The organism is Nostoc sp. PCC 9305 (genome assembly GCF_963920915.1).
GTDB lineage: Bacteria > Cyanobacteriota > Cyanobacteriia > Cyanobacteriales > Nostocaceae > Nostoc.
In genome coordinates this window covers 1-57,671 of sequence record NZ_CAWUDN010000028.1, presented here as the reverse complement: position 1 = coordinate 57,671, position 57,671 = coordinate 1, and the positions used below count along the sequence as shown (strand labels likewise).

General features: G+C 41.6%; 42 protein-coding genes and 3 pseudogenes. 26 read left to right on the top strand and 19 right to left on the bottom strand.

The window, feature by feature from the left end; all coding sequences use genetic code 11:
• Window positions 1–150 precede the first annotated feature (150 nt).
• The 3 genes from ACM0OX_RS12830 (at window position 151) to ACM0OX_RS12820 (ending at window position 3,497) form a co-directional block, all read left to right on the top strand.
• The gene (locus ACM0OX_RS12830) at window positions 151–2,262 is read left to right on the top strand and encodes a TIGR00300 family protein (RefSeq protein WP_414515246.1); all 2,112 of its coding nucleotides are present in this window, start codon (window positions 151–153) and stop codon (window positions 2,260–2,262) included.
• A 34-nt stretch (window positions 2,263–2,296) separates the two neighbouring features.
• Window positions 2,297–2,821, top strand: coding sequence for a DUF2085 domain-containing protein (locus ACM0OX_RS12825; protein WP_414515244.1), 525 nt, complete (start codon window positions 2,297–2,299; stop codon window positions 2,819–2,821).
• A gap of 88 nt (window positions 2,822–2,909) precedes the next feature.
• A complete protein-coding gene (locus ACM0OX_RS12820; RefSeq protein ID WP_414515242.1) occupies window positions 2,910–3,497 on the top strand; it encodes a Uma2 family endonuclease in 588 nt (195 codons plus the stop codon).
• 407 nt (window positions 3,498–3,904) lie between these two features.
• On the opposite strand, the gene ACM0OX_RS12815 is transcribed toward ACM0OX_RS12820, so the two are convergent.
• From ACM0OX_RS12815 to ACM0OX_RS12785, 7 genes are all read right to left on the bottom strand, one after another.
• Window positions 3,905–5,182 carry a glycosyltransferase gene (locus ACM0OX_RS12815; protein WP_414515240.1) on the bottom strand — a complete coding sequence of 426 codons (1,278 nt, stop codon included), beginning with the start codon at window positions 5,180–5,182 and terminating at the stop codon, window positions 3,905–3,907.
• Window positions 5,183–5,769: 587 nt separating this feature from the next.
• Window positions 5,770–7,056, bottom strand: a complete 1,287-nt coding sequence (locus ACM0OX_RS12810; protein WP_414515270.1) for a glycosyltransferase — start codon at window positions 7,054–7,056, stop codon at window positions 5,770–5,772.
• 121 nt (window positions 7,057–7,177) lie between these two features.
• Window positions 7,178–7,645 carry a DUF2141 domain-containing protein gene (locus ACM0OX_RS12805; RefSeq protein ID WP_414515238.1) on the bottom strand — a complete coding sequence of 156 codons (468 nt, stop codon included), beginning with the start codon at window positions 7,643–7,645 and terminating at the stop codon, window positions 7,178–7,180.
• Window positions 7,646–7,723: 78 nt separating this feature from the next.
• Window positions 7,724–8,707, bottom strand: coding sequence for a glycosyltransferase family 2 protein (locus ACM0OX_RS12800; protein WP_414515236.1), 984 nt, complete (start codon window positions 8,705–8,707; stop codon window positions 7,724–7,726).
• A 228-nt stretch (window positions 8,708–8,935) separates the two neighbouring features.
• A complete protein-coding gene (locus ACM0OX_RS12795) occupies window positions 8,936–9,940 on the bottom strand; it encodes an NAD-dependent epimerase/dehydratase family protein (protein ID WP_414515234.1) in 1,005 nt (334 codons plus the stop codon).
• A gap of 206 nt (window positions 9,941–10,146) precedes the next feature.
• Entirely contained in the window at window positions 10,147–11,325 is a 1,179-nt protein-coding gene (gene devC, locus ACM0OX_RS12790; RefSeq protein ID WP_292737290.1) for an ABC transporter permease DevC, read from the bottom strand.
• A 140-nt stretch (window positions 11,326–11,465) separates the two neighbouring features.
• Window positions 11,466–12,674 (bottom strand): ABC exporter membrane fusion protein, encoded by a 1,209-nt coding sequence (locus ACM0OX_RS12785; protein ID WP_414515233.1) that lies wholly within the window; start codon window positions 12,672–12,674, stop codon window positions 11,466–11,468.
• Between the two features lie 1,546 nt (window positions 12,675–14,220).
• Here ACM0OX_RS12785 and ACM0OX_RS12780 point away from each other — a divergent pair.
• The 7 genes and pseudogenes from ACM0OX_RS12780 to ACM0OX_RS12750 all read left to right on the top strand — a co-directional run bounded on the left by ACM0OX_RS12780 (window position 14,221) and on the right by ACM0OX_RS12750 (window position 31,863).
• Window positions 14,221–14,498 (top strand): annotated as a pseudogene (locus tag ACM0OX_RS12780) (hypothetical protein).
• A 224-nt stretch (window positions 14,499–14,722) separates the two neighbouring features.
• Window positions 14,723–20,143 carry a beta-ketoacyl synthase N-terminal-like domain-containing protein gene (locus ACM0OX_RS12775; protein WP_414515232.1) on the top strand — a complete coding sequence of 1,807 codons (5,421 nt, stop codon included), beginning with the start codon at window positions 14,723–14,725 and terminating at the stop codon, window positions 20,141–20,143.
• A 142-nt stretch (window positions 20,144–20,285) separates the two neighbouring features.
• On the top strand, window positions 20,286–22,013 hold the full coding sequence (locus ACM0OX_RS12770) for an SDR family NAD(P)-dependent oxidoreductase (RefSeq protein WP_414515230.1): 1,728 nt from the start codon (window positions 20,286–20,288) through the stop codon (window positions 22,011–22,013).
• Window positions 22,014–22,319: 306 nt separating this feature from the next.
• A complete protein-coding gene (locus tag ACM0OX_RS12765) occupies window positions 22,320–27,071 on the top strand; it encodes a PfaB family protein (RefSeq protein WP_414515228.1) in 4,752 nt (1,583 codons plus the stop codon).
• A gap of 226 nt (window positions 27,072–27,297) precedes the next feature.
• Complete coding sequence (locus ACM0OX_RS12760) at window positions 27,298–28,974, top strand: PfaD family polyunsaturated fatty acid/polyketide biosynthesis protein (RefSeq protein WP_414515226.1); 1,677 nt, start codon at window positions 27,298–27,300, stop codon at window positions 28,972–28,974.
• Between the two features lie 2 nt (window positions 28,975–28,976).
• A complete protein-coding gene (locus ACM0OX_RS12755) occupies window positions 28,977–30,491 on the top strand; it encodes a thioester reductase domain-containing protein (RefSeq protein WP_414515225.1) in 1,515 nt (504 codons plus the stop codon).
• Between the two features lie 568 nt (window positions 30,492–31,059).
• Window positions 31,060–31,863, top strand: coding sequence for an SDR family NAD(P)-dependent oxidoreductase (locus ACM0OX_RS12750; RefSeq protein ID WP_414515223.1), 804 nt, complete (start codon window positions 31,060–31,062; stop codon window positions 31,861–31,863).
• Window positions 31,864–31,946: 83 nt separating this feature from the next.
• Here the strand turns inward: ACM0OX_RS12750 and hetI are convergent, their stop codons facing one another.
• Complete coding sequence (gene hetI / locus ACM0OX_RS12745) at window positions 31,947–32,666, bottom strand: 4'-phosphopantetheinyl transferase HetI (RefSeq protein ID WP_414515222.1); 720 nt, start codon at window positions 32,664–32,666, stop codon at window positions 31,947–31,949.
• A gap of 332 nt (window positions 32,667–32,998) precedes the next feature.
• Between hetI and ACM0OX_RS12740 the strand changes: the two genes are divergently transcribed.
• Window positions 32,999–33,268 (top strand): hypothetical protein, encoded by a 270-nt coding sequence (locus ACM0OX_RS12740; RefSeq protein WP_414515220.1) that lies wholly within the window; start codon window positions 32,999–33,001, stop codon window positions 33,266–33,268.
• A gap of 43 nt (window positions 33,269–33,311) precedes the next feature.
• On the top strand, window positions 33,312–33,479 hold the full coding sequence (locus tag ACM0OX_RS12735) for a hypothetical protein (protein WP_229555359.1): 168 nt from the start codon (window positions 33,312–33,314) through the stop codon (window positions 33,477–33,479).
• A 146-nt stretch (window positions 33,480–33,625) separates the two neighbouring features.
• On the opposite strand, the gene ACM0OX_RS12730 is transcribed toward ACM0OX_RS12735, so the two are convergent.
• Window positions 33,626–34,690, bottom strand: coding sequence for a YheT family hydrolase (locus tag ACM0OX_RS12730; protein ID WP_414515218.1), 1,065 nt, complete (start codon window positions 34,688–34,690; stop codon window positions 33,626–33,628).
• Window positions 34,691–34,846: 156 nt separating this feature from the next.
• On the opposite strand from ACM0OX_RS12730, the gene ACM0OX_RS12725 reads away from it, so the two are divergent.
• Together ACM0OX_RS12725 and ACM0OX_RS12720 are read left to right on the top strand one after the other, a co-directional pair.
• Entirely contained in the window at window positions 34,847–35,590 is a 744-nt protein-coding gene (locus tag ACM0OX_RS12725) for a response regulator transcription factor (RefSeq protein WP_104905330.1), read from the top strand.
• Window positions 35,591–36,396: 806 nt separating this feature from the next.
• A complete protein-coding gene (locus ACM0OX_RS12720; RefSeq protein ID WP_414515217.1) occupies window positions 36,397–36,861 on the top strand; it encodes a hypothetical protein in 465 nt (154 codons plus the stop codon).
• Between the two features lie 97 nt (window positions 36,862–36,958).
• On the opposite strand, the gene ACM0OX_RS12715 is transcribed toward ACM0OX_RS12720, so the two are convergent.
• Window positions 36,959–37,801, bottom strand: coding sequence for a methyltransferase domain-containing protein (locus ACM0OX_RS12715; protein ID WP_414515215.1), 843 nt, complete (start codon window positions 37,799–37,801; stop codon window positions 36,959–36,961).
• A gap of 277 nt (window positions 37,802–38,078) precedes the next feature.
• Here ACM0OX_RS12715 and ACM0OX_RS12710 point away from each other — a divergent pair, with 277 nt between their 5' ends.
• Window positions 38,079–39,413, top strand: coding sequence for a TrkH family potassium uptake protein (locus ACM0OX_RS12710; RefSeq protein WP_414515213.1), 1,335 nt, complete (start codon window positions 38,079–38,081; stop codon window positions 39,411–39,413).
• A gap of 153 nt (window positions 39,414–39,566) precedes the next feature.
• Window positions 39,567–40,262 carry a potassium channel family protein gene (locus ACM0OX_RS12705; protein WP_292726573.1) on the top strand — a complete coding sequence of 232 codons (696 nt, stop codon included), beginning with the start codon at window positions 39,567–39,569 and terminating at the stop codon, window positions 40,260–40,262.
• Window positions 40,263–40,475: 213 nt separating this feature from the next.
• Here the strand turns inward: ACM0OX_RS12705 and ACM0OX_RS12700 are convergent, their stop codons facing one another.
• Both ACM0OX_RS12700 and queA read right to left on the bottom strand, forming a co-directional pair.
• Window positions 40,476–41,570, bottom strand: coding sequence for a tetratricopeptide repeat protein (locus tag ACM0OX_RS12700; protein ID WP_414515212.1), 1,095 nt, complete (start codon window positions 41,568–41,570; stop codon window positions 40,476–40,478).
• 189 nt (window positions 41,571–41,759) lie between these two features.
• On the bottom strand, window positions 41,760–43,001 hold the full coding sequence (gene queA / locus ACM0OX_RS12695; RefSeq protein WP_414515268.1) for a tRNA preQ1(34) S-adenosylmethionine ribosyltransferase-isomerase QueA: 1,242 nt from the start codon (window positions 42,999–43,001) through the stop codon (window positions 41,760–41,762).
• Between the two features lie 245 nt (window positions 43,002–43,246).
• Between queA and ACM0OX_RS12690 the strand changes: the two genes are divergently transcribed.
• Entirely contained in the window at window positions 43,247–43,636 is a 390-nt protein-coding gene (locus ACM0OX_RS12690) for a hypothetical protein (protein ID WP_012412259.1), read from the top strand.
• A 70-nt stretch (window positions 43,637–43,706) separates the two neighbouring features.
• Here ACM0OX_RS12690 and ACM0OX_RS12685 read toward each other — a convergent pair whose 3' ends face one another.
• On the bottom strand, window positions 43,707–44,204 hold the full coding sequence (locus ACM0OX_RS12685) for a YraN family protein (RefSeq protein WP_414515211.1): 498 nt from the start codon (window positions 44,202–44,204) through the stop codon (window positions 43,707–43,709).
• A 23-nt stretch (window positions 44,205–44,227) separates the two neighbouring features.
• Between ACM0OX_RS12685 and ACM0OX_RS12680 the strand changes: the two genes are divergently transcribed.
• The gene (locus ACM0OX_RS12680) at window positions 44,228–44,824 is read left to right on the top strand and encodes a pentapeptide repeat-containing protein (protein ID WP_414515266.1); all 597 of its coding nucleotides are present in this window, start codon (window positions 44,228–44,230) and stop codon (window positions 44,822–44,824) included.
• Between the two features lie 78 nt (window positions 44,825–44,902).
• Here the strand turns inward: ACM0OX_RS12680 and ACM0OX_RS12675 are convergent, their stop codons facing one another.
• Window positions 44,903–45,304: a hypothetical protein gene (locus tag ACM0OX_RS12675; protein ID WP_414515210.1), complete on the bottom strand. Its 402-nt coding sequence runs from the start codon at window positions 45,302–45,304 to the stop codon at window positions 44,903–44,905.
• A 163-nt stretch (window positions 45,305–45,467) separates the two neighbouring features.
• On the opposite strand from ACM0OX_RS12675, the gene ACM0OX_RS12670 reads away from it, so the two are divergent.
• The 6 genes and pseudogenes from ACM0OX_RS12670 (at window position 45,468) to ACM0OX_RS12645 (ending at window position 50,193) form a co-directional block, all read left to right on the top strand.
• The gene (locus ACM0OX_RS12670; protein ID WP_414515209.1) at window positions 45,468–46,247 is read left to right on the top strand and encodes a Uma2 family endonuclease; all 780 of its coding nucleotides are present in this window, start codon (window positions 45,468–45,470) and stop codon (window positions 46,245–46,247) included.
• 211 nt (window positions 46,248–46,458) lie between these two features.
• Window positions 46,459–46,701: a DUF1902 domain-containing protein gene (locus ACM0OX_RS12665; RefSeq protein ID WP_322718975.1), complete on the top strand. Its 243-nt coding sequence runs from the start codon at window positions 46,459–46,461 to the stop codon at window positions 46,699–46,701.
• Window positions 46,701–46,898, top strand: coding sequence for a type II toxin-antitoxin system HicA family toxin (locus tag ACM0OX_RS12660; protein ID WP_229456128.1), 198 nt, complete (start codon window positions 46,701–46,703; stop codon window positions 46,896–46,898). The genes ACM0OX_RS12665 and ACM0OX_RS12660 overlap by 1 nt, the downstream gene beginning before the upstream one ends.
• A 296-nt stretch (window positions 46,899–47,194) precedes the next feature.
• Window positions 47,195–47,515: pseudogene (locus tag ACM0OX_RS12655) on the top strand (nuclease-related domain-containing protein); the annotation flags it as partial.
• A 411-nt stretch (window positions 47,516–47,926) separates the two neighbouring features.
• A pseudogene (gene rpoD, locus ACM0OX_RS12650) lies at window positions 47,927–49,191 on the top strand (RNA polymerase sigma factor RpoD); the annotation flags it as partial.
• Entirely contained in the window at window positions 49,171–50,193 is a 1,023-nt protein-coding gene (locus ACM0OX_RS12645) for a tetratricopeptide repeat protein (RefSeq protein ID WP_414515265.1), read from the top strand. The pseudogene rpoD and the gene ACM0OX_RS12645, both read left to right, overlap by 21 nt.
• Before the next feature lie 315 nt (window positions 50,194–50,508).
• On the opposite strand, the gene ACM0OX_RS12640 is transcribed toward ACM0OX_RS12645, so the two are convergent.
• Window positions 50,509–50,661, bottom strand: a complete 153-nt coding sequence (locus tag ACM0OX_RS12640; protein ID WP_414515206.1) for a hypothetical protein — start codon at window positions 50,659–50,661, stop codon at window positions 50,509–50,511.
• A gap of 94 nt (window positions 50,662–50,755) precedes the next feature.
• Complete coding sequence (locus ACM0OX_RS12635; protein ID WP_414515205.1) at window positions 50,756–52,531, bottom strand: N-acetylmuramoyl-L-alanine amidase; 1,776 nt, start codon at window positions 52,529–52,531, stop codon at window positions 50,756–50,758.
• An 84-nt stretch (window positions 52,532–52,615) separates the two neighbouring features.
• Between ACM0OX_RS12635 and ACM0OX_RS12630 the strand changes: the two genes are divergently transcribed.
• Window positions 52,616–54,253, top strand: coding sequence for a CTP synthase (locus ACM0OX_RS12630; RefSeq protein ID WP_414515204.1), 1,638 nt, complete (start codon window positions 52,616–52,618; stop codon window positions 54,251–54,253).
• 203 nt (window positions 54,254–54,456) lie between these two features.
• Window positions 54,457–54,879 (top strand): hypothetical protein, encoded by a 423-nt coding sequence (locus ACM0OX_RS12625; RefSeq protein WP_414515203.1) that lies wholly within the window; start codon window positions 54,457–54,459, stop codon window positions 54,877–54,879.
• 280 nt (window positions 54,880–55,159) lie between these two features.
• Here the strand turns inward: ACM0OX_RS12625 and ACM0OX_RS12620 are convergent, their stop codons facing one another.
• From ACM0OX_RS12620 to ACM0OX_RS12610, 3 genes are all read right to left on the bottom strand, one after another.
• Window positions 55,160–56,080: an ROK family protein gene (locus ACM0OX_RS12620; protein ID WP_414515202.1), complete on the bottom strand. Its 921-nt coding sequence runs from the start codon at window positions 56,078–56,080 to the stop codon at window positions 55,160–55,162.
• Between the two features lie 138 nt (window positions 56,081–56,218).
• Window positions 56,219–56,428, bottom strand: coding sequence for a hypothetical protein (locus ACM0OX_RS12615; protein ID WP_414515263.1), 210 nt, complete (start codon window positions 56,426–56,428; stop codon window positions 56,219–56,221).
• A gap of 57 nt (window positions 56,429–56,485) precedes the next feature.
• Window positions 56,486–57,382, bottom strand: a complete 897-nt coding sequence (locus tag ACM0OX_RS12610; protein ID WP_414515261.1) for an ABC transporter permease — start codon at window positions 57,380–57,382, stop codon at window positions 56,486–56,488.
• Window positions 57,383–57,671: the final 289 nt, after the last annotated feature.

Below are 57,671 nucleotides of genomic sequence, written 5' to 3'. Positions count from 1 at the left end.
CATGTTCCAGTAATAGAATTGATAGCGAAGGCTTGGTAAAGTCTTCAACTCTCAAAAGATAGAAGCTTTAGTAGCAGATTTTACCTGTAAAAAAACAAAAGTCTGTATTCAAAGTAAGCTTGTAGCATATAAAACGCTTGTAAGATTTTTATGACTTCCCGGATTCGCTTTTTAATGTGCCCTCCTGACCACTACGATGTGGACTATGTGATTAATCCTTGGATGGAAGGGAATATTCACAAGTCATCGCGCGATCGCGCCGTGGAACAGTGGCAGGGACTACATCAAATCCTTAAACAACACGCCATTGTAGATTTAGTACCACCGGAAAAAGGCTGGCCTGATTTGGTTTTTACCGCCAATGCTGGCTTAGTACTAGGCGATAATGTCGTCCTCAGTCGCTTTTTGCACAAAGAACGTCAGGGAGAGGAGCCTTTCTTCAAACAATGGTTTGAGGCAAATGGTTATACAGTCAATGAACTTCCCAAAGATTTACCCTTTGAGGGAGCAGGAGACGCACTACTAGATCGGGAAGGACGCTGGTTATGGGCGGGATACGGTTTCCGCTCGGAATTAGATTCTCATCCTTATCTGGCTAAATGGCTGGATATTGAGGTGCTATCCTTGCGATTAATAGACGAACGTTTCTATCACTTGGATACCTGTTTTTGTCCCCTAGCAAATGGCTATTTGCTTTACTATCCCGGTGCTTTTGATTCTTACTCCAACCGCTTAATTGAAATGCGAGTCGCGCCAGAAAAGCGGATCGCCATTGAAGAAGCCGATGCACTGAACTTCGCTTGTAATACGGTGAATGTGGATAGCATCGTCATCATGAACAAGGCGAGTGATGCTTTGAAAACCCGCCTTGCAGATGTAGGTTTCCAAGTGCTGGAAACACCTCTAACGGAATTTCTCAAAGCTGGTGGTGCGGCTAAATGCTTAACTCTGCGGGTTACAGAACCAGTTCGAGATGAAATTCATGCCAATGTCTCGGTAGAAAGCCGCGTCATTCGGATGGAAGGACATTTGCTCGATGCTGGGTTAATCAACCGCGCCTTGGATTTGATTATAGATGCCGGGGGAAGTTTCCAAGTCCTGAATTTCAACTTGGGAGAACAACGACAAAGTACCTCAGCCGCAGAGGTGAAGGTATCAGCACCATCTCATGAGGTGATGGAAGAAATCATCTCAATGTTGATTGATTTGGGTGCTGTAGATTTACCCCATGATGAGCGAGATGCCAAGCTGGAGCCGGTAATTCAAGATGGTGTTGCACCTGATGATTTCTATGTCAGTACCATTTATCCCACCGAGGTGCGAATTAATGGTCAGTGGGTGAAGGTAGAAAATCAGCGAATGGATGGAGCGATCGCCATTACTCAAACTCCTACAGGTTTAGTTGCTCGGTGTAAAATACTGCGCGATTTAAAAGTTGGCGAACAGGTAATTGTAGACGTTTTAGGTATCCGCACCATCCGTAAAACTGAATCGCGTGAAGTCCGCAGCACTCAAGAATTCAGCTTTATGTCGGCGGGAGTTTCCAGCGAACGGCGCGTGGAATTAGTCGTTGAACAAGTGGCTTGGGAATTACGTAAAATCCGTGATGCTGGTGGTAAAGTAGTTGTCACGGCTGGGCCGGTAGTGATTCACACTGGTGGCGGCGAACACCTGGCGCAACTGGTTCGAGAAGGATATGTACAGGCGTTGCTGGGTGGAAATGCGATCGCAGTTCACGACATTGAGCAAAATATCATGGGCACTTCCTTGGGTGTAGACATGAAGCGGGGTGTCGCCGTTCGTGGTGGACACCGCCATCACCTGAAGGTAATTAATAGTATCCGCCGTTATGGCAGCATTCCCAAAGCTGTGGAAGCGGGAGCAATTAAAAGTGGCGTGATGTATGAATGTGTCCACAATAATGTACCTTTTGTGCTTGCGGGATCGATTCGAGATGACGGGCCTTTACCTGATACCGTAATGGATTTGATTCAAGCACAGGAGCAATATGCCAAACATCTAGAAGGTGCAGAGATGATTTTGATGCTGTCATCAATGCTGCACTCAATTGGGGTGGGGAATATGACCCCGGCAGGTGTGAAAATGGTGTGTGTGGATATTAATCCAGCCGTGGTGACTAAGTTAAGCGATCGCGGTTCTGTAGAATCAGTGGGTGTAGTGACAGATGTGGGATTGTTCCTCAGTCTGTTGATTCAGCAGTTGGATAAGTTGACAAGTCCTTATGTAAATAAGGTAGGTTAAGGAAACGTAGACGCAAAGACGCAGACAAAGGGAAATGACAAGAGTAGCTTTCAGTGAAGAGTTGCAGATTAATTGGGTCAGTTTTATCGCTGATTTCTTGTTGGTAGGGATGGTTTTTGGCCCGCCTATCGCTCCCTTTTTGGCTGCGTCTGGAGTGTCTTTGCTTCCTGGAATTGCGGACATCATTTATTTCATGGGTAATCATGTCTGTCCGCAACCAGATATGGGGTTAGATTTAGCACCACCGTTTATTATGGCTGTGTGTATGCGCTGCTACGGCACTGTCACGGGTTTGCTAATTACTCGTCTGCTGTATGGCGTAACTGGTGGTAAGGGATTTTACTGGTTAAGTCAGTATGGCTGGAGTGGTGCTGCTTTAGCAAGTGTGCTGATGATGGCTTATCCTTTGGAATTGGCAGCGCAGGTTTTTGGTTGGTGGAGTTTTAATAACTATCTGGTTACGCCTTTTGGGTTAATTACAGGTTTGGCGTGGGGATTGTTTACTATGCCGATTTTGCATGGGTGGCGGAGTACTAAAACCAGATTGCATCAATTGTAGAATTAGAAACCGCACGTCAGTAGCCTCTTCCAACTGACAGAGGCAAGGGTGCGGCATGACCGAAACCAAGTGCTGAGGGCGATAAATTATGATTCAAGCCTTACGTAAACTAGTAACATTCGATGAATTCATCGCTTGGTATCCAGAAAATTCGCAACAACGTTATGAACTGCATGATGGAGTAATTGTTGAGATGGCACCACCAACAGGCGACCATGAAGAGGTCGTTGGATTTTTGGCACTAGAAATATCTGCCGAAATTAAGAGGCTAAAACTTCCCTACTTCATTCCTAAAACAGCGTTTATTAAACCATTGGAAGGTCAATCAGCTTATTCTCCAGATGTGCTGATATTAAATCGGACTAATTTAGTAAATGAGCCTCTGTGGAAAAAAGAATCAACTATTAGCCAAGCAGCATCAATTCCTTTAGTAGTTGAGGTAGTAAGTACCAACTGGAGAGATGATTATTTAAAAAAAGTGGCAGACTATGAGGCAGTAGGCATTCCTGAATACTGGATTATAGATTATGCAGCTTTAGGTGGTAAGCGGTTTATAGGCAATCCTAAACAACCAACTATCTGGATTTACTCATTAGTTGAAGGAGAATACCAAGTCAAGCAGTTTCGAGGTAGCGATGCCTGTAGCGGTAAAGTACAGCAGTTTGCAACTAAATGAGGTACAGAACCAAGAATTCACAAACCAAATTATTCTTCTGCTTCCTGCCTCCTGCCTCCTGCCTTCTGCCTCCTGCCTCCTGCCTCAAAACCAGTGACTTTGTACCTCATGCAAAAGAAAACTGCTGTAAGCATTATCTCACCTACTTTCCCGGAATTGAATTTAACCGTCGAACAGATTTTTCAAGCTGGAGGTCTAACAACATAGTTACAACCCCACTTGACTGATTTTGAAAGGCGATCGCATTTAATGATAAAGACCTCGATAAATCATGAACTCACAACTTCTGCTAGCTAAAACGACAAGAATGCAAGTCGGATGTGTTTAATCATCCTAAAACTCGTTGGTGCAAAAAGTTGCAGTAGCGATCGCTAGTACTGTAAATACTAGCGATCTGTTTGTGATTTTTATCGTCTTATACTGCTTGTACTTACCTCAACCTTCTGCGCTCCTTCAATGATTTGGTAAAGTTTGTGTTCAAATTTCTGCATACATGCCGACCAATCAAATTCGAGTATAGAGGGGCGAGCGTGTCTGGTCATATCTGCTTTCAAATCGGGATTTTCCAGAATCGCAATTACCTTTTGGGCAAAGTCTGTAGGGTTGTTAGGTTGGGCAAGGAAGCCGTTACGACCAGGAAATACCTGTTCTGAAGTTGACGGCGCAACAACAGCAACCAGAGGAGTTCCAGATGCTAATGCTTCGTTATTTGTAGTGCAGAAGTTCTCGGTGACGGAGGGATTAATAAAAACATCCGCTCTGGCAAACCAACCTAGAAGTTCTGTACCATGAGACTCGCCCCATACAGTAATACTCGATCCAAACTTTTTAGCACGTTCGCGGATCTCTTCATCTAGCGGGCCACTACCAACAATTACCAGATGAACATCAGGAATTTTGGCAACTATGACTGGAAAGATATCAAGCAATTGGCTGACATTCTTTTCGGGTGTGATGCGTCCGACAAACAACAGAGTTGGTCGGTTATCGTTGGGAATTGGGTCGTAACAAATGTTTCGCGGATGAAATTTTTCGCAATCGATACCTTGATAAGCGACGTATTCAGCACGTTGGCATTTCAGTTCTTCGTATTTAGTCAGTTGCTCTTTAGAAGAGAAGTAATTGAAGTCATAAGACTCACTAAATTGCTTAACTAAAACGGGAACGATGGGACGAACCAAATTGAAGAATCTGTCTCCAAAATAATATTTGATATACGCAACGATATCTGTGTGGAAGAGTGATATTATTGGCGTGCCTGTTCGTTTTGCGTATTGAGTGCCGATAGGGCGACCATAACCTTGCAAGAAAAATGAGTATAAACCTCTCATTTGGGCTGCTTCTTCAACCACGATAATATCGGGTTTGAATTTCTCCAGCAACTTGGTATCGCTCCAATGCCGATAGTTCAACGGTTGAGGAAGAGACTTATAGAAGAGCAGCGGTTCTGTGGGGAATGCGTAAGCAGAGAAATTGGGGAAAGATTGAATTTCCTCTAAACCTACCATAGGGCGATCGCCAACATTTTTGGGGTAGCGATCGTTAATTTGCGGATGGATTAGAAAAACCTCATGTCCCTGCTCTAGCAACCAACGAACTCGTTGGTGAACTGCAACAGAAACACCAGTTAAGAAAGGAGCGTACAACCCTGTAAACAGTGCAATGCGAAGTTTTTGCTTAGTCATAATAAAGGGGAATATTTCACAAAATTGCTGGTTTTTAACTTAGGATTTACGCAGCAAATGTTTCATGAACATTCTGATTGTCTGGCTCAGAAATTCCCACACATACAGTTAGACTAAGGATTTACGCATTGTCAAATAGCTGAAATTTTCGATTTTGAAGTGGATGTTTATAGTGCTTCTAGTTTGTGTGCAATAGAGTCCGAACTTTCTCCTTCTAGAAGAGATGCTTTGAGGCACTCCCCTGACAGCAACAAAAGTTTTTCCACTTTTTTCTCCTAATAATAGATGGTTAGAGAGAGGTAGAGAAAAAATTGGGAATTAAGTAGACTCAATTGCAAACCCTTATATAAAACTGGGTTATAAGCTCTAAAAACATCCAAAATGCTAAGTCAAAATTCCCCTTAATATATTTGTCTAAACCCTTGCTAAAAATGTAAATACCTTTGGCAATCAACAAGTATAAACGTATATTTTTACAAGGGTTATAGCTAATATAGTTCTACTAAATATAAGATAATATAATTTGAAGACTAGGGAATGTTTAGTGTAATAACTTTCATGCCCTAGTTGATATTTAGCGATTTAATTCAAAGAGAAACCTTGCTATTAATAGGCTGATCCAACCATTGATAAGGGCGATATTCCACTAAGCGGACATTCCAAGGCCCTTTAACGCGATAGCTGACACCGCGCCAGGTAACTGTTGAAGTCCACAGGGATGATAGCATCGCTAACCCATAAACCCACTGTGTTAAGGGAATCCCAATCAACATTTTAATGATTGTAGCAGCTGATAATTTGGCGTAGACGTGGAACGCCTTGCCGGTAGGCATCGCCTGGTCATTAGAGCGAACCACTCGCTGTATCTCTAATTCCAACACCAGCATTATCAAGAGTAATCCGACAGTGTAAACTCCATAGCAGACTAACAACAAAGCCGCAGCTTCCCATTTTGCCTCTAACAACGACTCTAGAACTAACACGCTCAGTAAAGTCGGAAACAAAATGCTAGAAACAGCTTCACTCACAAGAGCCAACCAACGGGGATGATACAGTCGAGAAAAAAGAATAAGGCGCTTGAGATAGTCTACTAAGTTGAATAAATCAGTCTCTTCACGATTGACTATTAGTAGCGAAGGCACAAACTTTACCTGAAAACCATGTTTTTTCAGGATGTCGTGCATCATAAAATCTTCGCCTAAAGCTTGTCCCCACTTATCTAACAGTTCTGTTTGGCGAAGTACTTCTGTTTTCACAGCCAAAGTTCCACCCCAAGGAATCTGGAAGATAAACATTTGCACTACTGTGGATACATTGCCGATGTACCGCACTAAAGAACCCCAATAACTGCCTGTTGGCACGTACCAACGATTGCCCGTTGTTGCGCCGATTTTCGCATCACCTAGAGGACTGACTAATTCTCTGAGCCAATTCAGATGAACTATAGTATCAGCATCGACTAAAGCAACCACCTTGTAGGAGTCATCCAACTCTCGGACAGCTTGGATTAAAGAACTGCATTTGAGACTACAACTGTTACGTACTATTCTCAAAGGACTGATTTGAACGTTGGTTGCTTCTTGCTCTGTGATGGTTTCACTAGCGATTTTCCAAGCCGGATCTTCGTGACTATCAACGATTAATTTTAAATCATACTGTGGATAGTTTTGATTTAGGAGCGATCGCAAACATCTAGGCAAAAACGGATCGGCTCCACGTAAGCAAAGAATTACTGCTGTTTTGGGTAACTGATCGTCTGGTAATAAGTTTTTTTTAGACGAGCGCAGATACCATATAAAGACAAGCGTAAAACACACCTGAATAACCAGCCAACCCATCAAAGACTTAGACAGAAATATTGCCAAATCTTCCATTAAATTTCTCATCTCCGACAGAATAATGGATTGGAAATTGGGGGTTGGGGATTGGGCATAGGGCAAGGAGAATAATTTTTCCTCTCCTCCTCTCCTCCTAACTCCTAACTCCCCATTCCCTTTACGAATCCAGTGAATATTTCATGATGATGTTTACTGTTGTATTTTTGTTTACAACAAAACTGGCATCACGAAACTTTGGTGTACCTGTTTGTATAGACACAGTTGGATTTTTGGAAATCCCAAAACCTTCTTTGGGAATACCGAAAAAGTCTTTATTGAGTTTGCGATCGCCATTTTGATCGTCAACCACAGCAACAGCATAAGTTCCAGGTTTCAAACCGGAGAATTCTTTTTTTACAGAAGTGCCATTAATCTTAGCGCAGCCACTTTGAGCTTCACTAGTACTACTCATCGGAAATCCTTTTTCATTTGCATAAACTCGGAAGCAAATCTCACCTTTTTGGTGATGTATTCCATTTACTACAACATTAAGTGTTGCAGTTGGCTCTGCATTCACTGTTTTAGCAAAACTGATGCTCACTAAACTAGCAAGCAAAACATGAGATAGTTGAGATAGTTTCAGCATAATTTTGTAGTCAGAATAGGTGATTTTGGGGTTGATAGAAAGCTGCATTCGCCAGCTTTTATTTGTAAACTGGTTCTTTCAAAGAATGACTTGCTCTTCTTTAACGAATACTGTTTTCCAACCTTTCCAAAGTACTTGCAGCACATTTAGCAAATCTTTCAGCAAAAGATATTCTGTCCCTTTTAACTGCTGTTGTAGACTTCTATGACAACATAGCCGCTCATTCAAACTCAGGGGACTACGCCATATAGAGAGTATATACTCCCAAATTATTCTCCAATGTGGGAATAAAATTTGTCCTTTCTTTGCTGAATCAAACCACACTGTATACCCATAAAAATCAGGCAGCATACTCAAGAATGATTTTTGATTTGTATTTGTTAACAACAAATAATTGGGGAAAAACATACTCATTGATTGTTGCGGATGACTTCTGAAGAAAAACAGGTATTCAGGGATTTCATAAAACTTACCGAGAATACCAAGTCTTAACAAAAGAATTCCATCTGCATTACCGTAACCACCCATAGGTGGTATCTTTTTCAAAGCACTAGTGCGAATTACCCCGTAACATTGATTGCATAAATGTTTGGTCAGCAATTCGTGAAAGCGCTCCTGTGGTTTTAGTGCATCTGCCTTGACTTTGATATCGTAATTTTGGATAAAATTCCCCTGTTCATCAATGAAATATGCCTGGGAATGACACAAGATTATAGTAGGATCTTGGTCAAGCACCTCAACACACTTCTTGATAAAATCTGGAGAATGTAGATCGTCATAGGCTGCCCATTTAAAATACTCACCCGAAGACAGTTTCAAGACGCGATTAAAGTTACCAGCACAACCGATATTCGTGTCATTGCGGTAGTAAAAAATACGTTGGTCTTGTTCGGCATAAGCTCTACAAATTTCCTCGGTTTTATCTGTAGATGCGTTATCTGAAATAATAAGTTCAAAATCTTCAAAGGTCTGAGCCAAGAGTGAATCTATGGCTTCTTTGATAAATTTTTCACCATTGTATACAGGTAATCCGATGCTCAATCGTGGCTGATTGCTACTCATAGAAAACAAGTATTCGGAAAATCTGTGGATTAGTTTACGCTTAATCGTAGTTAGGTAGATGCAACGTAATAATTCAGAATTCGGAAGTCAGAATTCAGGAGTCAGGATTAAGGATACTTTGATACCAAGCTGAATCATTTCAAGTAAATCAAGAGTCTCCTAGATTTTTCATTTTCTAATCATTCTGACTCCTGACTCCTGACTCCTTAACTACTAAAAATCTGTGAACTATTTCATCAAGCTTTGAATATCTGTTTTTTGCAGCCATTCATGTGTTTGCTGCATACCTAATTCTAGGTCAACTGCTGGTTTGTAATTTAACAGATTTTGGGCTTTGGCAATGGAGCAAGCGTAAGGACGAGTCATAAAATCTATAGACTCTGGTAAAATATCAACTTTTTTCCGAAAGAGTTTTTGTCCTTGAACGCGTAGCTTTAGAAACAATTTGATTTCATCTTTCGATAATGAAAGGGGTGCTTGTAAATCTTCCATTGCTGCTAAACGCATAAAATACTCTTTCCACGAAGTTTCTTGTCCATCGGTGATATTAAATATTTCACCGTAGATTTGTTTTTCTATCGCGAGAAAGATGCCATCAATCAGGTTATCTATATATACATGATTGATTACTCCTTTAGCATCATTGGCACAAGCAAATAATTTTTGACGCATCATCAGAATTGGTCTAACTATCCAGGGAATACTTCCAGGGCCATAAACATCTCCGGCTCGAATAATAATGATGCCAAAGTCTGGAGGATTATTCAGTTCTAAGACTGCTGTTTCAGCTTCTATTTTCGTTTGACAGTAGGGATTATTTTCACCAGAAAGTGGCCCCGATTCTGTAACACCATCAGGATAATTGAAACCGTAAACCATTACACTGGATAAATGTACAAATGTTTTGACACCAGCTTGTTTAGCGGCTTTAGCTATGTTGACGCTACCGCCAACATTCACATCACGAAAATGCTTAATTGCACCAGCTTCTTCGGCAATTTGCTCTGTATGTAAAACGATATCTACTCCCTGACAAGCCTTTTGAGCAATAGTAGAATCGGTAATACTACCAATAATTACCTCTACACCTAAATTATGTAATTGTTTGTTCTGTTCTGTAGAACTTTGTAGTCCACGAACCTTCATCCCTTGCGCTATGGCTAACTCGGCTGTACGCAAACCGACAAATTCATTAATCCCGGTAATTAGGAGAGTTTTGTCTTTGAGGTTCATAAAATCGTAATTATTGTTAAATAGGTGAATTTGAGTTATTAGATAAAAGACTTTAAGTAATACCAAATTTAAATATTGGTAAATACTTTTAATCTAAAATCTAAAATTGTATAAGAAGAAAATTTCTGTGGAGAGGCTGCACTAATACTTAGCTATCAGTCTATCTCGCGGCAAAATAATTGAGTAATTTTGCTGCTAGGCATCAGCTAGAAAATATCTCCTGGATCTGCGGAGCGGAGTTTATTGATAGCAAGCGCTCCTGATGTTATACACATTAAAACTGTTGAAGTTAAGACAATCACTGCATTATTAGTGGTCATAACTATTGGCAGTTTAGTTGCTTCTGCTGCAAAACTATATAACAAGACAGAAGTAATAAATCCTGGGATATAACCTAAGATTGCCAAAATCAAAGCTTGCTGAAATACCACATTTAATAAATAGCTATTGGCATAACCTATGGCTTTTAAAGTGGCGTAAGCAACGAACTGTGTAGCAATATTGCTGTAAAGAATTTGATAAACAATAACTACACCAACAACCGCAGCCATTGTCAACATCAAGTTAAGAATAAAACCAATGGGTGTTCTGACAGCCCAATATTTTTTTTCAAAATCAATGAAGCCTTGGCGGGTAAAAACTTGGACATCATTAGGCAAACTTGCTTGTAAATTTTTCAGTACTGTTTCTGGATTAGTACCAGGTTTGAGGGAAATCAAACCAATATCGATCATATCTGCTGGACGAGTATTGGGATTTATCCTCAAGAAAGTGGAGTCACTAACAAGTAAATTTCCGTCTACACCAAAGGAAGGGCCTAATGTGAATAAGCCACCAATTCTCACTCGATAACCAATTAATGAATTGAAGGGAAATATTTCAATTGTCTGTGCAGTCTCCCCCGCATTAAATTTTTCAGCTATTGGGCCAAACTCTGGGCGAGAACCCCGGTCAAAAAGCATGACATCAGGAGTTTTGAGTTTATCTAAATTTTTCTCAACTTCTGGGATGTTCATTACAGGTCTACCGGGATCGAAACCAATAACGTATATTGAATATTTCTCACCAGTTGCCGGATTTTTCAGTTTGGCAAATTGCAAATACATGGGACTAACTGACTCTACGCCATCAAACCCCAAAGATTGATATAAACGAGTCCGCGAAAAACTTTGATTTGAGGTCAAAGATTTATATTGCGAACTAACTAAAAATAAATCTCCTTTGAGATTCTGATGGACTGCGGTTGCACTGGAATAGAGGGCATCTTGAAAACCAAGTTGCACAAACATTAGCAGCACAATAAAACCAATTCCGGCTACAGCTACTAATAAACGAACTTTTTGCTGGGCTAGCTGTAGCCATGCTAAAGGAATTTTGAAAATCATGGATTTATTTATTATTTGTCATTTGTCATACCCTGCGGGAAGGCGTACCACTTCGTGGAAGCAAGCTACGCGTAGCATCTCGTAGAGAACCGCCTATGTTATTTGTCATTGGTCATTTGTGAATGACCTATGCCCTATGACTAAATATGAATGGCGACATCGACTTGTAAGTTAGTTAAACGAGCGACCTTTTCACTATCGGCGGGATTATCGATGGAGATTTTCACTTCCACTATTCTGCGGTCTGTATCTGAACCAGGGTTGAGGCTGAAGATGTTTTGCTTGTCAACTTGCCAACCAATCTCTTTTACAGTTCCTTTTATTGTTCCAGTAAATGCAGTGCTGGTAATTGTGGCTTTTTGTCCTACACGCACTTTTTGAACATCGGTTTGATACACCTCTGCAATCACATACATTTGAGATGTTTTACCTATCTCAGCAAATCCTTTGTTGGTGCTGATAACTTCTCCGGTTTTGGCGTGAATTTTCAAAATTTTGCCATTTATGGGAGATTTGATATAACTTAAATCCAAGTCGGCTTTTGCTTGTTGAACAGAAGTTGTGGCACTATTGACTTCGGTTTGTGCGACTTGAACATCTACGCTACGCACTTCGCTAATACTAGTGAGTTGTGCTTGTGCTTGCTTGCGTTGTGCTTGGAATGTGTCTTGAGTGCGCTTGAGGGTAGCTTGGGCTTCCGTTAGCTGCTGTTGTGTAGTCTTTAGTTGCAAAGCTTTGGTATCTGCTACAGAAGCCGCGATCGCACCTTGTCTATATAATTGCTGATAGCGATTGTTCTCGGCTTGAGCGTTGTCTACTTCTGCCTGGATACGGTCGATTGTCGCCTGTTGTGTGGCAACGTCTCCTTTATATTGTGGCTCTAACCGGGCAATTACAGCCTTTTGAGCATCCACATCTCCCGTTTTACCTCCAGATTTCACCTGTGCTAATTTAGCTTTGGCAACTTGCAGTTGGTCTAAAGCCTGTTGCAATGCAGTTCTAGAACGACCATAATTTTCGAGATAGGCTAATAATTGCCCTGCTTTAACCGTATCTCCTTCTTTTACCAACAGTCTGTCTACTCGCACCCCATTATTAGAAGTAGGAGCCGTCAAAGTAGTAACTTCGCCTTCTGGCTCCAAACGTCCCAAGGCAGTCACAGCAACTTTTGCAGGCGTGGCAGCTTTTGGAGGGTTGGCTGGCGCTGTCACAACTTTCGGTTTAGACCAATAGGGTGTCAAACTATAGAAAGCGATTAATCCAGCCGCTAAAGTGAGAGAAGCTGCTAAAATTAGTTGCGATCGGCCTACGGGTTTTCTGAATAATCGACTTTCTTTATTTACTGCCATATTTTCATTCCAATTCTGCTTTTTTAAGGGATATCCTGGTTATATTTAGTCGATTACAATGGACTCATCCGCAAATTACCCAGAGGGCTTTTCCTCTAGGTTTTCTACCTTAATCAAGTGGATGCGTCTAAATTGGTTTTATATGAATTGTTGTACGCTTTTACCGCCCAAACTTAGTATTGTGGCGTGAAAATTAATGGCGTGTTACTTCAAAGCTTCCTAAGTTATATCCTAATTTGATATCTAATCCCGTAGCGTAAAATACAATAGCGCTAGTCAGAAAACTGAACTTTTAAGAACAACGAAGCGCTAATAAGAATAAACTAAGAATTGGGATAAACTTGTCATTAATTATGTCGTAAAAAGTAAATTTTGTCAACCAAATAACTTTGCATAAATCCTGATTCTCTCACTAAAATATTTCATCACAGTAAGATTAGATGCTGAAAAAGTTACTTGTCACTAATCGCTTGTATAGCAATTGAATACCAACAGATAGTTAGCTATTAAGCAGATTTGATATTACTAACAGATTATTATTAACAAGGTTGTGTACTATAAGACATTATTATTGCTTTTGATTCTACTAATTCAATGCATGAAGTGATACCTTTGGTGAGTTAACGGACGTTAAAAGGGCAGGTAAAAACTGCGTCTACACAGGCAAAACCCACCTCCGTGGGTTTAAAACACCCAATTTTTCTTAGTCCGCGGAGGCAAATTACTCTGTGGGTTTGCTGTTGCAGGTTGTTTGAAAAGTGTTTCGCTGTGAATTTAGGCGGTTTTCGATCCTTTTTAAGGGGGATTTAGGGGGATCTAAAACTTTTGATACTGACAAAAGGACTTTGAAAACATCCTCTTAGCGTTCTTGTAGAGTAGCCGCAAATTCTATTCGCCCTAGCTTTCTAACCGTCCTTTTAACTGATGCAATCATGATTATGTTTATCAAGTAACATACTAAAAATTAATATTTGCTTTATAAATAACCGCTTTACTTTTTAATTTGACTTATATTGAAAAATAACCAAAAACTTTGATTAAATTATGATGTTTCTCTGAAAAAATCTACTTGTAGTTATTTAATTCATCTATGTATTCATTGAATTGTGACTTATTAGACAACAGATTTGCATTGTTAACTTAATTCAGGAAAAATTTATGGCTAACTCGTAGATAACAAAATCTTTCACACATTTATAGAGTTATAAATTATACTTTTCTGCTTAATTTTATCCAAATTAACATCAGTAATCGCGGATGTTTGTTTATAAAATAACTTTAAAGAAATGATTTAGTTTCTGTAAAGTATGCTAGTGTTTTTATTAATTCAATGTTTTAAAGTGGTTATACAAACTAGTTATTCAATTGAAATTTTTAAATTAAAAATAACTAAAGATAACTGCTTTGTCATTACCTTGTAACCGTTTAATTACTTGTTTAAGTTACATAAATTCGGATTAAATGTGGTGTCTTTTGTGTAACAAGCTTGTCAACTTTCCTGGTTAAAATAGCATAAAATATATTATCCCGGACGTTGAAACTGGCTATGACATTGAACAAGATACAGAACGTTGTAATTAACAACAGCTATGTTGCTGTGGTTAGCCTAGATAATCAAATGCTTTTGGGTGAAAAAACGTTTCTGTTCTCTTAGCTACTCCTCAGTTCCCATCACTCCAGTAGGATACCATTACTCAAAATCTTTACCATTACAAATGGATTAAATTGACTGGTCAAGCAGCTATTACACTCCAAGACTATTTTACCAGTTTTAACAACGTCTTTGACCTATTGCGACAATTTCAAGAGTCTAGCGTTGGATAACATTTTTGTGTGATGTCTACGACGGGCTACGCCTACGCAGTGTGCCAAAGTCGCCTGTAAACATAAGGCTTTACCCCGGCAGTATGTATCGTGTGGTGTCGATTTGGAGATAAGCATTTAGCAAAAATAAGATAGCTAACTGCTTACAAAACCAGAGTTTTCCATTAATTAGTAGGCAACAGAAATTACTGTAACTACACAATCCACAGTACTAACTATGCCCTATGTCTGCTTATTCAATTGATACTGCCTTAGCGGAGTTAGAAAGCCTTATCAATAATTGTGAAAAGGCTGTGATGAGGTCTATAGAGGAAAAAAACATGAAATCAGACAAATCAGATAAATCAGTGTCAATTAACAAAATTAACAGACAATTACAACACAATCCTATCGCCATCGTTGGGATGGCTTCTCTATTACCTAAAGCCAGAAATTTACGGGAATACTGGCAAAATATTGTCAATAAAATTGACTGTATTACTGATGTTCCTTCCACTCACTGGAGTGTCGAAGATTATTACGATCCTAATCCCAGAACTACTGAAGATAAAACTTACTGTAAAAGAGGCGGATTTCTTCCAGAAGTAGATTTTAACCCAATGGAGTTCGGCATTCCGCCTAGCATTTTAGAAGTCACAGATGTATCGCAACTATTAAGTTTAGTGGTTGCGAAAGAGGCGATGGAAGATGCAGGTTATGGCGAAAAACGTGAGTTTAGCCGCGAGACTGTTGGTGTAATCTTAGGCGTGGCGATGGCCAAGCAATTAGGAATGCCACTTTCTGCCAGATTGGAATATCCGATTTGGGAAAAAGCGCTTAAAAGCAGTGGTTTATCTGATGAAGATACCAAAAAAATCGTCGATAAAATCAAAAGCGCTTACGTGAAATGGGATGAGAATGCTTTCCCTGGAATGTTAGCTAACGTAGTCGCGGGTAGAATTGCCAATCGCTTGAACTTTGGCGGGATGAATTGTGTAGTTGATGCCGCTTGCGCTAGTTCCTTCGGTGCTTTAAAAATGGCAATTAGTGAGCTAGTTGAGCATCGCTCTGACATGATGCTGACTGGTGGTGTTGATACCGATAACACCATCATGGCTTACATCTCGTTTAGCAAAACACCGGCTGTTTCTCCTAGCGAAAATGTCAAACCTTTCGATGCTAAATCTGATGGGATGATGCTGGGTGAAGGTATCGGGATGATTGTCCTCAAACGCTTAGAAGATGCTGAACGGGACAACGATAAAATCTATGCCGTAATTAAAGGTATTGGTACTTCCAGCGATGGACGTTACAAGAGCATTTATGCTCCTCGCAAAGAAGGTCAAGTCAAAGCCTTAGAACGCGCTTATGAAGATGCCGGCTTCTCTCCCGCTACCGTTGGTTTGATGGAAGCACATGGTACAGGTACAATGGCTGGAGATCCGACAGAATTCGGTTCTTTAAAAGACTTCTTTGATGTGCATGATGACAAAAAGCAGCACATCGCTTTGGGTAGTGTGAAATCGCAAATCGGACACACAAAAGCGGCTGCGGGTGCGGCGAGTTTGATTAAAACTGCTTTGGCTTTACATCACAAAGTATTACCGCCGACAATTAACATTACTGAGCCAAACCCCAAACTCAACATTAAAAATTCATCCTTTTATTTGAATACCGAAACTAGACCTTGGATTCGTCCAGAAGGGGAAGCACCAAGACGCGCGGGTGTAAGTTCCTTTGGATTTGGCGGAACTAACTATCACGTTGTTTTGGAAGAATATGAAGCCGACCAAAACGCCGCTTACCGCTTACATAGTGGTGCTAGTGAAGTGCTGTTGTTTGCTCCTACTGTAGAGCAATTGTTGAGCAAATCGGAAGAAATTTTAGGTAAGTTGCGATCGCCTGAAGCACCTACACATTATTCACAATTAGTCAATGAGTGCAAATCACAACAAATTCCCCTCTCTGCTCCCCGATTCGGGTTTGTAGCTGAAAATCTCGAAGAAGCTTGCAAGTTTCTGCAAACTAGCATTGACTGGCTGAAACTCAAAGGTTCAGCAGCATCTTGGGAGCATCCCCAAGGGATTTATTACCGCGCCTCTGGTATGGAGTTGGGCGGAAAAGTTGTCTCTCTATTTTCTGGACAAGGTTCGCAATACCTGGAGATGGGACGCGAACTGGTGATGAATTTCCCTTTGATGCGCCGTCTGCATGGTTATATGGATAGCCTGTTAATCAAAGATAATTTGCAGCCACTTTCAGAGATTGTTTTCCCTCATCCTGTGTTTGGAGAGGCAGAAAAAAATGTCCAAATTGCTGCCTTGCAACGCACAGAATACGCTCAACCAGCCATCGGGGTGTTGAGTGCAGGGATGTACAGCATACTGCAACAAGCTGGATTTAAGTCAGATTTTGTTGCCGGTCATAGCTTTGGTGAACTAACAGCACTATGGGCTGCGGGGGTTTTGAGTACCGAAGATTACTTGTTCTTAGTGAAAGCTAGGGGTCAAGCAATGGCGGCTCCAGAAGACCCAGATCATGATGCGGGAAGTATGTTGGCTGTCAAAGAAGACATCAGCAAAGTGGAAGCAGTGCTGAGGCATTTTCCGCAAGTTGCGATCGCTAATCAAAATTCTCCCACTCAATTTGTCTTAGCTGGGCCTACCGCAGAAATCGCAAAAGTCAGAGAGATTTTGCACGAGAAAGGATATACAGCTGTATTGTTACCTGTTTCCGCAGCGTTCCATACACCGCTAATCGCCTTTGCTCAAAAATCATTTGCGATCGCTACCAAGTCTGTCAAATTCCAAAGTCCGAAAATCCCTGTTTACAGCAACGTCACCAGTAAGCAGTATCCCAAGGAAGCCCAAGGTATTCAAAAGATTCTGGAAACGCACCTTTCTAACTCAGTGCTGTTTAAGCAGGAAATTGAAAATATCTATGCGGCGGGTGGTACTTGCTTTGTGGAATTTGGGCCGAGGAGAATTCTGAGCAACTTGGTGAAAGAGATTCTTGGCGATCGCCCTCATATCACCGTATCTTTGAACCCTAGCGTTCAAAAGAATAGCGATCGCTCTTTGCGAGAAGCAGTTGTGCAGTTGCGAGTGATTGGTCTGGCTTTGAATAACCTCGATCCTTACCAACTTCCCCAAACTATCCCGCCAATTGAGACGAAGAAGACATTAAATGTGCGTTTGAATGGCATCAACTACAGATCCGAAAAAACGAAAAATGCCTTCGCTCTAGCTTTGCAGGATGGGCATAAAGTCACATTACCCACCCCTGAATATTCTGAAACTGTGGCTCCTTTATTTAGTAGCCCCGGTGTAACTCCACCTGTAGCAGTGATAGAGACTAACGGACATAAAAAACTTACCCCAGCAATGAACGGTGTGACTGCTAGTATCATCACCCAGCCAGAGCAACAGATGAATCCTGTTACCCTGTCACAACCAGTCCAGGAATCTAAGATGCAACCAACACCAGAAAAACTTACAAATTACGAACAACTTTTAGCAAGTTTAGAATATCTCCTGACACAGTTCCAGGAAAATCAGGCTGAGAATTTACAAGTTCACGGTACTTATCTCAACCATCAGATGGAATACGCTAAAGCGTTTTTCCAACTGATGCAGCAGCAGAATTCCTTGTTGAGTGAAAGTAAATCAACAGCCGAAACTGCCAAAATGAAGCTCGTTGTCATGGAAAGCTTAGAGCGTAGCATGATGCAGTTTCATTCCCAACAAGGTGAAACTCTACGCATCCATGAGCAATATCTCCAAGAGCAGCTGGAATATACTAAGAGCTTTTTCCAACTCATCCAGCAAGAGTATTCTCAAATCATCTCTGGTGATGGAGCAACCCAACTAACAGAGAAACTCAGCAATTTCACTCCGTTTACTACAGAAGCACCAGTACCCGCCACTACCAAGATAGTAGAAAGCCAGCCTTTGCCTGTAACTGAGCCAATAGCTAAAAACGGCTTAAATGTTACCCAAGAACCTCTCCCGGCTGCTGTAGAGGCTGTAGTTGAAACTCCTGTATCCCCAGCGATCGCGTCTCTACTACCCACACCGCACTTTGCAACTGTCGAGACAGTAGAGCCACCTGCCCCAGTAGTAGAACCCCAAGCTGAGGTTGTAGTCAAAATTAGCTCACCTCCAGCCAACGAAGTTGTTGCATTCACCCCAGAACCAGCAACCACAACTGCTGCACCTGTATCTGGCGCAACCATCGATATTGTTGACTTGGATAAAAACCTCTTAGCCATCACCAGCGACAAAACCGGCTACCCAGTCGAAATGCTGGAAATGGACATGGATATGGAGGCCGATTTAGGAATTGACTCTATCAAACGGGTGGAAATCTTGGGGGCGCTACAAGAAATGTACCCCAGCCTACCCAAGCCCAATTTAGAGGAGCTGTCAGAAAAACGCACCATCGGTCAAGTTGTAGAGTATCTGCAATCTCACGCTTCCAAAAGTGTTTCTGTAGAAATTGCAGTTCACGAAATACAACAACCAGCCGAGGTTCAAGTAGAGGCTGCACCAGTAGTTGAGGTAGTCATTGCACCGGAACCAAGCGTAGTTGTCGCATTCACCCCAGAACCAGAAGTTGCTCTCTCTACAAGTGATGAATTTGCAAACTTAGGTGAAACCCTGTTAGCCATCACCAGCGATAAAACTGGTTATCCAGTCGAGATGCTGGAACTGGAAATGGACATGGAAGCCGACTTGGGTATTGATTCCATCAAACGGGTAGAAATCTTAGGGGCGATGCAAGAAACGTACCCCAACTTACCCAAGCCAAATATCGAAGAACTCGGCGACCTCCGCACCATCGGTCAAATAGTTGATTACCTACAGCAGTTGGCTGGAGGTGAAAAAAAAAAGTCTGAACCTGAGTTTGTCCAACAGCAGCCACCCCAATTAGAACATGAACTAGAGCATAATATCCAGCGCCATCTCGTCAAACTCAGAAGTCTACCACAGCCCGATTACTTGGATTTCACGTTACCAGAGGGACACATCGGTTTAATCACCGATGATGGTTCCCTCACCACTTATAAATTAACTGAATCCCTAATCGAGAAAGGCTGGAAAGTAGTAGTTATCAGCTTCCCCCAATCGCTCATCGCCCAACAAGCGCCTTTACCTACAGGAGTAACCCGCGTCACCTTAGCAAACTTGAGTGAAGAACATCTTCAACAACAATTGCAAGCGATCGCATCTCACTGCGGAGCGATTGGGGCCTTCATCCATCTACATCCGATGTTTGTAGGAAATCACACCGGCAGTATTTCTTATAACGAATCAGAAAAGGCGATCGTCAAGCACGTATTTTTGATGGCGAAACACCTCAAACCCTCTCTAAACGAAGCCGCAAAACATGGACGTACTTGTTTCTGCACAGTTGCTCACCTCGATGGAGCCTTCGGCTTAGAGTACAAAGTCAACTTCGGTGCGATCGGCGCTGGTTTATTCGGATTAACCAAAACTCTGAGATGGGAATGGCCAAAAGTATTTACTCGTGCGATCGACTTAAGCCCCAGGCTTGATGCCAAACAGTCAGTACAAAACATCATCGCCGAACTTCACGACCCCAACCTTTATATAAGTGAAGTTGGCTACGGCTCACAAGGACGAGTCACCATTATCGCCGATTAATCTCCTCCCTCTGCGCTCTCTGCGTCTCTGTGGTTCGTTTAAAAAAACCGCAGAGGCGCAGAGGACACAGAGAAAGAGATAAGAGAGCATCTTTTAATTACGAATTACGAATTACGAATTACGAATTAATCCCAGAGGATTTATGACACAAACAGCCCAGCTTAGTCCATCATCTGTCTTTGTCGTGAGCGGCGGTGCAAAAGGGATTACGGCTGAGTGTACTATCAGATTAGCCCAACAGCAACCCTGCAAATTCATCCTCCTCGGTCGCTCCGAACTATTAGAAACCGAGCCAGATTATGCTCAAAACTCTGATGACTCCGCATTGAAAAAATGCATCATGGAAAATCTTCTTTCTCAAGGAGAGAAGCCCACACCCATGAATGTACAAAAAATATATAACAAAATTACCTCTAGCCGTGAAATTAAAAAGACTCTAGCAGCAATTGAAAAAACTGGAGCTAAAGCAGAATATATCAGCGTCGATGTCACAGATACGCCAGCTTTACAAGAAAAACTTGCCACTGCTGTACAACATCTCGGCCCAATTACAGGAATCATCCACGGCGCGGGAAACTTGGCTGATAAGTTAATTGAAAAGAAAACAGAAGAGGATTTTGAAAAGGTTTACACCGCCAAAGTTCAAGGTTTAGAAAACCTGCTAACTTGCGTCAACCCTAATCAACTTCAGCATTTAGTTTTGTTCTCTTCAGTAACAGGTTTTTACGGAAATCCCGGACAATCTGATTATGCGATCGCAAATGAAATTCTGAATAAATCAGCCCATATATTTAAGCAAAGTTATCCCTCATGTCATGTAGTCGCTATCAACTGGGGCGCTTGGGATAGTGGGATGGTGACAGCAGAATTAAAGAAGATTTTTCAAGAGCGAAAAATTGATATAATTCCCATTGCAGTTGGGGCACAAATGCTGGTTAAGGAAATGGATAATACCAATCATGCAACCGCACAAGTTGTTATTGGTAGTCCACTTGTTCCACTTGCGGTAGAGTTAGATTCAGAACTAAGAACCTATCGTATTCGTCGCCAAATGACATTGGAGGCTAATCCATTTTTACACGATCATACTATTGCTGGTTCTCCAGTTTTACCAGCAACTTGTGCAATGACCTGGATTATCAATGCTTGTGAGCAATTATATCCCGGTTATCGGTTGTTTAATTACCAAGATTTCAAAGTTTTGAAGGGGATTACTTTCAATGAAACATTGGCAAAGGAACATCTTTTAGAAATAGAAGAAGTTTCTAAAGTTAATCTTGAAAGAATCGAACTTAAAGCCAGAATTTCGAGTAAAAATCCAGAAGGCAGAATCCATTTTCATTTTAGCGCTCAACTCAATCTCCAGCGAGAAATCCCAGTTGCACCAACTTATGAATCTCTTAATCTCGAAGAAGATAATATCATCACCGCTACAGGAAAAGCATTTTACCAAAATGGTGGGGCTACATTATTTCACGGCCCCGGTTTTCAAGAAGTTAAGAGAGTCTTAAACATCAGCCCTGAAAAAATTACTACAGAATGTCTTTGGCCAGAACTCACACCACAGCAACAAGGACAATTCCCAGTCCAATGGGTAAATCCTTATACCACTGACTTGAGTATGCACGCCTTATGGATTTGGACACAACACTTTCATGAAGAAGGTTGTTTACCTGGAAAAGTAGAAAAATTTGAACAATTTGAAGCGATACCACATAACGAAACATTTTACGTTTCTTGTGAAGTACTAGCTAAGACACCAAGTAGTGCGATCGCAAACTTTATCATACACGATCGCCAAGGAAAAATATACTCACGAATGCTCGGCGCTCATGCCATTATTTGGTCAATGAAAATGCTTAGAAGCTAGGAATATTTCAAGTTTCAAGTTTGTAGTAAGGACTTTAGTCCTTGTTTTATAAGTACAGATTTGTGTGAAATCGTGGCGAATTGAGGGTTGAATTTTAAACGCAAAGGGGCGCAAAGGGAAACGCAAAGGTTCGCAGAGAGTTCGCTAGATATCTTGTACTAAGGAATAAAGTCTTTACTGTAAACTATCCAAGCTAGCTTAATCTTAGGATTGCTATAACTTGCCTCGTTTAAAGTTTGGGGAACAGCGTAAATCCTGCCTTTTAATTATCTCTTGCTAAATACCCAAACTCGGAGCATATAAATCGTGGAAAAAATAGCCATTATCGCATTGTCATGCCTATTCCCCGATGCAAAGAATCCTGAAGAATACTGGCAAAACATCGTTAATCAAAAAGATTCGACATCCTCTGCAACCGTCGAAGAAATCGGAGTAGATCCGACAATATTTCACAATCCAGTCAAAGGTACACCAGACAAAACCTATTCTCTCAAAGGCGGTTACATCCGCGACTTCCAGTTTAATCCATCCGAATACAATCTACCATCAGAATTTGTTGCTGGTTTAGATAATACCTTCAAATGGTCATTGTATGCCGCTAAACAAGCAATTTTACAGAGTGGTTATTGGGGTAATCAAACTGTTCTAGCAAAATGTGGCGTAATTTTAGGTAATTTGTCATTCCCGACAAAATTATCTAATCAATTATTCTCTCCAATTTACCAGCAAGCTATTAATCCTGCTGTCAGAGAACTTTTGCAGGATGAAGATTTTGATTTAGCTGCTTTACCAAGTGCAACCAAAGCATCTTTGTACAATGCGATGATATCTGGCTTACCAGCATCTATCGTTGCTCAAGCACTATCTCTATCCCAGATTAATTTATGTTTGGATGCTGCTTGTTCATCATCATTTTATGCGATTAAACTAGCATCTCATTACTTATGGTCACACAAAGCTGATGTTATGTTAGCTGGAGCCATCAGTTGTGCAGATTCCCTATTCGTGCGGATGTTATTTTCCGGTGTTCAAGGGTATGCAGAAAACGGCATTAGCCGCCCCTTAGATAAGTCCTCTAGAGGATTAATCCCCGCCGATGGTGTTGGGATGGTGATGCTGAAAAGATATTCTGATGCCGTTAGAGATGGTGATAATATTCTCGCCACTATCTGCGGTAATGGACTCTCGAATGATGGCAAGGGTAAACATTTACTTAGTCCAAATCCTAAAGGACAAGTCCTAGCTTTTGAACGAGCCTATAATGAGGCGAATTTTAGTCCCAAAACTATCGATTATCTAGAGTGTCACGCCACCGGCACCTTACTAGGAGATACAACCGAATTCAATTCCATCGAAACATTCTTTGGTCAAAATCAAGCTGCTCCTCTGGTGGGTTCTGCTAAGGCAAATACTGGTCACTTGCTAACTGCTGCTGGCATGGTTGGCTTGACTAAAGTGATTTTGAGTATGTCTCATGGTGTAATTCCAGCAACCATGAATGTTTCGGAACCTTTAACATCAGAAAATGGTACAATTTCCGCCGATAAAATTGTTAGAACAGCTACGGCATGGCCTAATAATAACGCACCAATTAAACGGGCAGCTATCAGTGCTTTTGGTTTTGGCGGTACTAATTCTCACCTGATTTTAGAACAAGGAAATACAACAGAATCAGTTGAATCAATTCCGCCTGTTCCACCTACCAAAATTGCTATTGTTGGCATGGATGCCTTTTTTGGTAACTGCAATGGTTTGGATGCTTTTGAACGTAGTATTTATGATGGAACACAGCATTTTACTTCCCTACCACCTCAAAGATGGCACGGTATAGAAAATCAAGAAAGTGTCCTGAAAGAGTACGGTTTAACAGACGGGAAAGCACCAGTAGGGGCATATATCAAGGATTTTGAAATCGATACTTTATCGTGCAAAATCCCTCCGAATGAAATCGAGAAGTTAAATCCACAACAATTGTTGCTTCTGAAAGTTAGCGATCGCGCCGTCAAAGATGCGAAACTACAGGAGGGTAGCAATGTGGCTGTGATTGTTGCCGCCGAGACAGAATTCTCTGTGCATCAGCTACAGCAAAGATGGAATTTATCTTGGCAAGTTAAGGATGGCTTACTCAACCAAGGAATTTCTCTACCTGCTGAACAGCTGGCGCAACTAGAAACCATTGTCAAAGATAGCATTCACCAACCAGTAGAAATCGGCGAATATGTAAGTCACATCGCCAACATCATGGCAAGTCGGATTTCTGCTTTATGGAATTTCACTGGCCCTGCATTCACCGTCAGCGCTGGCGAAAATTCTGCCCTCAAAGCGTTGGAAGTTGCCCAAATGCTACTCGCTACGGGAGAAGTAGACGCGGTGGTTGTGGGTGCGGTAGATTTAGCAGGCGGTGTGGAAAATGTCTTATTCCGCAGCCAATTTGCACCAATTAATACGGGTGTCAATACGTTGGGTTTTGACCAACAAGCTAATGGCTGGACAGTTGGTGAAGGTGCGGGTGCTGTCGTCCTCAAGCGTTACGAAGCTGCTAAAGAAGACAATGAACGCATCTATGCAGTAATTGATGCTATGAGTTTCGCACAAGGTAATTCTACTTTGAGTGACGCTTTAGTAAAACCTGATGCTTCAGCTATCAGCAATGTCTGCAAACAAGCTTTCGAGATGGCGGAGATTCAGCCCACAGAAGTTAACTATGTGGAAGTCTTCGGTAGCGGCGTTCCCCAGGAGGATGAAGCGGAAATCACAGGTTTACTGCAAGCTTATCCAAAAGTGGGCAACGGTTTGCATTGTGCATTGGGCAGCGTTAAATCCAATATCGGCCACACCTATACAGCATCAGGAATTGCTAGCTTAATCAAAACTGCTCTCTGTCTATATTACAGGTATATTCCCGCCACACCCAAATGGTCTGGTGTCAAAACACCGCAAGTATGGGAAGGTAGCCCTTTCTATGTGGCGATGGAATCAAGACCTTGGTTTGTCGATAAAGGCGGCACACGCAGAATAGCAGCAATTAATAGCATGGGTATAGATGGGAGTTACGCCCATTTAATCTTATCGGAGGAACCCAGCCAAGAAGAGCGCGATAACAGATATTTGCAGCAAATGCCTTTTCATCTGTTTCCCATCGCAGTTAGCGATCGCACCACCATCTCCGATCTTCTCAACAATCTCCAAAATACCATAGAAGCTAGTTCTTCTTTATCAGCTACCGCCAGCCAAACATTTGCTACCTTTGAACAGCATTCTAATCCAAAATACGTCTTATCAATTACAGGACGTAACACAAAAGATTTACTCAAAGAAATTGAATCTGCCCGCAAAGGTATAAATAATGCCTTTGAAAACGGCACAGATTGGCAAACACCTCTAGGTAGTTATTTCACAGCAAAACCATTGGGTAAAACTGGAGCAGTTGCTTATGTTTACCCCGCAGCAGTCAATTCTTATATTGGCATTGGTCGCAGTGTCTTCCGCTTATTTCCTAAAGTTTTTGAGGACTTAAAAAGTAACAATCTCTACAATCGGGCTGCCGATGTTGAAAAGCTAGTTTATCCCAGAAGCTTACCTAAATTGACAACCAGGCAACTAGAAACACTCGAAAAGCAATTGTTAGATGATTCCCTGGCAATGTTTGAAAGTGAAATCGCCTTTGCTAGATACATGACGGCAATTTTCCGAGATGATTTTAAAGTCAAGCCGCAATCTGTATTTGGGTATAGCTTGGGTGAAACTAGTATGATGGTTGCCCAAGGAGTTTGGAGTGATTTTGAAGGTGGAAGTAACACCTTAAACTCATCACCTCTATTTGGCGATAAATTATCTGGGCCAAAAAATGCTGTGCGTGAATATTGGGGATTAACCGATTCACCAAACAACAATTTTTGGAATACCTATGTTCTCATGGCTACTCCATCTCAAGTGAGAGAATGCCTGAAACATGAGAATCACGTCTACTTAACTCAAATCAACACACCAGAAGAAGTATTAATTGCTGGTGATGATGCCGCCTGTAAGCGAGTAATTACAACTTTAGGTTGCAATTCTTTCCCCGCTCCCTTCGACCATGTGATACATTGTGAAGCGATGCGATCGCAGTTCGAGGAAATCAAGAAGGTAAACAAATTACCGTCGCAAAGTCTCCCCGATATTGTGTTTTATTCTGCCGCCGACTATCAACCGATTGTACTTGAAAGTGATGCGATCGCGCACAACATCGCCAAAGGATTGTGCCAAGAACTTGATTTTCCGCAATTAGTAAATCGTGTCTACGGCGATGGGGTCAAAATATTTTTAGAAGCAGGCGCAGGTAGTGTTTGTTCACGATGGATTGATAAAATCCTCGGCAGCAAAGAACATATCACAGTCTCTCTAAATCGTAGAGGAATGGATGACCATGCTTCAATGGTCAAAGCATTAGCAAAACTACTCAGTCATCAGGTGAACGTGGATTTATCACCACTGTATAGCAAAGCCCAAGACACTGCTAATTCAAATAAAGCAACATTGAGAACAGTTACCTTGGGTGGAAAAGCGATCGCTGCTACAATTTTGAGCGAAAAAAATCGCAAACTTGTTGAAGATTTTGCTGGGGATCTTAGGAGCGAACGTTTCAAAATACAGCATCCAAAGATACCTAATCTTCAGCAATCTGAAATCACAGATTTTCTTAACACTTCTACCCACATAACCCAACAAGAAAGTCATTCCCCTAACATCTTGCCTCAGCCAGAAGAAGTAAAACTGAAAAATATCATTGATAACGTTTTTCAACCGAGAGAACAATTACAATCTTCTGAGTTAAGCGCAATTAGACAGCCAATTCCTGTTTCTTTCCCACCCGTCAGAACTCAAAAAATTAGTAGCATCATCAGCATGTTCGATTTAAATAAGACCCAGTATCAAAAGCTCAATGCTAATAATTCAAAGATAACTAAAGCACACACAGCCTTCTTACAAGCTAGACAAGATTACAGTCAGCAAATGAGCGAAATCATTCAATTGCAACTAGCTTGCGCCCAAAACTTGCTTAACGAAGAATCTTAATATCTCATACCAATTCTCTCTCAAGTTGCACCGCTTAATTCTTAACTTATCTCTTCCTTCGCGCTCTTTGCGCCCTTTGCGGTTCGTTTAAAAATTATTACGTGCATCTCCCAGAGAATTGGTATTACTCTCTTACTCTGTGCCCTCTGCGCCTCTGCGGTTCGTTAACAGAGTCAACACCCTTCAACTTTATCATCCATTGTTTGTAATCCGAGGGATAACTACCGTGACAACCGTAGATACGGTACTAAGTAAACACGATAATGGTCTTAACTTCTCCACTTGGTCATATAACAAAAACCAGGTTTGGAAAGGTTCTTTAGAAACTGTATCTTTTGAAAAACAAACCATCAAAGATAAATTGATGGTGTTAAATAAACCCTGCTACATCGTGAAAGTTGCCGGAAAAATCGGTGTCACTAATGAGGGTTATTTATCCCCTGGTGATAATGGCACAACAGCACAAGTAGAACTGCTAACATTTGCAGCACCAATCCGCATTCAACAATTTGGAGATCCGAATTTTCTCTCCTCTCATGGAGTGAAATATGCCTACGTTACCGGCGCAATGGCTGGCGGAATTGCTTCCGAAGAAATGGTCATTGCACTTGGAAAAGAGCAAATTTTGAGTTCCTTTGGTGCAGGTGGTTTAACTCCAGAACGTTTGGAAGCAGCCATAAATCGCATCCAAGAAGCTTTACCTCAAGGGCCCTATGCATTTAATCTAATCCACAGCCCCAACGAACCTGCGATTGAACGCCGCGCTGTAGATTTATACCTCAAATACCAAGTGAGAACAGTAGAAGCATCTGCATTTCTCGACTTGACTCCCAACATTGTTTATTACCGTGTTGCTGGATTGGGATTGAATAGCGCCAATCAAATTGAAATCAAAAATAAAATCATTGCCAAAATTTCTCGCCGAGAAGTTGCAACTAAATTTCTGCAACCAGCACCAGCGAGAATACTCAAAGAACTTCTTGAACAAGGGCTAATTACTGAGTTACAAGCAACCCTTGCAGCTAAAGTTCCAATGGCTGATGATATTACCGTCGAGGCTGATTCTGGAGGTCATACAGATAACCGTCCCTTGGTTTGTGTGTTACCTTCTATTATTGCCTTGCGGGATGAAATTCAAGCACAATATCATTACCAAATACCCATTAGAATCGGCGTTGCAGGGGGAATTGGTACACCACAATCAGCATTAGCAGCCTTTATGATGGGTGCTGCTTATATAATGACCGGTTCCATCAATCAGTCATGTGTTGAATCTGGGGCTTGCGAACATACCAAAAAGTTATTAGCCCAAGCAGAAATGGCTGATATGATAATGGCTCCAGCAGCAGATATGTTTGAAATGGGAGTCAAATTGCAAGTTCTCAAACGGGGTACAATGTTCCCCATGCGAGCGCAGAAATTATTTGAACTCTATCGCGCTTATGATTCCATTGAAAGCATCCCCCTTGCAGAAAGAGAGAAATTAGAAAAGCAAGTTTTTCGCAAAACTATTGCCGAAGTATGGGAAGGAACTGCGGCTTATTTATCCCAAAAGAATCCTGAAAAACTTGGGAAAGCAGTCAATAATCCTAAACTAAAAATGGCATTGATTTTCCGTTGGTATTTAGGATTATCTTCTCGCTGGTCGAGTTCTGGTGAAAAAGGTAGAGAAGTCGATTATCAAATTTGGTGTGGCCCGGCAATGGGCGGTTTCAATGACTGGGTACGCGGTTCTTACCTGTCTGAACCAAATAATCGTGGTGTAGTTGATGTTGCTAATCAAATTATGACTGGTGCAGCCTTTTTGTACCGTGTTCAAAATTTGAAAATTCAAGGACTGCAAGCTTCCGATTATTACAGTCAATATCACCCTGTTCGTTCTACATCATTGTTGGAGATTTAAAAATGACTATAAAACAGTCTTTCACAGCAGACGATATTCAAGTATTTTTGGTATCTAACTTAGCTAAGTTGCTAGGAGTCGCAACTGATGAAATAGATGTCACAGAACATTTAGAAAACTATGGGTTGGATTCAGCCCAAGCAATGATTCTAGTAAGTAACTTAGAAAAGTTGCTCGGATTTCAACCCTCTCCGTTGCTGCTGTGGCATTACCCAAATATTGAGGCTCTTTCACAGCGTTTAGCTGAAGAAGTGCAAGAAGGTTCACCAGTTCAAGATACAAAGGTAGTAGCCTCCAATGCCAATACTGCCCCCTCTGTTCTAGATTTAGGTGCTGAGGCTGTTCTTGACCCCACCATTCATCCCGGCGCTGCATCTAATGTAGCTATAGGTGAACCCAAGAACATCTTTTTAACTGGTGGAACGGGCTTTTTAGGAGCCTTTATCATCCGGGAATTGCTACAAGAAACTAATGCGGATATCTATTGTTTAGTGCGTGCTGCTAATGCCGAAGAAGGCAAAAGCAAACTCCAAAAAAATCTTGAACAGTATGCAATTTGGCAGGAAAAATTTACCTCCAGAATTATTCCGATTGTCGGCGATTTATCTCAACCATTGTTAGGTATTGGTTCAGAACAGTTTCAAATTTTAGCTGCAAATATTGATACTATTTATCATAGTGCTGCTTTGTTGAATTATGTTTTTCCATACTCTGCACTAAAAACAGCCAATGTATTAGGAACTCAAGAAGTTTTGAGATTGGCTTGTCAAGTTAAAGTCAAGCCTGTACATTACGTTTCTAGTGTTGCTGTTTTTGAATCCACTGCTTATGCTGGCAAGGTTGTTAAAGAACAGGATGAATTCAATCATTGGGAAGGTATTTATCTTGGTTACTCACAAACAAAATGGGTAGCTGAAAAGTTAGTTAAAATTGCTCGTGACCGTGGACTGCCTGTAACTATCCATAGACCCCCACTGATTTCAGGTGATAGCAAAACAGGAATTTGTAACACACATGACTTTATCAATTTGATGACCAAGGGCTGTCTACAAATGGGATATTTCCCTGATGTAGATTATATGTTGGATATGTCACCTGTAGACTATGTAAGTAAAGCGATTGTTTATCTATCACGCCAAAAAGAATCTATAGGTAAGGCTTTCAATTTACAACATCCCCAACCCGCCGCTTTGAAAATGCTAGTTGAGTGGATACGCTCTTTTGGTTATTCAGTTGAGATGATTCCTTACGAAAAATGGCAATCAGAGTTAATCAATAATGTCACTTCTGCTGACAATCCTTTATACACTCTGCGACCATTTTTGCTGGAACGTTGGTCTGATGAACAACTAACTATTCCTGATTTGTATTTACAAGCTAGAAGACCTCACATTAGTTGCCAAGATACTCTTCATGCATTGGCAGGTAGTTCTATTGCTTGTCCTCCAATTGATTCTCAATTGTTTATGACTTATACCGCCTACTTGATTCAAAGTGGTTTCTTGAATCTCGCTTAGGAGTTCAAAAGTTGCGTAGGATGTGTTAGGAACGTAACGCACTATCCCGGATACTTTCGGTGCGTTACGGAAGCCGTAACACACCCTACAACTACAACAAAACAAGTTTATTTAGTCGTTTTTTTTTTAACTCAGTACTGCTGAATAGTTAATATTTCAGATGCCAACAACAACTTATATACCAACAGTGGCAATATAATTGCCCTGTTTTTTTATGCTCAATAATGTAAATTTTCAGGATTCACCCCTTGACAGAAGCAATTGAGGATAGAATGGTTAGTGTCGGGCATAAAAGTTTGATTTTGCCTGCTGGCTTTTGTAAGTAATCAAAAGCCAGTGATAGTAGTTTGAAGTAATCAAACTTCTTTAATGCTCCACTTATTCGATGTATAAGTCCTAAATTTACGTTTGGACTGCTACATCTATCCAAGGCATCCACAATCATTTGAAAGGATAATAACTCAAGACAGTTATTGTCGGTTCAAATATTACGCGTACTTAATTCTAGAACGAGAACCACTGTAAATGCAAGGCAGCTTCATCAAGTTGAATTCACCAATATTTTTACATGAACAAAACACATCAAAGTCAGAGCAAAAAGACTGCTCTTATTACTGGGGCAGCCGGTGGAATTGGCTACGAATTAGCCTGTCTTTTTGCCACTCATGATTACAATCTAGTCTTAGTAGACAGAAACGGGCTAAAGCTAGTAGAAATTGCAGCTAAATTCCAAAAAGAATTCGGAAATCTTGTCAAAACTATCGTCAAGGATTTATCTATATCAACTGCTCCTGAAGAAATTTTCACGGAGTTGCAACTCGCCAATATTAATGTTGATGTACTAGTAAATAATGCTGGATTTGGTATCTATGGATTATTTCACGAAACAGATTTAGCGACTGAACTGGAAATGCTACAGGTAAATTTGGTGTGCCTCACCCATTTAACTAAGCTATTCGTGAAACACATGGTCAAGCAAGGTGAAGGTAAAATATTAAATGTTTCCTCGGCTGCGGCGTTTCAACCAGGGCCTTTGATGGCGGTTTATTTTGCTACTAAAGCTTATATCTTATCTTTTTCTGAAGCGATCGCTAATGAATTAGAAGGTACAGGTGTCACTGTGACAGTTCTTTGCCCAGGTTCAACAGAATCGGGGTTTCATGAAAGAACGGGAATGGCTGACTCCAAATTGCTCAAGGGCAAAAAGATGATGGATGCACAAACAGTAGCCGAAATTGGTTATCGCGCCTTAATGAAGGGTCAAACCATTGTCATTCCTGGTTTTATGAATAAACTACTGGCAAAATGCGTCAGATTTGTACCCAGAAACCTGGTGACAAAAATTGTGAGAAATATGCAAGAAGATAAGTAAGCAGGTTGTCATTTGTCATTGGTCATTGGTCATTTGTCTGCAAAATCTCTCTTGTTTGAGCCAGGAGATGAGCTTAATCAACATCAATACTGCCAACACTTTAAGTTACAGCCAAAATTCTCTACAGCAACAGCAGCAACATAATTGTTTGCAGGTACTAGTTCAAATAGACTCCAGTCTTCAGTTATCTGTAACTTAGCTGGTTCTGTGGGAGTCAGCGATACTTCAACTTGCTCTAACTGGGATAGTCCGTCTCCAGTTGCTTTTAAATAAGCTTCCTTACAAGTCCAGTAACGGAAAAATACCTCTTGCTGTTGGTTGGGAGATAGCGATCGCAACATATCATATTCTCTCGGTAAAAAGAACCGTTTGGCAAGAGCTTCAATATCAGACATCGGGCGAATATATTCTAGGTCTACACCAATTGAGCGAGTACAATTCACTGCACACAAACCCAGCCCTTGGGAATGAGACAAGTTAAACGCCAGTCCACTATCGGCAAATGTATCTGCTAATACTGGTTTGCCACGCTGTTGATAATTAAACTGCACTTGTAAGGGCTGGATACCCAAATAGCGACCTAATATAGTTCGGAGAATACCACGACCAGCAATGAAACGCTGTCGATGTTCCTGAAAATAGAACCGTTCAGCACGAGCCGTTTCGTCACTGGAAAGAGTTGCTGCTAAACTTTGCAACTGTACTTCTGGTTGGTCAAGATTTATACGCCAGACATGAATCTCATCCTGTAACAAAGTTAAATCTGTCGGTGCAGGTAGCCAAATATCATTAGAAGCGGTCATTGAGTCAAAAAGTCAAGGTAGTTTTAATCTAGTAGTTTGTTTAATTACGACGATTACGGTGGATCTGGTTTGATTCTTTAGCGCTACTATACTATGCGCCCGACCAGTGCGGTAAGCGTAGCCATGCCGTCAGGCTTATCGCTTTTGCTGACTAATATCGTGATTTATTGCTCTATATTTACGTGCTATTTTTCTTACTTTAGATGTACGAGCCTTAACTCAAGGCTAAACCCTCTGAAAGACAATACGTTAAAACCCTTGACAGATAATAATAAATTTTCTTTTGGCTACAACATTAGCTATTACAGTATTATTCCAAGGAATTACGAGAAATGTCTGCAAGTGTTTTACTAGTACCGAAGCTTTGTAAAGGTCAAAAAGTAAAGTTTATGGGTGGGGAAGGTATCATCAACAACTACCGATTTGAGTCAGGTAGCTGGGAATATTTGGTGGAGATGCCTATGGGGCCAGAGCCAGAAATGGGTCGCGTTGGTTATGAAACGATGATTTGGTTATCTGAAGTTGATATCTCTTCACTGGTAAATCACTTTTCTAGCAAAATGTTAAATATGGAACAAAAACACCTTGCCAAAGCTTGTTAAAAACCTATTAGAGCTACTTTTTTCTAGAACATAGTGAGGATGAATGATTATTAATTTGGAGTATTTTGCCTTCTTTGTGCTGCTACTGGCAGCGCTACTATTATCAATTAAGGAAATGAGCGTTGCTTTGGATGAAGTCGATGTTGAGCGCTTTACTCTCTGGACAGGTGTTGCTTCTGTCATTGCTGGTTTACCAATAATATTGTGGTAGCTTATCAGTAAATGCCATCCTCTCTATTGCAATAGTTTATTTAGGACAATTAGTGAAAACAAGCTAATCTGTTCAATTTTTTGGACTTCCAAACAATACGACTCCATCCGTCGAGTATCCTAGCAACTAGAATATTTTCTCGCCTACTACTGTGTTCGTTTTTCCTCCAACCATTGTAAAACCCGATTCCATGCCCACCAAGGATCAGAATCGTTCACTTGACGCTGGCACTCTTTGCTGCTCAAATAGCCAACATGACCGCCGTATTGAGTGAGTAACAAATCTATTGCGGAATTGCGATCGCACGCTTCTTCTAATTCCGGTATGATACTTGGGTCAAAAAGTGGATCGTCAGCAGCGTATAAAATCAAAGTCGGTTTCGAGATTTGCGGCAATATTTGTAAAGCACTACTAGCTTGGTAATATGCTTCCACAGAAGGAAAACCAAGTCGCTTAATTACCAGTTCATTGTCAAAACCCCAAATACTGTTCGCCCGTTCAATCGCTTCTGGGTCAAGGCTTCCAGGATGGGCATCATGAATCCGCCACGCCAGTTTTTTTAAATTTTGGGCAATCCCTGCTTCCAAATATCTGCCAAAGGGCTTTGTAACCAGATAAGATAGCGATCGCTCCGAATCCAAACTCGGACAAATCACCATACCACCACCAATATCGCCATCTTCTAATCCTAAATCTCCATGTTCCCTAATCACCTCACTAGCCACCTTCAGCGCCCATAGCGCCAATTGCCCCCCTAAAGAAAACCCTGTAAACCAAAATTTTCCCGGACATCCCATTGCCTTCGCAGCGGCAGCGATGCGAACAAAATCTTCCCCCTCATACAAACCATCAGAGGTGAGAGTCGGCGATAATTCGGCTGTTTTCCCGTGGGCACGCCAATCAAATAACACCACAGCATACCCTTGAGCATAAGCTTTACGTCCCAGCACTCTCAAAAACCATTCTGTTTTTAATTCTCCGGTAATGCCATAAGTACCGATAATCGTGCTGTGAGCATTTTCCGGGATGGCAACCAAGCCAAAAATTGGCACACCTTGGCCACCAATAAAGATTTTCTCGTGATAAGACGGTTCTGGGTCTTTAGTAGTACTTTGCCAGTTACGTTTTCCCCACAAAGCGGTGTATACAGTCATCATCACACCGTTTTGTAAAAACCAAGACGGATTGTAGGGGGGAGTATAACACATCATAGACTATAAGATTTCGTGTAATTGAGTCTTGATTTCACAGTCATTTAATCTTAATATTTATGTAAGATTTAGAAACTTTTTTAGAATCGATTCAAAAATCTTTGTATCTATCAAAGGTTGTTAATTATCCTTAATAAGTAGCAATAATTTTAAAGAATGCCGAGGATTCTTGTCATAGACGATGACCCAGCGATTTCAGAACTAGTTGCCGTCAACTTGGAAATGGCTGGCTACGATGTTAGTCAAGCTGAAGACGGCATCAAAGGTCAAGCGCTGGCTCTCCAGCTGCAACCAGACTTGATCATGCTCGATTTAATGTTGCCCAGAGTAGATGGGTTTACCGTTTGCCAACGCCTGCGTCGCGACGATCGCACCTCTGAGATTCCCGTGTTAATGTTGACGGCTTTGAGCCAAACTCAGGACAAGGTGGAAGGCTTTAATGCTGGCGCAGATGACTACCTCACCAAACCTTTTGAAGTTGAAGAACTGCTGGCGCGGGTGCGGGCACTTTTGCGGCGGACTGACCGGATTCCCCAAGCCGCAAAGCACAGTGAGATTCTCAACTATGGCTCATTAACCCTCGTTCCCGAAAGATTTGAGGCAATATGGTTCAATGAGACGGTGAAATTGACTCACTTGGAATTTGAGCTACTTCACTGCTTGCTGCAACGCCACGGTCAAACAGTTTCTCCCAGCGAAATCCTCAGAGAAGTTTGGGGCTACGATCCTGATGATGACATAGAAACGATTCGAGTGCATATTCGCCACTTGCGAACCAAGCTAGAACCAGATCCCCGCCATCCCCGCTATATCAAGACAGTGTATGGTGCTGGATACTGTCTTGAATTACCCGGTATACCTCCATCCAATGAAGGGGCTTCGGTAACAGTCGTTGAATGAAATTCACCCTAAATTCCCTTATCTAAGCTATCACTTAGGCAAGAACTCTCTGTAACTCTTATTCCTTATACCAATTCTTTATGAAGCTGCATAGAATTTGATCCCCCCTAGCCCCCCTTAAAAAGGCTACCGTGTATACACAAGTCGAAAAAAGCTTGATTTTCCATTGTTTTTTCGTTTATCTCGAACACAAGCTCTGCATGGGAATGCCTGATTTAGGGGCTGCTGCTTCCTGTCAGACATTGAGTCTTTGACTCAATGAATGCGTTCCCAGGCGGAGCCTGGGAACGAGGAAAGTCCTATCAAGCTAGGTTTTTAGGACTTGTGTATACACGGTAGCTTAAAAAGGGGGGAACCGGAAAAACGTCTATCAAAGTCCCCCTTTTTAAGGGGGATTTAGGGGGATCAAGATATCTGCAACTTCACATTAAATTGGTATTATCGCTTAGTTAAGGTTATTAGTGGGATTTAGTAGTATGTAGAGATGTTGCAATACAACGTCTCTACAAGTGCATCCGCGACTTTTTAATAAAAAGCGCTTTTTGTCAATGAGTTAAAATACTCAAAGTAAGCTTAGTGAAAATGATAATCGTGTGATGGAGAGGAAGAGGATGTGATTTTCGGTAACACTCCTCTGCCTCTTTTTGATTATCATTATTTCCAAAGTCTTTGACAGCTTAAATATTATATGAAAAAGTTATGAAAAAGTATTGTAACGACAGAATAACTTTGTCAAAAACGTGCTTAATTCTTAGGTAAATTCAATCATGAAACTGAAATAAGTTACAAAATTGGAGTTAATAATAATGCGCTTTTTTATAAAAGGTTATTTAGTGAGTATGTTGGCTGGTGTCATAAGCTTAGTGGCGAATCAAGCTTTGGCAGTAACGGGGCCAGGAGCTACTATGAAGAATTCCTTTCCCCAAGACAATTCATGTTTAAGCACTTCGAGTTATGGGGGAATTATCAATAACTGCACTTACAGTGTTCAAGTAGTAGGAACCCTGCAACTGTCACCAGGTTCTCACCCAACGTCAGTCAGACTTTATGGGAGTAATAGCTGGTGTCAAACAGTTTCGATTAATGGTGTTGGAAACGGTGCTTCGATTGGTTCTCAAGTTTATACTACTTCTGGGCCAAAAGATTGGCAAACCCTGAATCTAGGCAACCTTTATGTATATGATGGGCCTGATGGGAATAGCGAAACAGGTACACTTTTTAGGTGTTCGCTCGAGGCTGGTGGCATTATAGGCAATTTCACAGCAAAGTAAGGTTTCTGAAGGTAGATATTAGCCGTCATTGAATTTTTTAAATTGTAGTGCGATCGCGCTGTGGTAAAACAGCGCGGTTTTCTCTCAAATAACGTTTCTACTTATTACCGCATAACAACCCAAACCGAACTAACCCGCGCTCATAACCGCGACGCATCAACCCCAGTGATAACGCCCCTTGAATAGTAGTCCAACCGGCATTGAGTAAGCCCCAAAGTGCTTGGGGAGTAAATGCCGAATCAATGACTACATTCCAAAAGGGGGCGACGGCGGTTGACCAATCGGCGGTGCGAATATTGTTTAATGGAAGTTGACGTGCGATCGCTTCATATTCTGGTAAAGAAATCACATAAGGCAAACAATAGACCCGATAAATATCCTGCAAATGCTTTTCCTCATCTGCCGTCAGTGGTAACTTATCAGTCGGTCGATGACACCAAGTCACCATAATTAACTTGCCACCAGGTTTCAACACCCGATAACATTCTTCGAGAAATTTAGTTTTATCTGGCATGTGTTCGCCGCTTTCCAGCGACCAAACCAAATCAAAAGAATTATCAGCAAAGGGCATTGCTTGAGCATTGGCGACCTGAAACTGAGTTCTCAGACTCAAATTCGCTTCCGTTGCGCGTTCTGTTGCTCTGGCAGCTTGCACAGGACTCAAAGTAATTCCTGTAGCCTTAGCATTAAACTTTTCAGCCAGATATAAAGAACTGCCACCAATGCCACAACCGACATCAAGGATATTTTCTGCTGCTTCTACCCCCGCCCAATTGAGCAGTTCTTCGATTAAATCAATTTGAGCTTGACGACGGTCTTTTTTCTGGCTGCCATCAGCCCCGTAGTAGCCGTGGTGCATGTGTTCGCCCCAAATCTGTTCCCACAGACCAGAGGAAGCATCGTAGAACTGCTGAATTTGCTGGTAAAGTGTTGCACTCATGAAAAAAGTAGTATTGAGACGAAGTAGAATTCAAAAAAAAACATACTGGTAGGCTACCATGTATGTTTTTAATTAAATAAGGGTATTTTTACTTCCAGAGAAGCTAAACCGAGATTTATCCTCCTGGGAAAAATTTCTCAGTTTTACCTTAATAAAGTTTTCTGAGCCGAATTTATACCAATTATCCCAAAAAAACCTACATATAAAAGAATTGTAAACCTAGATTTACTCTAACTTTCTTAATTACGAATTACGAATTACGAACTACGAATTAATTATGACTGTCGCTCGCACAATTTGTTTGGGGTTTCTGGCTGTCATTGCTGTTGGTACTATCCTGCTGATGATGCCTTTTTCAACTAGCGATGGTACATGGAATAACCTGATTGTGGCACTATTTACCTCCACATCCGCAGTTTGTGTCACAGGTTTATCAGTAGTCGATCCTGGTACTTATTTTTCCTTTTGGGGTCAGTTATTTATTGCCCTACTAGCTCAAATTGGCGGCTTGGGCTACATGACAACCACCACATTTCTGATTTTGCTCATTGGTCGTAAGTTTGATATGCGGCAAAAAATCGCCATTCAACAAGCTTTAGACCGACCAGGGATGAGTGGTAGCTCCCAGGTTATCCGTTCAATTATTGCCACAACTTTAATTTTTGAAATTACCGGAGTTTTCTTACTTTTACCAGCTTTTGTTCCAGAGTATGGATGGAGTCAAGGACTTTGGTTAGCGATTTTCCATAGCATCAATGCTTGGAATAATGCTGGTTTTAGTTTATTTAAAGATAACTTAATTGGCTATCAGTCATCCTTCTTAGTAGTCTTCACCATTACTATGTTGATTATATTTGGGGGGATTGGCTATCAGGTAATTTTGGAAATGTATCTTTGGTTGCGCGATCGCATTCACAAAAAAACTCAGCACCAAGTATTTACTCTGGATTTCAAAGTTGCAACCAGTACAACCATTATATTATTAGTCATCGGAATAGTAGCCTTTTTCTGTATAGAAATCAGAAATCCTGAAACATTTGGCTCTCTAAATTTCCACGACCAGATATTAGTAGCTTGGTTTCAATCAGTTACTCCCAGAACTGCTGGTTTTAACACCATTGATATTAGCAAAATGACTACGGCTGGTCTATTTATTACGATTGCGCTGATGTTTATTGGTGCAAGTCCAGGTGGTACAGGAGGAGGGATGAAAACAACCACTTTGAGAGTTCTAACCAGTTGTACAAAAACGATTCTTCGGGGGAAAGAAGAAGTTTTGTTGTACGATCGCAAGATAGCAATAACTTTAATTTTGAAAGCTGTAGGTGTGTTAGTAGGCTCGGTAGCGACCGTGATTTTCGCCACCATTTTAATTAGCCTCACAGATCCAACATTAGATTTTATCCAAATTTTGTTTGAAGTGGTATCAGCCTTCGCCACGGTGGGGCTTTCTACAGGCATTACAGGAACTATCTCTACAGCAGCAAAGGTGATCTTAATTGTCACTATGTACGTTGGAAGAGTAGGTGTTTTGCTACTGATGTCTGCTGTACTAGGAGATCCCCGTCCTACTAGAATTCACTATCCTGAAGAAAATTTACTTGTGGGATAGTTAGAGAAGAGTGCATACAGAGTGCGAGAGAAAAAATAACCAATGCCCAAACTGATAAAATATACATTCTAAGGCAAAAAATAAAATTTTTAATTCAAGCGGTATAACCGTTTTTTGCCCTAAATACAGGGAGCCATCATAAGGATAAAAAGGGTGAATCTGTCATCATTAAGTTTTTTTCGCAGTTTACGTAAAGATAACCAGCAATTTGCTGTAATTGGGTTAGGTCGTTTTGGAAGGTCTGTCTGTTCCACACTGCACAATTTTGGTTATCAAGTGCTGGCAACAGATATTGATGAAAAACGAGTTTCAGAAGCATTAACTGAGGGAATAGTTGGTCATGCTTTGCAACTAGACTCTACAGAACCAGCCGCACTCAAAGAAGCTGGAATTTTTGAATTTGATACTGTAATTGTTGCAATTGGCAACTACGTTCAAGAAAGTATTATAACCACTCTAAATGTGAAAGAGGCTGGTGTACCTCATGTAGTTGCTAAAGCTTCTAGTGAAGTTCACCGTAAACTCTTGCGGCGAGTAGGAGCAGATCATGTTGTTTTTCCTGAGTATGAAGCGGGTTGTGCCCTAGCGCGTACTCTTACCAAACCAGCAATTCTAGATCGGTTTGACCTTGACCCAGATAATAGTATTGTAGAGTTGATTGTGCCTGATGAATTTCACGGCAAAACCATCACTGAACTGCAACTTCGTAACCGCTACGGTTTAAATTTGCTAGCAGTAAGCCAGGATGGAAAATTTCAAATTAATCCTGATGCTACCAAGCGTTTAGAGCGTGGTTCAGCAATGGTTGTTATTGGTTGCAATAAAGATATTAATCGTTTGCCGATTTAAAAAAGTTAGGAGTTAGGAATTAAGAGTTAGGAGTTATGCCGTGTGCAACTTTTACTCAAAACTAACCTCCAGTAGAGAATAGACTTATTGCATGAATCAAAAGCCCTCTCCCAAGCTTGGGAGAGGGACTTTGAAATTCGCTCCCCTTCTCCCAAAATTGGGAGAAGGGGTTGGGGGATGAGGGCAAATCGCCTTAACTCTGAGTTTTTATTGTCAGGGACTTGTTGAAGTGGATTTTGGTTCAACTGAGACAGGTACATCGCCAGGGTTCGCGGACGTTTCTGGTTGATTTGGCATCTGTGGCTCAGGTGTTTGTACTGTAGAATCTGAACTCTGAGAAGGAGTAGCTGTTTGACTGGCTTGAGGTTGCTGTTGCCCACTTTTCTGGGCAATTTGCTGCATTAGCTGCTCAATTTTCTGGGCTTGTTCAATGTTGCCTTGTTCGCGATATTCATTGTGAGCGCGTTTCAAAACTCCACTGGCTTTTTTGAACTCGCCCTGGTTATATAAAGTTACTCCCAAGTTATAGTAAGCTGAGGCGCTTTTCGGATTTAGGCGAATAGCTTGCCGATAAACAGAAATAGCCTCAGGAGCTTGACCATGCATTGCTAGCAAATTTGCCATGTTGCTGTAAGCTGTGGCATTTTTAGGATCTAGCTTCAAAGCTTGGCGATAATTGGCGATCGCAGGCTCGATTTGACCTTGTTGTTGCAAGGCGATCGCTAAGTTAAAATAAGCATTGGCATTGCTGCTATCTAGATTAATTGCTTTTTGGTATACAGCGATCGCTTCCTCTAACTTTCCTTGTTCGTATAGCAACAAACCCAGATTATACAGCGCTGCCACCCTTGTGGAATCTATCACCAAGCTCTGGCGATAAGCGGTAATTGCTGCATCTTTTTCTCCTTGTCGGTGCAACACTAACCCTAAGTTGTAATAAGCTTCGCTAGAATTGGGATTAAGTTTTATCGCCTCTGTAAATTCTTGTAAAGCTTCATCCAGGCGATTTTGCTCTATCAATATATTACCGAGATAATTTCGTGCTGCTCCAAGGTTAGGATCTCGCCGCAACGCTTGGCGAAAGGCATATTCTGCACCTTGTAAGTCTTGGCGGTTATAGCGCGTAACTCCTTGCTGGAAAAAGCTAGCTGCTTCGAGATCCTGAGAAATTGCAGTTTCTGCCAGCAGCTTGCTGACTGGGAAATTAGTAATTGTCGGTGCAGCCAAGAGCAAAAATGCAGAACAGCCACCGAGTGTTACCTGACAAAATAAATTTAACCAATGAGAAAATAGGTATTTTTCAGACATTAATAGCAGACCTGTACTTATTTTTAACCTCTTATAAGTCAGAGTACCCACCACGAAAGAAAAAATTCCCAATTATCCAACTTTTAACTCCTAACTCTTGTACAGACGCGATTAATCGCGTCTCTACTCCTAACTCTTGTAGAGACGCGATTAATCGCGTCTCTACTCCTAATTCTTGTACAGACGCGATTAATCGCGTCTCTCCCCACTCCCCACTCCCACAGCTGACGGCAAAATTAGCATGGCATCACCGAATGAATAAAAGCGATATCCAAAAGCGATCGCTTCGTTGTATATATTCAATAATCTTTGTCTGCCAATTAGGGCACTTACCAACATCAACAAACTAGAACGCGGTAAGTGAAAATTCGTAATCAAACCATCTACCACCCGCCATTGATAGCCGGGATAAATAAACAAGTCTGTTTTTCCGCAAAATGGTTGTAAATTACCCGATTGAGCCGCCCCTTCTAAAGCCCTTACTGCCGTTGTTCCCACAGCAATAATTCGACCACCAGCAGCTTTCGTGGCGCGGATTTGCTCTACTGTAGCGGCGGGAACTTCAATCCATTCTTCATGCATCTGATGGGTAGTTACATCCTCCACTTCCACAGGGCGAAAAGTGCCGACACCAACGTGTAGCGTCACAAAAGCTCGATCGATTTGGCGATCGCACAACTTTTCTAATAATTCTGGGGTAAAGTGTAATCCTGCCGTTGGAGCTGCGATCGCTCCTGGTTGTTTAGCATAAACTGTCTGATACTGCTCATCAGCAGCTTCTGAGGTAGTGATGTAAGGTGGTAACGGTACTTCACCAAATACCTCTAATAGTTCCACCAAAGTTTTTCCCTCTGGTACATCAAATTGCAACCAACGCCCCCCAGTTGCTGCGTCTGTTTCTAGAACCGTAGCCGTTAGCTGAGGGCTAGGAGCAGGAAGTAAGGGAGAATTTTCCCCTCTGCCCCCCGCACCCTGCCCCTCTGCCTCTTTTAAATGCCCAATACCCGCTTCTCTTGGTTCAAAGATAATCTTTGCTCCCCGTTTGAAGCTTTTTCCTGGCTTAACTAAAGCTAACCAACAGTTATGCTGCCGTTCTTCCAACAGCAACACCTGGATTTTCGCACCAGTGGATTTATGACCATAAAGCCGCGCTGGAATGACTCTTGTATTGTTCATAACCAACAAATCACCAGAGCGCAGCAGTGCAGGCAAATCATGGAAAATATGGTGTAGAGGTGCTGTTTCGATGCCTGTAGTCGGAGAATCAACTACCAGTAACCGCGAACTATCTCTAGGAACTGCTGGGTTTTGGGCAATGAGTTCTGGAGGTAGTGTGTAGTCATAGCCAGCTACCGAGCAATCTAATTCCAAATCTTTTGCTTGTGGACGAGATGTATCTTTCAAATTGACTTGTACTAGTTTTTGGTTTATTTAGTATTTATACTCTCTTAAAAAGGCTAAGTTAAGTTTTCCCTTCTAAAGGAACTTTAAGGCATCTTCGCTCAGTTTTGTCGCTAGGCTATAAGATTGTTACTATTAAGTAACACGGAAAAATTAACATAAAAATTGGGTAAACCTCCCCATCTAAAAACGGGGGCTTTTACCCTACCGGGAACAGGCACTGATTGACGAATATAGATATGTAGGATTGGCTTTGATCCCAAGCACCAACAAACATGGAATACTTGTACTATCTGGCAAATGCCAGTCTAACCCTGAGGGTCGTTCAACACCTCCACGCTAGACCCCAGACACCAGTTTCGTTCGTCACCGTAATTCATCAAATTGATGGCTGGGTGGTTAGGATCAAACTCAAAGGTCAAGTCTCGCCCCAAGAAGATGGCGACTTTCGGGCTTTTCTAAATGAATTAGGAATTAGCTACGAACCGCCAATGAGGGTGCAAATGGCACTTTGGAGTTTGGAAGCTGGACAGTGCCCTGTGGATGTGATGCGTCGCTATCAAGTAGCGATCGTTTCTCATGGTAGCCCAGAAAGAGACGAAATTGAAGCGTTCCGGCAGCAGTTTGTCCGGGGCTTAGGTTACTGTCCAGAAACTCTGGCGTGAAACTATTTGGTTGTAACGCCACTACAAAATTATTGGTCATTGGTAATTAAGATATTTTATCAATTACCAATTAACCATTATCAATTGAAGAGTCAAAAGCTGCCAGAATGTATTCTTGCAGCTTAAACTTGTATCCGGGTACTGATGAAGTAGCTAGAGCTTCCTGGTTTGCTGTAACCCCAGTCAGATTTTTTGACATCCTTTGACAGTAGACAATAGCAACATCAAATCGACAAGAATAATCTGCCTTCTCAGGATACTGGGCTAAGAATATTTCAGCTGTACGCCAGATTTTTGCCTGCTTTTGTGGAGTGATTGCGCTTCTTCCCCCTGCATCCCAACTACCTGAACTACGGGTTTTGACTTCAACAAATGCCAATAATAAGTCCTGAGTGCTGAGTTCTCCTACTGCTCCTTTATCATATTCAGCAATAATATCGATTTCTCCCCAGCGGCAAGAGAAGCGACGATGGAGAATTATCCAACCAGTAGATTGCAACCATTGGGCTACTAGGTCTTCTCCTAAATGACCAATATCTGGATAATGAGATGGAGGAAGGTTAGCCATTGACTAAAAATATGATGAATTCTGTGAATTTTAGGTTAAGCGATGCCTGCGGCGGGCTACGCCTACGCACAACGTGTTCTACACTCGACTTATCCCGAACAAAGTTGAGGTTGAAGTATAAAACAGACCATCACATTTGGGCAAGCATACTCAGCTTATTCCTCTGGGGAATAATTGCCATCACCGCAACGGTCGGTTTTGCTCCAACAGCTTTGGCACTCGAATATAATAAGGAAATTTTGGTCGAGGCTGATTTTTCAGGACGTGATTTAACAGACTCTAGCTTTACTAAAGCTAATCTTCGCCAGAGCAACTTCAGTCACGCTAATTTGAACGGTGTCAGTTTTTTTGCAGCAAATTTAGAGTCTGCGAATTTGGAAGGTTCTGATTTAAGAAATGCTACTTTAGACTCGGCTCGTTTAGTCAGAGCAAATTTAACAAATGCACTGCTGGAGGGTGCTTTTGCTGCTAACGCCAGATTTGATGGTGCAGTCATTGACGGGGCAGATTTTACCGATACGCTGCTGCGTCCCGATGAGCAAAAAAAATTGTGCAAACTTGCCAAAGGGACTAATCCGATTACAGGACGAGATACGCGTGACACGTTGTTTTGCCCTTAGTATTTTTTAGCTGGGAATTGGGGATTGGGGATTGGGCATTGCTTATTCCCCATTCCCTACTTATAAAATATTGAGCAACTACCAACCACTAGCACCAATCTTTTGACAAACAATTTGCATTCCTTTGCCTGGTGAAGAATTAGCTACAAAAGGTATTTCTCCTTTTTCTCCATCCTCTTGAAGTAGCTGTCCCTCCGAACCATAAATGGCAATGCGATTCCGAAAAAGCCGCGATTCTTTGCACGAAGCATGGAACGTAGTCTCGAAGATGCCATCGCCATACATTCCGTAAAGCTTGTATGTAGTGCCTTTTATAGTTTCCGTATCCAGAGCTACACTGTTTCCTAATTTATCATGCCCTACAGTGATATATCTTTGTGCATCTTCAGCGATGGCTGCGCCAACACCCCCGGCGATCGCACTACCATTACTTAATAAAATAGCGATCGCTCCTACTATGCCGCCTAACTTAAAATACATACAGTTTCAAAATATCAGATTTCATATATTTCTACCCGCGATCAAAGCGGTTCTGGCAGGGTAAAAGCACTGAAATCAAGACAGAGCAAGGTGTTATACTAGTTATTAACACCTTATGGGAAGCCTAAAGCACTAAATAAATAGCTGCAATACTTGTCAAAGTATGAGTGAAACACTTGCTGATGTTGCCATACCGCCTCAGTTTCCCGATCACACTCAACTACCAGAGTCTGATGGTACGTTTGTGAAAAATTTTCAAGAGCATCCCCAAACCGTCATCTTGACAGACTCAATTTCTCAAGTTTTGCAACGCTTACATCCAGATGGACAGTATTGCATTGGTCAAGATTGTGGTATTTACTGGCGAGAAACTGAACCACCAGAAAAAGGGGCAGCAGCACCGGATTGGTTTTATGTCCCTGGTGTACCACCAAGGCTAGATGGCAAAAACCGCCGCTCTTATGTTTTGTGGCGAGAATACATACCCCCATTGATTGCCATAGAATTAGCTAGTGGTAATGGCGATGAAGAACGAGATGTCACTCCTTTACCTCTAGCTGGTAGTCGGGAAGGCGCAAAACCGGGTAAATTTTGGGTATATGAGCGAATAATCCGAATTCCCTACTATGCGATTTATGAAATTAGTAATGACAAACTAGAAGTTTATCACCTGGTAGATTTTTCTTACCACAAAATGCAGCCTAATGAGCGAGGTCACTACCCAATTCCTCCTTTAGGAGTGGAACTAGGGTTATGGCAGGGAAGCTACTTGAATAATCCTGAGCAATTTTGGTTGCGTTGGTGGGATTTAGAGGGAAATCTGTTACTGATTGGTCAAGAAGAAGCTGATTTGCAAAGGCAAAGAGCCGAGCAAGCTGAACGAAAAGCTGCACAATTAGCAGAACGGCTCAGAGCAATGGGTATTGATCCAGATGTAGAGTAATATTTACTAAGTTATAGTAAGCCGAAAAACTTAGTAATTACAGGTAAAAGCTTACCACAGACTTCAACTAGCTTTTCATTAGTTAGTAGGCAAATCAGCGATGTCTACGACAGGCTACGCCTACGCATCTGATAACAAGTCAAGATTGCAAAATTTTCAAAGTTCTGAATTAAAATTGTTTACATACGTGCAATAGCTAAAAAAGCGAATTATGAATACTTTTATTGTCAAAGTAAGCGCTTTTTGGGATTCTGAGGTTGATGTGTGGGTAGCTAGCAGTGATAATCTACCTGGGTTGGTTACAGAAGCTTCTACTATTGAGGTGTTAACAGAAAAACTCAAAGCTATGATTCCAGAACTTATTGAATTAAATAGAGTTGAATCTGGCAACAAAGATTACATTGATTTATACTTAACAACCCATCGTCATGAATCAATCAAAGTGGCTGGCTAATGAGTGTTTCCTTTACTCCTGAAGTTAAAAAGCTTTTAACAGAAGCCGGATGTTATTTTAAAAGGCAAGGGAAAGGAGATCATGAAATTTGGTATAGCCCAATTACAGATAATAACTTTGTAGTTGATAGTAAAATAAAATCACGTCATACTGCAAATGGAGTATTGAAACAAGCTGGTTTAGATAAGCATTTTTGAGTTTATTAAGAATTTTCTTCTCTGTTTAAGCTGCTAGATTCTTCACTTCATTGTAGAGCAGAAGATACAGAGGTTAAAGAGTAATGCTTTATTCTGTTGGAGAGCGATCGCGCCAAAATGTGACAGATTAAGATGATCATGGCCTCATCGGAGTTGAAACTTGCTAGCAAGTGACCTTAATAACAACTTCAGTTCTGGGAACTCTAATAATAGCCGTTACTGACTACAACATTTGGTACAGATGATATCCGTCCCAATAATTAAATTTGGTAACGATTTATTAAATTAGAGATTTTATGGAATTCTATCCAGACAATATTTTTGATGCCAACAACAAAGCTGAGAAAGAAGTTTGGCAACAAGTAAAATCTGCCTTCAGGGATGATTCTGGTGAGGCATTTCATTGTTATCAGCTATTTGACAGATATGGAAATCTTGAGCGGGAGATTGATATTCTTATTGTCCATCGTCAGTTAGGACTATGGGTGATTGAATGTAAAGGATGCTACATCAATGATATAGAAGCTATTAAGGGTGCTGAATGGAAAATGAAAAACTGGTATGAAGACCGTATAAAACCAGTTAACCAAGCACAATACCAGATGTTTGCGCTTAAAAACCATTTGCGTAAACAGCTAGATTTTTGCGCCTCATTAAACTTAAACTTTAGAGTTGGTATTCCCTTTATTAGCCAAGAACAGTGGCAAAATAAAGGATTTCATAATTTGCCAAATATTCAAGGTGTTGTACTGACTACAGAAGATTTGAAACCTTATACTCTAAAACATAATTTTACTCAGAGTGTTCAAAGTAGACAAAGAAATTTAACCGATGAACAATGGCGATCGCTGATGTGTGTTTTTGGTGGAACTAATCAGACACCTGTGGACAAAGCATCATTTTCAATATCCAAACACATCTCTGTAGAAAAAGAAAAAACGTACAAAATAGATGACTCAAAAAACCCTCGCCCTGTCTGTAAAATAATCAAGTTGCCCCGTTATAAATTTCCTATTAATTGCTTTCCTATTATTGGTATTAACGTACTCGAAAGCATATTTCAGCCTGACCTAGAAATAATAAATCAGCCTGAGATAGAGTTAGAAGAACTCTTAATTGATGAAGAAGAGGACTTGCTGATCATCAATGAAGGCGAAGATGAATTTTTAGAAATTCCGTTAGATGAAGAAGACGGTTACTCTGCTAGGAGTACGAACTTCCATCATTGGAAGCAAACTCAGAAAAAGTACTATACCGAAGATTCAATTCGGCTTTACTTGCAAGAAATTGGTAGAATTCGGCTGTTGCGGGCAGATGAAGAAATTGAATTGGCGCGGAAAATAGCCGATTTGCTGGAATTAGAGAGGGTGCGGGAAAGACTCTGTGAGCAGTTGGATCGCGATCCTTGCGATAGTGAATGGGCAAAAGCTTTACAACTCCCATTACCAGCTTTTCGTTACAGCAGTTTCGGCAGCTATGAGGTACATCCTAAAAGCTGAAAGCAATGATAGGAGAGGGGCAAGGAGAAAACTATATTGCATAATAGCCGGAAGCGCTGTATCGGCTGCATGTTGGTCGCAGGGCAAAAGATAAGATAGTGATATCTAACTTGCGCCTTGTGGTTTCAATTGCTAAGAAATATATGTATCGCGGCTTGTGTTTCCAAGACTTAGTTCAGGAAGGTAGTCTTGGTTTAATTCGCGCCGCAGAAAAGTTTGACCACGAAAAAGGTTACAAGTTTTCTACTTATGCTACATGGTGGATTCGTCAGGCAATTACTAGGGCTATAGCTGACCAATCCCGCACTATTCGCCTTCCAGTTCACCTTTACGAAACCATGTCTCGGATTAAGAAAACTACCAAGCTACTATCTCAAGAAATGGGTCGTAATCCCACTGAGAAAGAAATTGCCTTTTACATGGAAATGACTATTGAGAAGTTGCGGTTTATTGCTAAATCCGCCCAGCTACCCATTTCACTAGAAACGCCCATTGGGAAAGAAGAAGATTCTCGATTGGGCAATTTTATTGAATCCGATGATGAAAGCCCAGAAGAACTAGTTTATAAAAATACGCTGCGGGAAGACTTAGAAAAAGTTCTCAACAGTCTTAGCCCCCGTGAATGTGATGTTATAAAACTGCGTTACGGCTTGGATGATGGACGCATGAAAACCCTTGAGGAAATTGGTCAGATTTTTAAAGCCACCCGCGAACGGATTCGCCAAATTGAGGCGAAAGCACTCCGAAAGTTACGCCACCCTAACCGTAATAGTATTCTTAAAGAGTATATTCGTGGCTACCAACCGCATGATTCGCAACAGAAGAAATATGAGCAACAATCTCAAGGGAACCAGAATTATACACGAAAGACAAATAATGCTACTAATTACGTTGAAAAAGGGCTGATATGTCATCGAAATCAGGATTTTTTGGGAGCAATTGAGAACTTTACCCAAGCACTGAAGCTTAACCCCAATAATGCCCAGTTACACTACCAAAGAGGGCTAGCCAAGACTGAGGGAGAATTTCAGAAAGGGGCGATTGAAGATTTTACTCAAGCTATTAAAGTAAATCCTCAATATATAGATGCTTATTACCAGATGGGTCATGTTCACTACAGCTTGGGAGATAATCTAAAAGCAATTGAGGATTACAGCGAAATAATATTCTTTAATCCCAATGAAGCCTTAGCTTACTTCTACCGTGGTTTTGTCCGTAGCAATCTGGGAGAGATGCAGGAAGCCATTGGTAATTACAGCCAAGCATTGAAAATTAAGCCTGACCTTGCTGAAGCTTATTTTTACCGAGGAGTTGCCTTTTATCGCTTAAAAGACTTACATAGAGCAATTGAGGATTACAATTACACTTTACGAATCTATCCCGACTTTGCTGAAGCTTACAGTCGGCGGGGGCTTGCACATTATTACCTGGCAAATTACCAAGAAGCGCTTGAAGATTATTCGCAAGCCGTGCAAATTAATTGTGAAGATACTCTAACATACTACTACCGTGGACTTGTGTATGAGAACTTAAGTGACTATATCAAAGCACTTAAGGACTATAACCAAGTTTTGAAAATCAATCCTGCTTTTACCGAAGTTTACTATAACCGAGGTAGTGTTCATTACAATCTAGGAAACTATCAACAAGCACTTGAAGATTTAAATCAATTACTGCGTATCAATCCTAACAATTCTCAAGCTTATAACAAACGAAGTAGCATTCGTGCTGCCCTGAAAGATTACCAAGGTGCAATGGAGGACTTAAAAAACGCTTCAGAATTTCACAATATCTAATAGCAAACCCAAAACAAGCCATTTTTCAACTAATACTAATCCCCAATCTTGCCGATGAATATACACTATAAAAGTCAAAAAACTTGAACAAAGATTGATCGCAACATTGAGTAGGAACTAGCCAAAAAATAGCGATCACCCCGTGGTCGATCGCTAATCAATCACGCTATTCAATCCCCGTTTTTTAACTAGGTGCAACAGCTTAAGAGCAGTGCCAGTGGCACGCTTCTGACCGATTTCCCACTTTTGAACCGTTGATAGACTTGTATTTAAAATCGCAAATACTGCCTGACTGACATGAAATGATTCGCGTATTTATTTAATTTGCTCAGGTTCTAACGGTTCAATTGGAGACAAGCACAGACTGTCAAATTCACGCAGTGTAGTCTGATCCATCAGTCCAGCCTTGTTTAGCCCCGTAGCCGTTTCGTGAACGGCTTCAAGAATCGCTGATTTCTTCTTCGGCATTGCAAATTACCTCCATCAATTCATCTTCCAGCTTGGCTTTTTCAAGATCCTTTAGCGTGTAAGAGAACAGCACTGATGCCAGCTACCTCCAAATTTATTTAACACTCCTAAACCACTCAGTAATTCCCTGAGCGATCGCTTTTGCCATTTTCTTCTGTTCTTCTGGGTTCGCTACCTGCTCAAATTCATCGGGATTGCTCATAAAACCCAATTCCAGTAACACCGATGGCGCAACTGCTGGGCGTGTCAGTGCTAGGTTGTCCCAGAACACACCATAAGAAGGTTTGCCGAGTTTTTTAACAACATAGGTCTGTAAAAATATTGCCAGGCTGTGGGCTTGGGGTTGATACCAAAATGCTCCGAATCCCTTGATTTTGTCGGCATCGCCATCATCTGGTAGAGAGTTGTGGTGTATGGAAATAGCGATCGCAGGTTCTTCTTGACTGATAATTGCCTGACGTTCTACTAGCGAAACTTCTTTGTCGTCCTCCCGCGTCATCACCACCGTTGCTCCTCGCTTCACCAACTCGTCGCGCAGCAACTTAGATACCACCAAATTCACATCTTTTTCTAAATATCCAGTTGGGCCACTGGCACCAGATTCTTTACCGCCATGCCCTGGATCTAGTACAATCTTGAAATTAGCTAAAGGCTTGCGTCTTGTGTTCCCGATTTTAGGCGGATGACGCAAAGCCAAAACCAGGGTTGTACCGTCGTATCTCAGCTTGTATCCCCACTGTTGAGCTTTTTTGAGGTTAAAGGTGTATTTTACTTGTCCTGGAGCTTCCTGTTGCCAGTCTAGGCGATTAATTAGGGGGTTATCATCCAGGCGAATTATGTCTGTTTGGGCAGTGGTATTGTAGAGAGTGAGAGCGAGAGTTTGCTCACTTTGTTGTACGCTCACGGGTACGGGAACTTGCAAAGGGAAAACTATCTCTGTCGCACTAGGGAGTTGACGGTATCCGACACTGCGAATTATTGTTTGTGGCGGAACTGCACCAGGTAGAATGCGGGTTTCTTTACTATTAATCCAAGCGCCATAATCTAGGCGCAACCATTCACCTTCCCTACCTGTAACTGTTGCGCGTGTGCCTTTGGGCAGTGGTGTGAGTCGGGAATAATCGGTGCTAGGGCCAGTACGAGCAACGCCTGACTCTACTGTAACCTCAGAAACTGGCAGCTGCGCTCTTGAGAGGATTTCAATCTTACCAGATCCTGGTTGAGTTATCGTCTTGCCGTCAAGCGTCAGTTGAAATTGAGGTTTTCCCAGATCGGCGGCTGTTGCCATTGTGGTGCAACCTTGATAGTTGCCTACGCTAGACTGGGCATGAGGCTGATTTTGACCTGTCAAAGCTGCCAAATTACTTGGTAGTTGTGCTTGTTGAGGTTGTGGTAAAAGGGCAATAGTTTGATTAGCCAGGATTACAGAGACATTAGCGTTAGGGGGTGCGACCCCTTCGGGAAGCTTCGCTAACGCACTAAAACAAATTACTTCTCCTGGTAATCTGGCAATGTCAACAGCGGGAGTCAGGGAATCTTTCGCAAAGCCTACCCCCTGTGGTAGTTCAGGGCTAGCGTTAAGCCCGATCACCTTAATTTTAAGTTCTTGATTGTGGTAACGCACAGTAAAAAGATTCTCCCCCAACTGCAAAGGGAAACTAGGAGAAAAATGACCAGCTTTGCTGCGGGTAATTGGCTTACTATTGATCAAAACCTGACCATCTGGTGGTGCAGTGCCCAGAAAGAAGATTTTTTGGGCACTTGTCTGGTAGTTTGTCTGGGGAAAAACAACTATAAGAGACGGCTCTGCCAATGCTACCGAGGAGGTGAGAATACAGCCTAATATTACTAATCCTAAGAGGTTTTTCACAGCAAATCACAGAAGATGACACCACAATAACTGTGGCACAATGACGGGATGTATTTTTAGAAGTTGTTAGAAATTCAAACTACTATGACTAAGTTTATCTTTGTTACTGGAGGCGTAGTTTCCAGTATTGGTAAGGGCATTGTAGCAGCAAGTCTAGGGCGTTTGCTCAAGTCGCGCGAATATTCGGTGTCGATTCTCAAACTCGACCCTTATATTAATATCGATCCTGGCACGATGAGTCCCTTTCAGCATGGGGAAGTATTCGTTACCCAGGATGGGGCGGAGACAGATTTAGACTTGGGGCATTACGAACGCTTTACCGATACCTCAATGTCGCGCTTAAATTGTGTGACTACTGGCTCGATTTACCAGGCAGTCATTAATAAAGAGCGGCGCGGAGATTACAATGGCGGTACTGTACAGGTAATTCCTCATATTACCAATGAAATTAAAGAGCGGATTCTGCGAGTTGCTAAAAGTACAAACCCTTCTGTAGTAATTACAGAAATCGGCGGGACGGTGGGAGATATTGAATCACTGCCGTTTTTGGAAGCAATTCGCCAGTTTCGTAAAGAGGTGGGACGCCAGAATGTGCTGTATATGCACGTAACACTGGTGCCGTGGATTGCCTCTGCGGGTGAAATGAAAACTAAGCCAACACAGCATTCAGTTAAGGAACTGAGATCCATTGGTATTCAACCAGATATTTTAGTTTGTCGCAGCGATCGCCCTTTACCCAAGGGATTAAAGCAGAAATTGTCGGGATTTTGCGATGTACCAGAAGAATGCGTCATTACTTCCCAAGATGCCAAAAGTATCTATGAAGTACCGCTGAATCTAGAACGGGAAGGAATGGCAGAACAAGTGCTGAACTTGCTGCAAATGGAACAACGTAAACCAGATTTGACGCAGTGGCAAACCCTGGTACAACGTTTACATAGTCCCAAGCACGAGGTAGAAATTGCCATTGTTGGGAAATATGTGCAGTTAAGTGATGCCTATCTATCTGTAGTCGAAGCACTAAACCATGCTGCAATCTCCACCTATGGCAAACTGCGCCTGCGTTGGATAAATTCAGAAAATTTGGAAACGGAATCAGCCGAAAATTATCTTGAAGGTGTCGATGGCATAGTTGTACCAGGAGGTTTCGGGGTTCGGGGAGTCGATGGTAAAATTGCCGCCATTAAATACGCCCGCGATCGCCAAATTCCCTTTTTGGGTTTATGCCTGGGAATGCAATGTTCTGTGATTGAGTGGGCCAGAAACGTAAGGGGATTAACAGGTGCTAATAGTGCCGAATTTGACCCTTACACAACCGATCCGGTAATTAATTTATTGCCAGAACAGCAGGAAGTTGTGGATTTAGGGGGTACAATGCGCTTGGGACTATACCCTTGTCGTGTTCTCCCTGATACCTTAGCTTTTAAGCTCTATCAAGAAGATGTGATTTATGAACGGCATCGACATCGCTATGAGTTCAACAATGCTTACCGCGATTTGTTGTTAAAGTCTGGTTATGTAATTAGTGGTACTTCTCCCGATGGACGTTTAGTTGAAATTGTGGAATTAACCAAGCACCCATTCTTTCTTGCTTGCCAATTTCATCCAGAATTTCAATCACGCCCCAGTACACCTCATCCCTTATTTAAAGGGTTTATTCAAACAGCGATCGCTCTTTCCCTTTCGACATCTAGTACACCAACACCATTGGAGGTGTCATAACAATTCAAAATGACGCTCGTGACGTTCGATGACTCGCTAACGCTCTTAGCGTCTCCCCTTCTCCCAAAGGGAGAAGCTAGCGCCAAGGGAGAGGACTCGCTAACGCTACACTAACAAAATTAATTACAACATTAACTTAAGGCTTCAGTAGATTTGGACATTCAGGGTGCATCATTCGTAAATTTCGGACTTGAGGAGATGTTGTGGCGTACTGGGTGAAAATCCTTTACGAGAGGAAAGAATATGTAGTAAATTTTGAACGTGTCCATGCTTTTTGTTATGAACTGAATGGCAGAGTTACTTTTTGGCTACCCGATAGCGCCATTCCCATAGTAATTAACCCACAAAATAACCTGGAAGATTATCAAAAAATTCTCGATTATTTAGAATGTGTGACAGGATTAGAATTAGATCGTGCCCACTGGGTAAAAATAATTTACGAAAAAAATGAATATGTCGTTAATCTCAACTGCATCAGTTCCTTTTGTCATGAACCGAACGGCAGGATAACTTTTTGGTTGCCAGATGGCACTATTCCTATTATCATCAACCCTGTGAGTAATCCTGAATCTTATGAAAAAGTTGTGAAATACGTTCAAAAAGCAACAGGATATTCTTTGTCTTGAAATCCCTGTGTAGCAGAACAAGCTAACAAGAAAGTTGAAAAACAGATTTACTACCTTCCCAATCTTCAAAAATGCTTTGTGGGAATTTCTGCTCAATTAGCCTAGCTATTGAATCATCTTTTTTGTAGAATCAGTCAGAATTGCTAAGTAAGTGGGCAAGAATAAAATTAAACTATGTTACATAATGTAAAACTAATTAAATTATCTCTTAGTTAGAGCTTAATTTTTCTTCTAATTTGTAAAGACAGATGTTTCTAGCTGGGGTTGTTTGAACCATAATTTAAAATCTTGAATAGTTTTGCCATGCCAACTTTGCTGCACCTACTATTCCTGCAAAATTGCCTAACTCCGCTGGCAATATTTGTAAACCCTCTCGTGATAAAGGCTGCACCCGCTTCTCGATTTCTGCCTTCACACTTGGTAAGAAAAACTCAAAGCTACCACTGATACCGCCACCAATGACGATCGCTTGTGGCGTGAGTACATAAATCAAACTCGTCAAACCAATTCCCAAATTAAAACCATATTCTTGCCAAAAAGTCAATGCTGCGGCATCTCCTTGTTGGGCAAGAAAACCCAATTCGATGGGTTCCTTAAGAGTGCGGCGGCGAATTGCAGTAGCACAGGCATATTGTTCCAAAGAGCCTCGATTGCCACTATTACAAATTGGCCCATCAGGATTTAAGGAAATTAAACCCAATTCCCCAGCGGCTCCCTGATGTCCAATAAATAGTTTGCCATCAAGGATAATTGCGCCACCAACCCCAGTACCTAAAGTTAGCAGAATCAGATTTTGAAAGTGGCGACCGGCTCCCAGCCAAGCTTCTCCCAAAAGAGCGCAATTAGCATCGTTAGCGATCGCAGTTGGTTTGCCAGTTTTAGCTTCTAACCAGTCTGCTAAAGGCACATCGATCCATCCAGGTAAGTTAATGGCGATTTTAGCAATCCGTCCTGCGGCATCGGATGGGCCAGGAGTACCAACACCAATGGCAACAGCTTGATTATCTGGATCGATTTGAGCGATCGCATCTACCAGCACTGCTAACACAGCTTCCGGCGTTGTTGGTTGAGGAGATACCACAGTCAAAGATTGCAGACAAGTACCATCATCTGCAAAACGCCCCAGCTTAATTGCTGTTCCTCCGACATCAATGCCAATTACTTGAGAACTCACCACTTTAAAATCCTCAGACCAAACCATAGCCACCTAGCAAACCTTTGCGTACCCTTGGCGCTTACCTCTGCGCTCCTCTGCGTTTCAATTTCACCCCTCAATTCGCCATTATTTTCTGTAAATCTATACTTATTAGCATCTTGGCGCGAAAAAATACTCAAATTTTTATTCTATTGAGTGCAAGTTGTTTTCATCACCGATTTTAAGATGCGCGGCTTTCAACTCTGCTCTCTGTAAATTAGCAATAGTCGTGGTACGAAAACTCGATTGTTCCTGCCAAGCCGTAATTGGCGCACCTCTTAAGATACCAGCAAGAGCAACGGAAAGGATAAACCCGCCAGTAGCGGCAGCAATTAACGTTAGATTATCTTTCATACAAATCTCTGTATTGTTATTTGTCATTAGTCATTTGTCAAAACTAATGACCAGTGATTACTGTCGGATTCTATTTTCTCTCCGTAAACGGGGATTGACAAATTCATTTAACCCCTCACCAAGTAGTGATAACCCTACCACCATGAATGTCATCGTTAAACCAGGGAAAAGCGTAGTCCACCAAATGCCAGTAGGTAGAGCTTCTAAGGCTTGTTTTAAATCATGCCCCCATTCTGCCACTTCTTCGGGAAGTCCTAGCCCCAAAAAGCCCAAACCGCCCAACACCAAAATCGCATCAGCGGCATTGAGTGTAAATAGGACGGGTACGCTTTGAATGACGTTGAAAAAGAGATAACGAGAAAGCACAACCCAAGTGGAAGCACCCATTGCTTGAGCAGCTTCGATGAACACTTCGGTTTTCACGCTCACGGTGTGGTTGCGAACAACGCGGTAATATTGAGGGATGTAGGCAATGCTAATAGCGATCGCTGCATTTAATATCCCACGCCCCACCACAAAGGCCAGTGTCACAGACAGCAGTAGGCCCGGTAGAGTGTAGATGCTATCCATAATAAATAGCAGCACCTTATCCAACTTCCCGCCGAGATAACCACTCAGCATCCCCAAAGGCACACCGATAATCATACTCAGCGCCGTTGCCAAAATCACCACCTGCAAAGCAGCTTGAGCGCCGAAGATTGTCCGAGAGAACACATCATAGCCCAGACGACTAGTACCAAACCAATGTTTAGCTGAGGGTGGCTCGTGAATTGGATTAGAGAGGAAATCTTTCGGGTTTTGCAGCCATCCCCAAGCCTGCAATACGGGAGCGAAGAATGCCAGGAAGATGAAAAATAGGGTAATGGCTAACCCGATGAACATGAGTTTTTGGGAAAGATTGAGACTTTTGCCAAACTGCAAAAATGTTGGTAGCCGCCGTTTTGTAATGGCCATAAAGCGATCGCCTGGAGCAAAGCTTGATACGCTGACCATTTTACATATTAGATAGGGCATTGCGTAAACATCCTTAAATAAAAGTCCGACTACCTCACGCTGGATACAGAGTTAGACTCGGTTAAAGGTGAAATTATGCCTTATTTTTGCCAAAGCTTTTAACTACTATTCAGAGTACTACAATAGACCTCTTGCAAAAGTCTCTAACACCCCACCCCCAACCCCTCCCCGCTTGCGGCTATCCATTACCCGCATCTTTCTTAACAAACAGACAAAATACTTAAAATTA

Coding starts and splice junctions, on each gene's coding strand:
- ACM0OX_RS12770 (WP_414515230.1), top strand. CDS start 20,286: ATGACACAAACAGCCCAGCTTAGTCCATCATCTGTCTTTGTCGTGAGC.
- devC (WP_292737290.1), bottom strand. CDS start 11,325: ATGATTTTCAAAATTCCTTTAGCATGGCTACAGCTAGCCCAGCAAAAA.
- ACM0OX_RS12810 (WP_414515270.1), bottom strand. CDS start 7,056: ATGGAAGATTTGGCAATATTTCTGTCTAAGTCTTTGATGGGTTGGCTG.
- ACM0OX_RS12660 (WP_229456128.1), top strand. CDS start 46,701: ATGAGTGTTTCCTTTACTCCTGAAGTTAAAAAGCTTTTAACAGAAGCC.
- ACM0OX_RS12700 (WP_414515212.1), bottom strand. CDS start 41,570: ATGTCTGAAAAATACCTATTTTCTCATTGGTTAAATTTATTTTGTCAG.
- ACM0OX_RS12750 (WP_414515223.1), top strand. CDS start 31,060: ATGAACAAAACACATCAAAGTCAGAGCAAAAAGACTGCTCTTATTACT.
- ACM0OX_RS12670 (WP_414515209.1), top strand. CDS start 45,468: ATGAGTGAAACACTTGCTGATGTTGCCATACCGCCTCAGTTTCCCGAT.
- ACM0OX_RS12640 (WP_414515206.1), bottom strand. CDS start 50,661: ATGCCGAAGAAGAAATCAGCGATTCTTGAAGCCGTTCACGAAACGGCT.
- ACM0OX_RS12665 (WP_322718975.1), top strand. CDS start 46,459: ATGAATACTTTTATTGTCAAAGTAAGCGCTTTTTGGGATTCTGAGGTT.
- ACM0OX_RS12775 (WP_414515232.1), top strand. CDS start 14,723: ATGTCTGCTTATTCAATTGATACTGCCTTAGCGGAGTTAGAAAGCCTT.
- ACM0OX_RS12800 (WP_414515236.1), bottom strand. CDS start 8,707: ATGAGTAGCAATCAGCCACGATTGAGCATCGGATTACCTGTATACAAT.
- ACM0OX_RS12675 (WP_414515210.1), bottom strand. CDS start 45,304: ATGTATTTTAAGTTAGGCGGCATAGTAGGAGCGATCGCTATTTTATTA.
- ACM0OX_RS12690 (WP_012412259.1), top strand. CDS start 43,247: ATGGAATACTTGTACTATCTGGCAAATGCCAGTCTAACCCTGAGGGTC.
- hetI (WP_414515222.1), bottom strand. CDS start 32,666: ATGACCGCTTCTAATGATATTTGGCTACCTGCACCGACAGATTTAACT.
- ACM0OX_RS12830 (WP_414515246.1), top strand. CDS start 151: ATGACTTCCCGGATTCGCTTTTTAATGTGCCCTCCTGACCACTACGAT.
- ACM0OX_RS12630 (WP_414515204.1), top strand. CDS start 52,616: ATGACTAAGTTTATCTTTGTTACTGGAGGCGTAGTTTCCAGTATTGGT.
- ACM0OX_RS12615 (WP_414515263.1), bottom strand. CDS start 56,428: ATGAAAGATAATCTAACGTTAATTGCTGCCGCTACTGGCGGGTTTATC.
- ACM0OX_RS12685 (WP_414515211.1), bottom strand. CDS start 44,204: ATGGCTAACCTTCCTCCATCTCATTATCCAGATATTGGTCATTTAGGA.
- ACM0OX_RS12710 (WP_414515213.1), top strand. CDS start 38,079: ATGACTGTCGCTCGCACAATTTGTTTGGGGTTTCTGGCTGTCATTGCT.
- ACM0OX_RS12825 (WP_414515244.1), top strand. CDS start 2,297: ATGACAAGAGTAGCTTTCAGTGAAGAGTTGCAGATTAATTGGGTCAGT.
- ACM0OX_RS12795 (WP_414515234.1), bottom strand. CDS start 9,940: ATGAACCTCAAAGACAAAACTCTCCTAATTACCGGGATTAATGAATTT.
- ACM0OX_RS12815 (WP_414515240.1), bottom strand. CDS start 5,182: ATGACTAAGCAAAAACTTCGCATTGCACTGTTTACAGGGTTGTACGCT.
- ACM0OX_RS12715 (WP_414515215.1), bottom strand. CDS start 37,801: ATGAGTGCAACACTTTACCAGCAAATTCAGCAGTTCTACGATGCTTCC.
- ACM0OX_RS12720 (WP_414515217.1), top strand. CDS start 36,397: ATGCGCTTTTTTATAAAAGGTTATTTAGTGAGTATGTTGGCTGGTGTC.
- ACM0OX_RS12620 (WP_414515202.1), bottom strand. CDS start 56,080: ATGGTTTGGTCTGAGGATTTTAAAGTGGTGAGTTCTCAAGTAATTGGC.
- ACM0OX_RS12755 (WP_414515225.1), top strand. CDS start 28,977: ATGACTATAAAACAGTCTTTCACAGCAGACGATATTCAAGTATTTTTG.
- ACM0OX_RS12740 (WP_414515220.1), top strand. CDS start 32,999: ATGTCTGCAAGTGTTTTACTAGTACCGAAGCTTTGTAAAGGTCAAAAA.
- ACM0OX_RS12610 (WP_414515261.1), bottom strand. CDS start 57,382: ATGGCCATTACAAAACGGCGGCTACCAACATTTTTGCAGTTTGGCAAA.
- ACM0OX_RS12730 (WP_414515218.1), bottom strand. CDS start 34,690: ATGATGTGTTATACTCCCCCCTACAATCCGTCTTGGTTTTTACAAAAC.
- ACM0OX_RS12805 (WP_414515238.1), bottom strand. CDS start 7,645: ATGCTGAAACTATCTCAACTATCTCATGTTTTGCTTGCTAGTTTAGTG.
- ACM0OX_RS12785 (WP_414515233.1), bottom strand. CDS start 12,674: ATGGCAGTAAATAAAGAAAGTCGATTATTCAGAAAACCCGTAGGCCGA.
- ACM0OX_RS12735 (WP_229555359.1), top strand. CDS start 33,312: ATGATTATTAATTTGGAGTATTTTGCCTTCTTTGTGCTGCTACTGGCA.
- ACM0OX_RS12725 (WP_104905330.1), top strand. CDS start 34,847: ATGCCGAGGATTCTTGTCATAGACGATGACCCAGCGATTTCAGAACTA.
- ACM0OX_RS12820 (WP_414515242.1), top strand. CDS start 2,910: ATGATTCAAGCCTTACGTAAACTAGTAACATTCGATGAATTCATCGCT.